The organism is Corynebacterium sp. HMSC074A09, assembly GCF_001811545.1.
Classification (GTDB): domain Bacteria; phylum Actinomycetota; class Actinomycetes; order Mycobacteriales; family Mycobacteriaceae; genus Corynebacterium; species Corynebacterium hiratae.
In genome coordinates, this window is sequence record NZ_KV805097.1 from 1 (window position 1) to 42,800 (window position 42,800).

The 42,800-nt window shown below is 61.4% G+C and carries 31 protein-coding genes, 1 tRNA gene, 1 other RNA gene and 2 pseudogenes; 23 read left to right on the forward strand and 12 right to left on the reverse strand.

The features are described from left to right. Window positions 1–65: 65 nt before the first annotated feature. Window positions 66–233: a hypothetical protein gene (locus HMPREF2807_RS13800; RefSeq protein ID WP_158010513.1), complete on the reverse strand. Its 168-nt coding sequence runs from the start codon at window positions 231–233 to the stop codon at window positions 66–68. 113 nt (window positions 234–346) lie between these two features. Here HMPREF2807_RS13800 and HMPREF2807_RS00745 point away from each other — a divergent pair, with 113 nt between their 5' ends. The 4 genes from HMPREF2807_RS00745 (at window position 347) to tgt (ending at window position 6,315) form a co-directional block, all read left to right on the forward strand. Then, a complete protein-coding gene (locus tag HMPREF2807_RS00745) occupies window positions 347–1,597 on the forward strand; it encodes an MFS transporter (protein ID WP_070509697.1) in 1,251 nt (416 codons plus the stop codon). Window positions 1,598–1,742: 145 nt separating this feature from the next. Beyond that, a complete protein-coding gene (locus tag HMPREF2807_RS13805) occupies window positions 1,743–2,246 on the forward strand; it encodes a hypothetical protein (protein WP_141745879.1) in 504 nt (167 codons plus the stop codon). Window positions 2,247–2,592: 346 nt separating this feature from the next. Continuing rightward, window positions 2,593–5,025, forward strand: coding sequence for an MMPL family transporter (locus HMPREF2807_RS00750; protein ID WP_070509654.1), 2,433 nt, complete (start codon window positions 2,593–2,595; stop codon window positions 5,023–5,025). A 6-nt stretch (window positions 5,026–5,031) separates the two neighbouring features. Then, complete coding sequence (tgt, locus tag HMPREF2807_RS00755) at window positions 5,032–6,315, forward strand: tRNA guanosine(34) transglycosylase Tgt (protein ID WP_010188410.1); 1,284 nt, start codon at window positions 5,032–5,034, stop codon at window positions 6,313–6,315. On the opposite strand, the gene HMPREF2807_RS00760 is transcribed toward tgt, so the two are convergent. From HMPREF2807_RS00760 to HMPREF2807_RS00775, 4 genes are all read right to left on the reverse strand, one after another. Beyond that, entirely contained in the window at window positions 6,303–7,031 is a 729-nt protein-coding gene (locus HMPREF2807_RS00760) for a sortase family protein (RefSeq protein WP_070509656.1), read from the reverse strand. The two genes, tgt and HMPREF2807_RS00760, sit on opposite strands and share 13 nt — an antisense overlap. Further along, on the reverse strand, window positions 7,024–7,308 hold the full coding sequence (locus HMPREF2807_RS00765; protein WP_070509658.1) for a type II toxin-antitoxin system RelE family toxin: 285 nt from the start codon (window positions 7,306–7,308) through the stop codon (window positions 7,024–7,026). The genes HMPREF2807_RS00760 and HMPREF2807_RS00765 overlap by 8 nt, the downstream gene beginning before the upstream one ends. Window positions 7,309–7,310: 2 nt before the next feature. After that, window positions 7,311–7,520: a type II toxin-antitoxin system RelB family antitoxin gene (gene relB / locus HMPREF2807_RS00770; protein ID WP_070509660.1), complete on the reverse strand. Its 210-nt coding sequence runs from the start codon at window positions 7,518–7,520 to the stop codon at window positions 7,311–7,313. Window positions 7,521–7,639: 119 nt separating this feature from the next. Continuing rightward, on the reverse strand, window positions 7,640–8,374 hold the full coding sequence (locus HMPREF2807_RS00775; RefSeq protein ID WP_070509662.1) for a queuosine precursor transporter: 735 nt from the start codon (window positions 8,372–8,374) through the stop codon (window positions 7,640–7,642). A gap of 435 nt (window positions 8,375–8,809) precedes the next feature. Here HMPREF2807_RS00775 and HMPREF2807_RS14085 point away from each other — a divergent pair, with 435 nt between their 5' ends. From HMPREF2807_RS14085 to HMPREF2807_RS00820, 9 genes are all read left to right on the forward strand, one after another. Then, a complete protein-coding gene (locus tag HMPREF2807_RS14085; RefSeq protein ID WP_232751584.1) occupies window positions 8,810–9,457 on the forward strand; it encodes a hypothetical protein in 648 nt (215 codons plus the stop codon). Further along, a complete protein-coding gene (locus HMPREF2807_RS00785) occupies window positions 9,457–12,426 on the forward strand; it encodes a VWA domain-containing protein (RefSeq protein WP_070509664.1) in 2,970 nt (989 codons plus the stop codon). Before HMPREF2807_RS14085 ends, HMPREF2807_RS00785 begins: the two co-directional genes overlap by 1 nt. Window positions 12,427–12,496: 70 nt before the next feature. Further along, the gene (locus HMPREF2807_RS00790) at window positions 12,497–16,165 is read left to right on the forward strand and encodes a tubulin-like doman-containing protein (RefSeq protein ID WP_070509666.1); all 3,669 of its coding nucleotides are present in this window, start codon (window positions 12,497–12,499) and stop codon (window positions 16,163–16,165) included. Further along, window positions 16,165–19,002 carry an AAA family ATPase gene (locus HMPREF2807_RS00795; protein WP_070509668.1) on the forward strand — a complete coding sequence of 946 codons (2,838 nt, stop codon included), beginning with the start codon at window positions 16,165–16,167 and terminating at the stop codon, window positions 19,000–19,002. Before HMPREF2807_RS00790 ends, HMPREF2807_RS00795 begins: the two co-directional genes overlap by 1 nt. 23 nt (window positions 19,003–19,025) lie before the next feature. Beyond that, window positions 19,026–21,419 carry a SaeA-related protein gene (locus tag HMPREF2807_RS00800; RefSeq protein WP_070509670.1) on the forward strand — a complete coding sequence of 798 codons (2,394 nt, stop codon included), beginning with the start codon at window positions 19,026–19,028 and terminating at the stop codon, window positions 21,417–21,419. A 2-nt stretch (window positions 21,420–21,421) separates the two neighbouring features. Next, a complete protein-coding gene (locus tag HMPREF2807_RS00805; protein WP_070509672.1) occupies window positions 21,422–23,104 on the forward strand; it encodes a GAP1-N2 domain-containing protein in 1,683 nt (560 codons plus the stop codon). 18 nt (window positions 23,105–23,122) lie between these two features. Next, the gene (locus HMPREF2807_RS00810; protein WP_070509676.1) at window positions 23,123–24,082 is read left to right on the forward strand and encodes a hypothetical protein; all 960 of its coding nucleotides are present in this window, start codon (window positions 23,123–23,125) and stop codon (window positions 24,080–24,082) included. Further along, on the forward strand, window positions 24,082–25,092 hold the full coding sequence (locus HMPREF2807_RS00815; protein WP_046648844.1) for a TRAFAC clade GTPase domain-containing protein: 1,011 nt from the start codon (window positions 24,082–24,084) through the stop codon (window positions 25,090–25,092). Before HMPREF2807_RS00810 ends, HMPREF2807_RS00815 begins: the two co-directional genes overlap by 1 nt. Continuing rightward, window positions 25,089–25,592, forward strand: a complete 504-nt coding sequence (locus HMPREF2807_RS00820) for a hypothetical protein (protein ID WP_070509678.1) — start codon at window positions 25,089–25,091, stop codon at window positions 25,590–25,592. The genes HMPREF2807_RS00815 and HMPREF2807_RS00820 overlap by 4 nt, the downstream gene beginning before the upstream one ends. 18 nt (window positions 25,593–25,610) lie before the next feature. Here HMPREF2807_RS00820 and HMPREF2807_RS13810 read toward each other — a convergent pair whose 3' ends face one another. Further along, window positions 25,611–26,921: a hypothetical protein gene (locus HMPREF2807_RS13810; protein WP_049157807.1), complete on the reverse strand. Its 1,311-nt coding sequence runs from the start codon at window positions 26,919–26,921 to the stop codon at window positions 25,611–25,613. A 58-nt stretch (window positions 26,922–26,979) separates the two neighbouring features. On the opposite strand from HMPREF2807_RS13810, the gene gluQRS reads away from it, so the two are divergent. The 4 genes from gluQRS (at window position 26,980) to HMPREF2807_RS13295 (ending at window position 30,576) form a co-directional block, all read left to right on the forward strand. Further along, window positions 26,980–27,912, forward strand: a complete 933-nt coding sequence (gluQRS, locus tag HMPREF2807_RS00830; protein WP_070509699.1) for a tRNA glutamyl-Q(34) synthetase GluQRS — start codon at window positions 26,980–26,982, stop codon at window positions 27,910–27,912. Window positions 27,913–27,981: 69 nt separating this feature from the next. Further along, window positions 27,982–29,553, forward strand: a complete 1,572-nt coding sequence (locus HMPREF2807_RS00835; RefSeq protein WP_070509680.1) for a cation:proton antiporter — start codon at window positions 27,982–27,984, stop codon at window positions 29,551–29,553. Window positions 29,554–29,601: 48 nt separating this feature from the next. Then, window positions 29,602–29,937 (forward strand): hypothetical protein, encoded by a 336-nt coding sequence (locus HMPREF2807_RS00840; protein WP_070509682.1) that lies wholly within the window; start codon window positions 29,602–29,604, stop codon window positions 29,935–29,937. Between the two features lie 273 nt (window positions 29,938–30,210). Next, window positions 30,211–30,576: a VOC family protein gene (locus HMPREF2807_RS13295; protein WP_083306500.1), complete on the forward strand. Its 366-nt coding sequence runs from the start codon at window positions 30,211–30,213 to the stop codon at window positions 30,574–30,576. Between the two features lie 67 nt (window positions 30,577–30,643). Here the strand turns inward: HMPREF2807_RS13295 and HMPREF2807_RS00845 are convergent. Then, window positions 30,644–30,732, reverse strand: a tRNA-Ser gene (locus HMPREF2807_RS00845). Between the two features lie 167 nt (window positions 30,733–30,899). On the opposite strand from HMPREF2807_RS00845, the gene ffs reads away from it, so the two are divergent. From ffs to recR, 6 genes are all read left to right on the forward strand, one after another. Continuing rightward, window positions 30,900–30,998, forward strand: an RNA gene (gene ffs, locus HMPREF2807_RS00850) — signal recognition particle sRNA small type. A gap of 81 nt (window positions 30,999–31,079) precedes the next feature. Continuing rightward, on the forward strand, window positions 31,080–32,351 hold the full coding sequence (locus tag HMPREF2807_RS00855; protein WP_046648836.1) for an aspartate aminotransferase type Ic: 1,272 nt from the start codon (window positions 31,080–31,082) through the stop codon (window positions 32,349–32,351). A 184-nt stretch (window positions 32,352–32,535) separates the two neighbouring features. Next, window positions 32,536–32,913: a suppressor of fused domain protein gene (locus HMPREF2807_RS00860; protein WP_232751585.1), complete on the forward strand. Its 378-nt coding sequence runs from the start codon at window positions 32,536–32,538 to the stop codon at window positions 32,911–32,913. 32 nt (window positions 32,914–32,945) lie between these two features. Continuing rightward, window positions 32,946–35,570 carry a DNA polymerase III subunit gamma and tau gene (locus HMPREF2807_RS00865; protein ID WP_070509684.1) on the forward strand — a complete coding sequence of 875 codons (2,625 nt, stop codon included), beginning with the start codon at window positions 32,946–32,948 and terminating at the stop codon, window positions 35,568–35,570. A 57-nt stretch (window positions 35,571–35,627) separates the two neighbouring features. Beyond that, window positions 35,628–36,008, forward strand: coding sequence for a YbaB/EbfC family nucleoid-associated protein (locus HMPREF2807_RS00870; RefSeq protein WP_046648833.1), 381 nt, complete (start codon window positions 35,628–35,630; stop codon window positions 36,006–36,008). Window positions 36,009–36,122: 114 nt separating this feature from the next. Continuing rightward, complete coding sequence (gene recR, locus HMPREF2807_RS00875; protein ID WP_010190001.1) at window positions 36,123–36,779, forward strand: recombination mediator RecR; 657 nt, start codon at window positions 36,123–36,125, stop codon at window positions 36,777–36,779. Window positions 36,780–36,803: 24 nt separating this feature from the next. On the opposite strand, the gene HMPREF2807_RS00880 is transcribed toward recR, so the two are convergent. The 5 genes and pseudogenes from HMPREF2807_RS00880 to HMPREF2807_RS13815 all read right to left on the reverse strand — a co-directional run. Then, window positions 36,804–37,676 (reverse strand): DUF3800 domain-containing protein, encoded by an 873-nt coding sequence (locus HMPREF2807_RS00880; protein WP_070509687.1) that lies wholly within the window; start codon window positions 37,674–37,676, stop codon window positions 36,804–36,806. Window positions 37,677–37,813: 137 nt separating this feature from the next. After that, window positions 37,814–38,593, reverse strand: a complete 780-nt coding sequence (locus tag HMPREF2807_RS00885; RefSeq protein ID WP_070509689.1) for a type 1 glutamine amidotransferase — start codon at window positions 38,591–38,593, stop codon at window positions 37,814–37,816. After that, window positions 38,586–39,875: a Mur ligase family protein gene (locus tag HMPREF2807_RS00890; protein ID WP_070509691.1), complete on the reverse strand. Its 1,290-nt coding sequence runs from the start codon at window positions 39,873–39,875 to the stop codon at window positions 38,586–38,588. The genes HMPREF2807_RS00885 and HMPREF2807_RS00890 overlap by 8 nt, the downstream gene beginning before the upstream one ends. A gap of 411 nt (window positions 39,876–40,286) precedes the next feature. Then, a pseudogene (locus tag HMPREF2807_RS00895) lies at window positions 40,287–41,453 on the reverse strand (DNA polymerase III subunit epsilon); the annotation flags it as partial. A 98-nt stretch (window positions 41,454–41,551) separates the two neighbouring features. Next, a pseudogene (locus HMPREF2807_RS13815) lies at window positions 41,552–42,800 on the reverse strand (hypothetical protein); the annotation flags it as partial.

The following is a 42,800-nucleotide window of genomic DNA, read 5'->3' on the forward strand; positions in this document are numbered from 1 at the left end:
ACTCCGTGTCCAAAAACTCCATAGACATCACACTCTTAGCTCTGGGGTGCCGGTCTTTTTGTGTTTTAGAAGCTGGCCCGGCCTCTATCAACATCTCTTTGGAAATCCAGCGCGGCCTGGCGCGCCTCGGGGTCGTGGTCTTCCGTACGTTTGTGAATCCGTCGGTTCATCATGCCTGCTGGGATGGCAATGAGAAGGATGGCCGCGACGGCAACGATGACGAAAGTGGACATGGGGTCTCCTAGAGCACTTCAGGGGTTAAAACTTTGACTGGACAGGGGGGATGTATTCTGGCTCTCTATAGATCAATACTATGAAGTGTAACACATATAAAATGTTGAGGTTGATGAATAGTCTTTCTTTTAAAGCTACGTTCTCGCTCGTCTTCGCAGCCGCTGTCGTTTCCGGGTTAGGTGACGGCCTCATCCCGATTGCTTTTGCGCTTCAGGCACACCGAGTAGATCCGTCGGGGCGCGGCTTGACGGTGGTGCTTATCGCACTGTGGGCGGGCCGTTTCCTTAGTTCTTTAGTGGTCCGAAAGCTGCCGCCACCTCACCGGCCGGTGACCTGGATTCTGGGTAGTGATGTCGTTCGGATGTTGGCGCAGTGGGGACCCGTGGCGTGGGTGGTGGCTCGCGGCGATTCCATTGCTGCGTTCGCGCTCTCAAGCTGCGTGTACGGTTGTGCCTCGTCATTCTTTGGGCCAGCAAGGTTTAGTCTCTTGTCGCAGCTGTTTTCCGATGAGCAGCGCACCCGCGTCAATGGAACCCTGTCGATGCTCGGTGATGTGCTGTTTATCGCCGGCCCACTCATCGGTACAGCGGCAGTGCTCACCTTGGGATTCAACACGGTATTGCTTATCGACGGCGCCACTTTCCTCGTGGCCATGCTCTTTGTTCTTCCGTTTCTCTCAGTGCGCAGGGAACCAGCAGGCGAAAGCTCTAATGTCGCAGCGGCTGAACCAGAACCGGACAGCGCAGGTTCATCGAGCCCGAACAAGCCTCTTGCGGCCCCAACACTCCCGAGCTGGGTGCGGGTAGGGCTCGGCACTTGGCTGGTCGCGGCAATTGTCAACGGCTTCCTGGGAAGTGCTGGACCTACATGGATTATGAATACTTTCGACGAAAAGTCGTGGGGGTTTATGGCAACTGCGCTTGCGGTCGGTTCGCTGATTGGCTCAGCCGCAACAATTCTGAAGGCATTAGATCGGGTGCGTTTTGGCACCTTGCAAATTCTGATGCTGATTCTTCTGGCCGGGCAGATCCTGGCTTTGGCATTCTCCTCTGTCTTCGTGCTCATCGCCGCAGTTGGTGCTGCTGCGTCCTTGTTGATGACTGCGGCAGGCATTGCGTGGGATTCTCTCGGGCAGTCTTTGGGAGATGATGATCTGGTGCATCAGTTCGCAACAAAGGATCAGCTGGTCTTTACCGCCGGTACCCCGCTTGGAATGATTCTTTTCGCGGCGCTTTCTTCTCAGCCTGGTGTTGCGGCGGTTGCCTTGGCAGCTGCGTTGGTGGTTGCAGCTGTTGCGTCGTCCCTGCCTGTGGCGCGTTCGCCGCGTACGGCAGATATAGCTGAGGGTGCTGTTCCTTTGTAATGAAGTAAGTACGCATCGCAAGGGTGCAATTGGCCAGTTTGCCTACAACATCACGGCTCTCGGGCAGAGGCCTTCAGGTGAGTGGAGTTTCCAAAGTAGGCGCTACACATGTAAATCTGGGGTCTGTCTCTACCAAGGATGTGACGTGTTAGAAGTTGAACTATTTGCCTGGGCATTAACCGATGCAAAGACCGTCGATGAAATTCGATTGAATCTTGAGAAGGTGGGGACTTTCTCAGAAAAAGAATTATCCGATATACCAGCACTTGGTTTAACCTCCCTGATTGGGCGGTACACATTTGATTCTGCTCAAGAACTAGTACTGCCTGGTGAGATTGCACAATGGCGACGCGCATCGCGCACCGATGAATTTGATGATGCGATCAAACGCCTAAGCGCAGATCCCTGTGCCTTCGTTTTGTCGGTGTTAAACCAGCCGGACAGAGCGAATGGCGAGTTCGCGGCGGCGGTGCATTTAGGAGTAACCAAACGCGTCGGAAAGGCTGCAGCACAGATCTGGGCCGGGATGTTCTGTAGAGCAGGAATACAGCAGCTTCTCCGAGAAGGAGAGGATTGGAAAGTGCATCCAACTGCGGTCTTCGGGGACTCTCCTAGGACTGCCTATATACCGCTTCGTAGAAAACTTTGACCACCTAGAGTCCATTTATCAACTGCGCCGGAAGGTCATTATTCTGCGGTGTCATGGTTGATGACGGCGAAACCCCTCAACAACATGGATTTGAGAGTATGCCGAAAGCTTTCCTGGACGAACTCAAGCGTCGTGTGTCGATACGGTTGTCCTACTTAGTAAGAGCCGGGAATAGGTCGCCTGTGAATACGGGGTGTCTGCCGCAGTCTTTCAACCACGAGCTGGTGCTTATCTAGGTGCACGATGTCGTTAGGGCTTCACAGCCCAACTGGTTAAACTGGTGCACATTCGTGTCCACCACCAAAGCTTCCGCGAGCAATAATCGCGCATGTGAAGGGGAATTTCCGTGGCAAAGCTGCTCTACCACCTAGGCCGCTGGTCTTACATCAACCGATGGAAGGTCATCATCGCCTGGATCTTCATCGTGGCGGCCGCGGGTGGAGCAACCTTGAGCTTGATGAAGCCGATGACCACGGAGTACTCCATCAGCGGCACGCCCGCTATTGATGCCACCCGCCGCGCGGTGGAGCTCTTCCCGGAAAATGGTAATCCGGCAAATGCGCCGTCGGTTAACCTCGTCTTCAAGGCCCCGGAAGGGCAGAAGCTCAGCGATCCGCATAATAAAGAAGCGGTCGAGGACGTGGTGCACCACATTGCTGAAGGCCTTGATATCCCGGAGGGCAGCCAGCAGCGTTGGGGCAACCCGCTTGAGGTATCGCCAGCACTTCAGCAGCAGGTCATTGAGCAGTTCACCTCCATGGGTTTGCCGGAGGAGACCGCGCGGGCGGATGCCGATAACCTGGCCATGGTCAATGCTGATGAGACCATCGCTTACACCACCTTCGACTTCGATGCGGAAAGCCCCTATTCGGTGGACCCCGCGGATAAAGACGTGGTCCATGAGGCCATGGATATCGGCCGCGCGGCGGGGCTGGAAGTAGAGGCTGGCGGCGCGGGCTTCGGTGATGAGATCCAGGTCAATTCGATTTCTGAGGTCATCGGCCTAGCCGTGGCGTTTATCGTCCTCATTATTACTTTTGGTTCGCTGGCCTCCGCGGGCATGCCGCTTATCTCCGCGGTCGTGGGCGTGGGCCTGGGCGCGATGGGCGTCATGATTGCTACCCACTGGATGGAGCTCAACAACCTCACCCCGGTGCTGGCCGTCATGATTGGCCTGGCCGTGGGCATCGACTATGCGCTGTTCATCATGTCGCGCTACCGGCAGGAGCGCTCCCGCATGGACGGACCGGATGCCGCCGGCATGGCCGTTGGCACGGCGGGTTCCTCGGTGGTCTTTGCCGGCGCGACGGTCTTCATCGCGCTCTTTGCGCTACTCGTGGCGCGCATTAGCTTCTTGACGGCGATGGGGCTGGCCGCTGCGGGTACGGTCTTCATGGCCGTGCTTGTGGCGCTGACCTTGGTGCCCGCGATGCTGGGTCTGCTCGGTGATAAGGCCTTTGCTGGGCGTATCCCCGGCGTGGCCGGCAACCCCACGAAGCGCCGCCCGCGCCGCACGAAGCCAACGATGGGTAACCGTTGGGTGCGCACGGTGCAGCGTGCCCCGGGCATCGTCATGGCGCTGGTGGTGCTCGGCCTGGGTGCTTTGACGGCCCCGGTCCTGCACATGGAGCTGGCGCTTCCGGCGGATACCACGTCTAATCCGGATACCACCCAGCGCAAGGCGGCGGACCTGCTGTCCGAGGGCTTCGGCCCCGGCATCAACGGCCCCTTCTTAGTGATCGTGGATGGCGCTAACGCCAACCCGGATTCCGCGGCTTTGCAGCCCTATATCCAGGGCCAGGAGGGCGAAGAGGATGAGCAGAAGAAGGCCGCTCTTTCTTCCTTTATGTATTCCGTGCAGCGCCTGAACCAGGTCGGCGGGGTCAAGCACGCCCAGTTGGTGGGCGTGAGCAAGGATATGAAGGCAGCGCAGATCATGGTCAGTCCCACTACCGCGCCGACGGATGAGGCCACGGTTGGCACCGCCTCCGCTTTGCGCACCGCCAGCGCGGAGCTGGAGGATGCCACCGGTGCCGAGATCGGCATGACAGGCCTGACTGCGGTGCAGCTCGATATCACCGAGCGCCTTGAAGGGGCCATGGGGCCATACCTCGCCATCGTGGTGGGCCTGGCTATCTTCCTGCTCTTGGCGGTATTCCGCTCCATCTTGGTCCCGCTGGTGGCGGGCTTAGGCTTCCTGCTCTCCGTCGGCGGCGCCTTTGGCCTGACCGTGCTTGTGTGGCAGGACGGCCTCACCGGACTGGTGCCCGCGCCGGGCCCGCTGATTTCCTTCATGCCCATCTTCCTCATCGGCGTGACCTTCGGCCTAGCCATGGACTATCAGGTCTTCCTGGTCACCCGCATGCGTGAGCACTTCTCCCGCTACCCGCAGGGCAGCGGTGGCAAGTACAGCAAGTACAACGCCAATGATGAGGCCACCATCGCCGGCTTTACCGCCGGTGCCCGCGTGGTCACCGCCGCGGCCATCATCATGATTTCCGTCTTCGTGGCCTTTATCAGCCAGCCGCTGCCCTTCATCCAGATCTTCGGCTTCGCGCTGGCGGCGGGCGTGCTTTTCGACGCCTTCCTAGTCCGCATGTCGCTTGTCCCCGCCACCATGTTCCTCATGGGGCACACCACCTGGTGGATGCCGAAGTGGCTGGACAAGCTGATCCCACAGCTCGACATCGAGGGCACGGCGTTGGAAGAAGAATGGGAGCGCAAACACGCGGCAGCATCCCGTGAAGCAGAGGATAAGGCAGCGCAGCCCGTAGAATAGTTCCCTATGACTCACCCTAAGCCGCAGCTTGAGACCGACCTTTCCTTCGACGTGAAGAAGGAGCTGGATTTAAGCGGTCCAGCACAACCGGGAAAGCACGGCCGCACCGGTGTTATCCATACCCCGCACGGTGATATCCAGACCCCGGCCTTCATCCCGGTGGCCACCAAGGCCACGGTGAAGACGCTGACCCCGGAGCAGATTCGCTTGACCGGAGCCCAGGCTATCTTGTCCAATGCCTATCACCTCTACCTGCAGCCGGGCCACGACATCGTGGACGAGGCCGGTGGCGTGGCTGCCTTCGAGAATTGGCATGGGCCGACGTATACCGACTCAGGCGGATTCCAGGTCATGTCCCTCGGCGTGGGTTTCAAAAAGGTCCTCGCCATGGACGTGGCGGACCTAACGGACTCCGATATCCGTGCGGCCAAGAAGGAGCGTATGGCGCAGGTCGATGAGGATGGCGTGGATTTTAAATCCATCATCGACGGCTCCACACACCGCTTCACCCCAGAGGTCTCCATGCAGATCCAGCATGGCTTGGGCGCGGACATTATGTTTGCCTTCGATGAGCTCACCACGCTCGTGGATACCCGCACCTACCAGGAGGAATCCGTCGAGCGCACGCGCCGCTGGGCGCAGCGCTGCCTGGATGAGCACGACCGGTTGACGCTCGCCCGCGGCCCGCAGAAACCCCGCCAATCCCTGTGGGGAGTGGTGCAGGGCGCGCAGTATGAGGACCTGCGCCGCCAAGCTGCCCGCGGACTGGTGGAGCTCTCCGATCGCGCCGAAGCGAATGGCCGGCGCGGCTTCGGAGGCTTCGGCATCGGTGGCGCTTTAGAGAAGGAGAACCTGGGAACGATTGTGGGCTGGGTGTGCGATGAGTTGCCCGTCGATAAGCCCCGGCACCTGCTGGGTATCTCTGAACCGGATGACATCTTTACCGCCGTTGAGGCTGGTGCCGATACTTTCGACTGCGTGGCGCCGACCCGCCTGGCGCGCCGCGGTGGCGTCTACACCCTTGATGGCCGCATGAACCTCACCAATGCACGCTTCAAGCGTGACTTTGCTGGTGTGGATGAGGAATTTGGCGGCTACGTCTCGGAGAATTACTCCCGTGCCTACCTCCACCACCTGCTCAAAGCCAAGGAATTCTTGGCTGGCACGCTGTGCACTATCCACAACCTGGAGTTCATGATCCGCCTGGTAGATAACATTCGGGAGTCCATCGATGGCGGCTATTACGAGGCTTATCGCGATGAATTCCTGGGGCGCTATTACGCCAAGTGACCGGTGACGATGACGTTGTACTCCAAGTCTGTTGCGCCGTCTACCGCACAGGCGATGAGTACGATGCGCCCGGGAACCTCGGTATTCATCAGGTCGGCGTCGCTGCCTAGTTGTTCCTTGTCAACTAGGAAGGCGTTATCCACGATCCACTCGCGCCCGGCACCGCCCTCGGAGGTCATGCGGATGTGGGAGCCGTTGAGGATGGGCGTCGCAAAGCGCTGCACCTGCGCCCCGTCGAGGCCCTCCACGGCGGTGGGGTTGCTCAGATCAACGTTGGCGGTGACCACCTCGGAGAAGGGGTTAAATACCAGTTTCTGCTGGCCCCAGGCATGGCCCAACACGTAGGTGGTGCCCTGCTCTGCTGTGGCGGGTGACTCACCCCAGTCCTGGACCCAGCGCACCATGGTCTCTTGCGGCCCTGCGGGGTTGAGGGGCACGACGAAGGGCATTGAATCATAGGTCGCGCCCGTGATGGTGGCTGGGCCGTCCATCTCAAACGTGCCGGTCAGTGCGGGTGCCGGGCCCTCATTAAGTGGGGGCGGGGTGGGTGCTGCGCTTGGCGACGCCTCACTGCTCACCGCCGTCGTTTCCGGTGCCGCGTGGCTCGTCGTTTCAGACGACGTGGTGACTTCCTCTGTACCCGAGCATGCCGCAAGGTTGAAGGCTGTAGCCAGGCCAAGGATGGGGAGGAGGGAACCTCGTAGATGCTTATGCATCGTAGATGTCCTTCCGGTGGCCAATAGCGAATACCTCAATCGTTACTTTCTGGTCGTGGATGTACGCCAGAATGCGGTAAGAACCGACCCGATAGCGCCATTCACCTGAACGGTTTGAAGTCAATCCTTTTCCGAGAGCTCGAGGGGCTTCGCAGCCCTCGAGGTTCTTTTGGATCCACGTCACGATGATTCGCGCATCGAATCGGTCAAACTTCTTTAGCTGTTTCCGGGCTTTCGAAGTGAATTCGACGTGATATGAAGTGATTCCCTCCGACATCTTTAGAGATCCTCGAGGACCTCATCAAGGCTAAACCGTTCGCCAGAATCCTCTGCCATTGCTGCGCGCAGTTCCTGAAGGTCGTAGTAGTCTTCGACCCGTTCTAAAAGCGCTGCTCGGGCAAAGTCAGATATTGTATGTCCTTCAAAGGCGGCTAGATTTCGAACGAGCTCAGCGTCGTTATCATCCATGCGAATTGTCAAAGTAGCCATATCTCCTCCTTAACCATCGTGAATACATTGTATTCTATGGGGAGGGTGAAGGGAAGAGTGAAAAATCCCCCTCAGCACAGTGCGTGCCAAGGGGGTTAAAAGTCTGGGATGCTTCGCTGCTACTTAGAGGGCGCTGCCGTAGGGGTTTCGGTCTCGTCGATAGGCACGTAATCCTCGCGGCGCTTGACCCAGGAGATGACCAGCGTGGTCAGCGGAAGCATGATGACCTCGCAGGCGGTCTTCCAGAGGAAGCCCACGATGACGTAGTTCAGGAAGCCACTGAAGGAATCGATGCCGATGACGGGCGCTGCGATGGCGCAGAACAGCAGAGTATCGCCGAATTCGCCGACGACGGTGGAAGCAACAAGGCGGCCAATGAGCCCCTTTTCGCCGGTGCGGGCCTTCATCTTCACCAAGGTGAAGGAATTGAGTAGTTGGCCCACGAGGTATCCGGCCAGGGAGGCAGCGAGAATCTGCGGCACGAGGCCGAGAGTTGCTTCGAAAGCTTCTTGGCCTTCGTAGAAATCAGCCGCGGGCAGCCAAATCGCAATGTAGAAGGAAACCGCGGCCAAAAGAGCCATGGCAAAACCGATATAAACGGCGCGGCGGGTGGACTTGAAGCCGTAGCACTCGGAGAGAACGTCGCCCACAATGTAGGCGAGGGGGAAGAGGAAGAAGGCACCATCGGTGATGAGTGGGCCGAGCTGGACGCCCTTCGTGGCGTTGATGTTCGAGATGAGGAAGGTAACGACGAACACCGCGACCAGCCACGGGTACAAGGTGGAATGTACCGGGATGAATCGGATGCTCTCGCCACCATTTGCGGTGGTTGCGGTTGCCGATTGAGTTGTCATGACACAGCATTTTTCCATGAAGATGGGGGAAGCAGAAATGGGGGAAATTGATTCCCATCAGACGGGGAGTGCTCCCATTCCTCCTTGTTCCTGAAGAAAGAGCAGTTGAGCTGCACCTTCCTGGGAGGCAGTTCCGGTAGTCCACCCATAAAGATCTGTGAAGTGGGCAGAAAAAACGCTCCTAGTGTGGCATTCTTTTGCTTGCAGTGTTTTCGTGTTCCCTGCACGTTTCCTGTCTACTGTGCCACGGCGCGCTCGAAGAGATTCGGGCGCGTTCGAATTTCGGGCCACTGAAGGGCAGGCCGTGTCAGGGGGCACGGCTACCTTGGTTCTAGTCCTTAAGCCTCCGGCTGGTCTTTTCGCCTTCTGCGCCTTTCGATGGAGTAGGCAGAGGCTAGTCGGCGGCACAACTTCGCATTAGGGAAGGTCATCGATATGACGTTTGGTTCCCCAGGCTCGTCACCACAGTTCGGCGGGCGCCCGCCACAGGGGGCTCCCCAGCCAGGCACAGGGTCCGGAAACAGTTCTGGCTCTGGGTTTGGCGCGCCCGGTGGACCTGGTGGATTCGGTGGCTTTGGTGCACCGAATCCTGCGCAGAACCCCGTACAGAAGCCTTCCTCGGGTTCTGGGTTTGGCCAAGGTTCCGATTCGGGTGCCAGTGGCTCCTTCGGCGCGCCGGGCTCGCCGGATGGCTTCGGCCAGTCTTCCCCGGCGCCGGACTACCGCCGCCAGGTGGCAACACCCACGGGCCCCACGAAGGGACCGTGGCCGCTTCTCATTGCAGCTGGCGTATCTGCGGTCATTGCGCTGATTCTGTTGATTGTCGCCCCGCTCGTGGCGGCTCCTACGCAGGTCCTGTTCTTTGGCCTGGCTATTGGCGGCTGGCTTCTGGCTGGAATTGTGTCCTTTATTCTCTTGGGTATTTATACGCTGAAGAACACGCAGCGCCAGGCTGAGACATTTTATGTAGAGGACACCACGCAAACCTTGCTGTACCGCCTCATCATGGGCGGGAGCTTTGTCCTTGTCATTGTCGCTGCGGTGGAAATCGCCTTCTACGTAGGAAAGGCGGTTGGCGTCTAATGAAGAAGCTCACTCGTGTACTTGCCCTGTCCGCGGCGATGGCACTCGCCGGATTCGGCGGCAGCCTGGGAGCGGTGGCGCAGGAGGCTCCTCCGGCCCCAGACGCCCCCGCGCCGGAGGCTCCTGCACCAGAGGGACCGGAAGGTCAGCCGGAAGAACAAAACGGGGAGAACCCAGAAGACCACGGCGGGGAGAATCAGCCGCCGCAGGAGCACGTTGAGGGAATCGGCTCCGAGTCGGCGCTTTCTGAGGTCTCGCAAAAGAACCTCTCTGATTTTGGCTCTTGCATCGCCAGCGAAAAATCTGCGGACCTGTTGTTCGTTCTTGACCAGTCGGCCTCGCTGGTGGGCTATGAGGGTTCGAAGCCGACGGATGCTGATTTTTTCCGCGTTGATGCCACGGCGGACATCGTCAAGCAGCTGGCCAACCTCGGGGAGGACAATGGCGCAGACATCAACGTCAAGCTCGCTGGTTTCGGCTCCGAGTACTACAGCGATCCGGCTGACTATGGCGGGTGGACCAATGTCTCCGGCAATGGGGATGCTCTCAAAGGCGAACTGGACAAGTTCCGACAGGAGGACCGTGTTGCGGATCTAGAGACCAACTATGGCGCGGCCTACAAGGGAGCACTCAAGGAACTGGCTTCCCACCAGGGCAGCAGCTGCCGCGCCATCGTGTTCTTTACCGATGGCAAGTACTACACCGATGCCGAGGCTCATGATCTCCAGGGAGCGCAGGACAAGCTCTGTGAGGTTAATTCCTCTGTCACCGCGTTCCGCAACTCCAATATCCGCCTCTTTAACGTGGGCCTCGTGCCGGCTGCGGAAGCACAAGATCAGGTCCGCCAGCTCACCCGCATGGCGGAGGGCGAAGACTGCGGCCAGGGCGCCCCTAACGGTGCTTTCTTCGACGCGGGTGAGGATCCAGCGGCGCTGTTCGCAGCCTTCCGTAACCTCATCCCCACCTCGGGTGGTGTGACCAAGGAGGGAAACCTCAAGGACCAATTCGATTTCGTCCTCGATAACTCCGTGTCCCCAGTGCGATTGTCGGCGGTGCCGAAGAGCTCGGTTGGGGAAGGAGAGCTCATCCCGACTCTGACTGGGCCCGATGGTGAAACCGTTGAGCTCAAGCCTGATACCACTCACGTAGCCGGCGCGAAGGTCTCCGTGACGGAGAACAGCAAGCTTCCAGGCATGGTTGATATCGCGATGGAGAAGGACGGCGACCCCTGGGCAGGTGCTTGGACTTTTGGCTACAAGGTGGCTGAAGGAACTGACGGTGAGTATCTCGCTTCCGTCGTTATGGTGCCGGGCCTCAACCTGGATCTCAAGACGGAAGACGGCTCCAAAGTGGAAGGCGGCATCAACTCGGACCAAGTCCTGAAGGGGCAGTTGGTCGATGGCCAAGGCGAGCCGCGCACGCTGGAGGGCGAAGGTACCCTTTACGCCGAGTTCGTACCGGAGGATGGTTCCCCGGTTACCCTCGTGGACAATGCGCCCATCACGGATGGGCAGCCAGTCGACATTCCGCTGGACCAAGTGGAAAACGCGGCATCCGGTCAGCTGGTGACGCGCGTGGAGATCACCACCAAGGGCACCGATGAGCGTCCAGGCTCGAAGCTGGATCCCATCAACGCGGAAACGCCGCTGACCGTTACCCCGGTTAATATGCCGACGGTGGGCTCGGCGCAGACGATCACCATGACGGAGAAAGAAATTACCGTCGATGTCCCCGTGACCGGTCCCGGCAAGGTCTGGGTAGCAGACCAGACTGTGGATTCCGCTGACGGCATGCTTCCCGCAGGAGTACCTTCCGTTTCCGTGAGCTCCAAGCACAACTCTGAGGATTCCGCGCTGGAGCTTTCCAAGGATGAGAAAACGACCATCCCGGTGACGGTGAGCGTTGAGGAGATGGCGGATGGCCCGCTGCGCGTGGAGCCGGTGATTAACCTGCAGTCGGCTGAGGATAACCAACAGCTGGAGCTACCGCTGACGCTGCAGGGCTCCATGAGCGCGCCATTGAACAAGTCCGCGTTCGGTCTGTCCTTCGTCCTTGCGGTTGTGCTCGCGTTGCTGATCCCCCTGGGAATTCTGTACTTGATGAAGTGGATTAGCGGCCGCATTCCGGAGAAGCCGCGCATGTTTGCGAAGACCATCCCGGTCAAGCGCGATGGCGCGAACCTCATACGCACCGATAATGGCCGCCCATTTGCGGTGTCCAAGGACGAGTTCCAAGGTGCCGTTCCAGTGGAGACCTCTGCACGTTCTGTTCGCCTGGGTGGCAACGACGCCAAGGTAAAGATGGGCCTGAGCCCCTTTACCGCCGCCCACGTGGAGGTTCAGCGCGATGGCACTATCTCCAGTAAGGGCAAGAAGTCCGGATATCGCGCAGTGCTGCCACTTGCTGTGCAGAACACGTGGTTCTTCGTGGGCAACGCGAAGGACCGCAACTCCGGAGAGATCGTCCTGACTGTCGATACGTTGGCGCAGGCCAGCGCGTACGACGAGATGTCCAAGGAGATCAGCCGCCAGGCCCTGCAGCTCTTCGACCAAGTGGAATTCCCCGCCGAGAAGTCACAGTCGCAGGCACCGCCGCAGACGCCGCCGCAGGCGGGCCAGCCTGGCCCGCAGCCGCCGAATGCCCCGCAGAGCGGACCACACCCTGGCCAACCACCTACGCCGCAGCGCGGCCCGCAGAGTGCTCCCCGCAATGGTGCGCAGCAGCAACCGCCGCAGCACGGAGGCTTTGGGCCGTCCCAGCCATCCGGTCCACCGAATCACGGCCAGCCAGGGCCCACAGGCGGGCCAGGGCGCCCCGGCTTTGGCAGTGGCCCCAACGTTGGTGGCGGATCCAGCTTCGGTGGAGGCCCCGGTTTCGGCCAGCCAGGCCAGCAGCGACCGAACAATCCTGGTAACCCTGGTAACAATGGCGGCTGGCCCCCTAGCCCGGGATTCGGCTCCCAGGGCTAAGCCGGTTGAGCAGCACGCACCAACCCTAAATAGAACAGAAGCGAACCTCCCCTTCGAAAGGTAATTAGAGATGAAGAAGTTCCTCGTCGTCGGTTGCGGTGGCTCCGGCGCCAAGACACTGGCGTTCATGATGGACCAGCTCAAGGCCGAGCTGCGAAGCATCGACCCGGACTTAACCGAGCTGCCCAAGGCTTGGCAGTTCGTCAACATCGACGTGCCGCTCGAAGAGGAAGCCGGCCCGCAAAAGCTGCCGAACGTTACGCAGAACGGTGGCCACTACGTGGGCATTGGTTCGCGCCAGAACTACAACACCTTCGATGAAGGCGTATCCAGCATCCTGGGCCGCTCCGGCAAGCTCGGGGAGATCGCAACGTGGGCCACCCGCAACCCCGCCACCAATGACGTGAAGCTGGCTGACGGTGCCGGCCAGTACCGTGCGATCGGTCGCATGCTGACCCTTCCGCACCTGAAGGAGATTCGCCAGGCCCTCAAGGATGCGGTGGATGAGATGTTCACGCAGGAGGCGATCCAGGAGCTCAACCGCCTCAATTACAAGCAGACCAAGCTGGACTCTGATACCGGCGATTCACAGCCGGTTGTCCTCGTGGTCTCCTCCATGGCAGGCGGTGCAGGTGCTTCGATGTTCCTCGACGTGTGCCGTGTGCTCACCACCATTCCGAACGTGAACCCGCAGGGCACGCTCGTCTTCATGTACTCCCCGGAGATCTTCTCCGATAACAAGGCAGATGACATGGCCGGCGCGTGGCCGAACTCGCTCGCCATGTTCGGTGAAGTCGTCGCCGCGCAGATGGGCAACTCCAGCGACCATGACCGCGCCGTCTTTGAGGCCTTCGACATGGGTACTCCGCCGGAGGGCCAGATCTTCAGCCGTATTTTCCCGATCGGCTCCAAGATGGGTACCACCAGCGCCCGCTTTGGTGACGGCTCCGCCATGTCCATCTACCGTGGCCTGGGACGAGCCTTGGCAGGACTGATGGCCTCCACCAAGGCCAGCGATAACTTGGTGTCCTATGCAATGACTAACACTCCGGCCGGTGACGGCGGCCGCCGCTTCTTCGGCTGGGATAGCCCGACGGGTGGAACCCCGTGGGGTCGCCTGCCTTGGGGTTCGCTGGGTTATGCCCAGGTGTCGATGGGCCGCGATCGCTTCGCCGAGTACTCCTCCCAGCGCCTTGCGCGCAGTGCCTTCGAGCGCCTCTTCAACGGGCACCTCGACCCGCAAAACCCCGAGGCCGGCGAGATGCAGATTGCCAAGAAGCTGGAGGAGCGGCTGCCCAATGCTTTCGGCTCCATCACGCTCGATCCTTCTTGGGCGCAGGGCGGGCAGATCGACAGCGGCAGCGTGTGGAACTGGCTCAACAGCGTGTTTGGCGGTCAAGCCCAGCAGGCCGCAGACAGCGCCACGAAGTACCTGCAGAGCTTCATCCCCGTAGGCCAGGGCCGCAACGTCAACGAATGGCGTGAAGAGTTCGAGGGCAACATGGCGGATCCGCGCAACGAGCAGGCCATCGCATCTGTTCTTAACAATGCCGCCTATGACATCGTCTACCGCTACGCCAACTTCTTCAGCGATAGCGTGCTCGCCGCCGTGGAGGCGGAGCTGGCCGCGGTGGGCGTGCCTTATGTGCGCGAGATGCTCTCCAAGATCACGGATGTTCTCACCAACTCCGACCGCCTCCTGCCGTGCCTGGCGGAGTACTCCGGCTACTACCAAAACACCCGCGTGCTGACGAAGCCGGAAGGCGCGGATCCCATCCTCAGCCCATTGACCGGTAAGGGACAGATGACGGATCCGACCCCCACCGTCAATGCGCTCATGGGCCTGTACTTCAACCAGTTCTACAGCTACGCCCTCATGGCGATTGCGCACCTGCTCAAGGACGTCCTTCAGGACTATGCCGATGAGAACCTCTTCCACCTCAAGCGCGAGCTAGGGGATGCCCACGCGGTGTTGGAGAAAGCCGTGTCGAAGCGCCCAGAAACCAACAAGCTTGCTGACGTCCGCACCGATGAGGTCAACTCGTGGCCGACGGAGCTCGATGAGGTCGTGGAATCCCGCTTCAAGGGCGCAGAGAACGAAATCATGTTGACCGACGTCAACAGCTTCATCTCGGACTACCGGGACCAGATGCTGCGCACCATCCAGGGCCAGCAGTCCACCGCGGATGTCACCAACTACGAGCAGGCCTATCCCTTTGCAGTGCGTGCGGTCATCCGCGGCGAATGGGAATCGCTCGATGCGGCCCAAGCGCCGAATGACACTTTGGCGCCGCAGAAGCGCACCAACGATGCCTACTCCAACCGGGCCGGCTGGGTTTCCAAGTACCTCTCGCGCCATCCGCAAAACGGCGAAACCCGCGAATCGCAGCGCGCGCACTACCGGGCGAAGATTCGCCCAACTGATCTGCTTGAGCGCTCGCGTCAGTGGATTAATCGCCGCGACTACGAGTTCCAGAAGTTCAATTCGGTGGACTTGCGCCGCTATCTCACGCTCACCCCAGACATCAACGAGGTCGAGCACGCGGAGCGTCAGCGTCGCTTCATCGAGGCTTTCCAGCTGGCCCTGAGCTATGCCCGCCCGCTGGCTGCCGTCAACGATGAGATGGTCCAGCGTATCCACGGCAAGTCGGTGCAGTACACCTATTCCTTCTCCGATATCCCGTTTGCGGAGCTGGGCTCTGCGGAGACCGGCATTGCCGCTCAGCTGGAGTCAGTGCTGAGCCGCCCTGAGATTGACGGTCCTTCTTCCGTAGCTTTGCGCAACTCGCTCAACATGTCGGACCACGTCCAGCACATCGAGATCTTCGGTTCCTACCCGAACTACTCGCCGATCGTCTTCTCCTCCATGTTCAACTACATTGCCAAGGACATTGAGAAGCAGGACAATTTCGACGGCTCCTGGTGGTCTGAGCGCCGCACCCGCCCGTTGCCGGCAGCACTGCCTTTGACGAACACGGAACGCCAGGCCATGGTGGCTGGCTGGATCATCGGGCGTATCACCGGCCGCGTCTACATTTCGAACCCGGATGCCGCCAACGCTGCGGCCCACATTTTCGATGACACAGATGGCGGCGTCAACGATTGGGTGGACTTCCCGAACCCGCTGCTCATCTCACCACGCCGCATGATCAAGAAGTCGGACTGGATGTCCTCGGTGCTGGAATCCATCTTCATCGCCTACGCCAAGGTTCAGGAAACTGGGCGTTACGGTTTCGCCTCCTCGCTGTACCCGTACCAACTGTTGCGTGGGCTTTTCGACGACGGCCTCGACTTCGCCCACTCTGGTGCCTCGACGCACCCAGTGGTGCATCGCCTGGCACAGTTCCTGGCTAACGGTGACGTCCCGAACCGCGGAGTTGTAGGCACTTCTATTCAGGATCGCTACGAAACTTTCGTCAACGAGCTGGACAAGTTTGCTCGCGGCGCAGACCACTTTGTGCCGGGGCACTCCAATGCTCTGCCGGGCCAGGGCCGGAAGGAAAAGCCTTTCGCTGAGATCCGTTCCCGCGAAGTTGCCTCGATAACGCCGTACTACCGTGACTTGGCGCTGGACGTCATCGCGATGGTTCCGGTCATCCGCAACTACCTGGATCAGGCTAAGACGGTGGCGGAGAATCCCGTGGCCCAGCCGGAGCCGCAGGTGCGTAGCTCCGAGTCAGGCTTCGCCCAGCCCACCGCGCCGGAATTCAACCTCAACGACCTGGATGACACCTTCTAATGACGAACGTAATTATCTTTGGACACGGCGCTACCGCGGATGACATCCGCTCCCGCCTGAGCGATCTGCGTGCGGTTGGTCTCCTGCAGAACTTCCTCTGGATCGACTATGCCCACCCCACCAGTGGGGCCGTCGTGCGCTCCTTTACGGAAGAGGGAACGGCGCGCTTGTCGACACTCGACGAGGCCCTCCGCAGCTTCAGCGGGGACGTCCTCCTCGCCACCATTGACCCGATGGACGCGGAACAACCGCAGGACGTCGACAAGCTCACGGAGTGGGTCAGCGCCGTCGATCAGCGGCTCATCCAGGCCTCCAATCTGCGCGTGCGCCTGTTGCTTTCCGCCCTCCCGCGCGAAAGCGTGGACATTGCCCCGTTGCAGGGCTGGAGCAACCTCGTGCTCTCCCCGGAGGAGGGCGGAACCCCGGCGTCGTCGCGTATCCGTCCCATTAAGCGCACCGCGGACGGCTTCGAGTTGGCACAGTTCGCAGCCCCGGCCGTGGCCAGCATTTTCGGTCTGTGGCGCGGCATGCCGGAACCGGCGGTGTTGGATCCGGAGACGCACCGCGTCATCGAAACCGGTGACCGGCAACGCTTCCGTCTCGTGCGCGCTTTCCACCGCACCATCGATGCCAATGACATCGAGGACAAGGTGAAAAAGGCTGTCTTCGATCCCGGCCAGCGTCTGCCGCAGCCACAGGTCAACAACATTTCGCGCGCCGTGCATTATGCCAACCCGGAGCAGCTCACGGAGCAGTGCGCGCAGATGTTCATCAACCAGGAGATATCTCCGCTGGTCAGCGCCCCGACCGCCTATGAAGAGCTGCAGTCCCATAAGGTCAGCGGCTGGGCAGCACTGAAGGATAATCTGCGTCTGTACTGGTCCACGGTGGTGGGCAAGCCCCAGGATTGGGTTGAGGGCCAGCGCGGTGCGATGAACAAGAACGCGGCTACTTTCCTGCAGAAGATGCTCTATGGCGAGGACTCCAGCGTGGAGGTCGTCTTGGCGGGGCACTCCGGCAAGGGTAGCGGCGCGACGAGCGTCGAAGAGCTGCGCCAAGCCAGCGAGCACACCATGCGGGTCGCCCGGGAGCAGCACTTTTCCTTGGGGCAGGAACCGCAGTTGTCGCGCACGTGGGAGGCATATCACGACTATGCACTCGGCTTGGTCGATGGCTCGTGGCGCGAGAGCATCGACACCAAGGGGCTGCGCAATAACCAGGGCAACATGTACATCGTGCAATACGGTGGCCAGTCTGTGCAGGATGTCAGCGCTTCCTTCCAAGGCTTCCACCCGCTGATGACCAGCACGCTGGGCTATACACACGAGTCCCAAGCCACCGTCGCGCCTTTCGATCCAGTAGGTGCCGAGCGTTTCGCCGCTGACATCGAGTACACCAGCCAGCAGACCCGCAACGAGGCGGTGAGCCGCAAGAAGCGCGAGTTCGCCTCGTGGCGAGCAAAGAACAGCACCACTTTCGCCTGGAAGGTGGGCCAGGGTCTATGGGAGAAGCTGGGGCATGCCCAGCAGAAGTACCGCGACGCGCACGCCAAAGCACGCGAGCTGCAAGAGCTGGCCAATAACTTCCAAGCGCGTGATTTCAACGCGGAGAACAAAGCACTGACCCGGAAGCTGCGCACGATGTGGATCGTGCTCTTCGTGGCGCTTGCCCTCATGACCTACATGGTGGCCGGGCGCTACAACCCAGACTTGCCGCTGGGTGAGTATTCGCAGTGGTTCGATTGGCCGTGGTACGTCGTGGGCATCATCCTGGCGGGCATGCTTTTCCTCATCTGCTCTTGGGCGGTCTTTACTAAGGCTCAGCGTGAAATCTTTGACTACGTGCAGAGGCGAAAGCTGCTCAACCGCAATCAGGAAATTGCCGCACAGAATCTGGCCACCTCCTCCGCGGAGATCTCGCGCATTTCCAACGCCTACAACCAGTTCCTGAGCTGGTCGGCTCTGCTGGGCCGGGCGATCTACGCACCCTTCGGACGCAAGGAGACCTCGAGCGACCGGCTGCGGACACCGCAGGCGGGTCTTCCAGAAAACGCTCGCATTGCCCAGGCCGTGCTCAACCGCGACGATGCCGTGCGCATGACGGATGAAATCCGCTCCTACATCTACCAGACGGAATGGGCACACCGTTCGCTTAAGTCACTGCTCGACGACATGAATAACACCTTCGAGCGCAACCGCACTGGTCACTCGGCCGTGGCGCTCAATGAGATGTGGGGCATGGCTGGACTGGGATCCAGCACCGCCTTGGATAACCTGTCGCGCAACCTCGATCACGCTTACATGCAGGACCGTGACCTGAAGCAACAGGAATGGCAGAAGGTCATCACCGATCCGCGGATGACCCGCAGTCTGCAGCGCTACCTTAGCCGCGTGACCTTCCGCGAGGAGGGCGGCAGCCGCGTGCAGAGCACCTCTGAGTTCCTCGCTGGAATGAACCAGGAAAAGGGAGCCCTCCAGGCGTTTAGTCCCAACGCACTCACCAGCGCTGGCGGCGCTGAAGGTTATACCGAAATTGATGGCTCCCGCACGCGCATCGTGGAGGTCGACAGCCAGACCGCGCTGACCAGCCAGCTTTCACGTTCTGTGACGGTAGTGCAGTACGGAAAGATTACGGATTTCAAGTACTTGATTCCGGATGCGTCGTCTAGCGCACAGCCCTTTGCTCAGTCCTCGGATCTGTCCTTGGATGAGCTGGATGACACGAATCACATGGACTTTAAGTCGCCGGTGCAGGAGAACAACGAGGGCTCAGCCGCGCGGCCATTCTTTGGTCAGCCGGCAGCCCCGGACCTCTCAGACCTCGACGAAACCTTCTGACGGAACCTCTTTAAGGAACGTTGATGACACACAACCCGAAACCTTCGATTGCGGACGTACCGCTGAGTGAGCTGAGGACGCTGCACGAGCTCAAGCGCGTGAGCGCCGATGATGTGCGCGACGCTGTATCAGCACCGTTTAGGCAGTTCGCTGAACAGATCGCCGCCACGTTCAACGGCGAGGAGGTGGCCCATCCGGAGCTGAGTGCGCAGGCGCGCAACGCTGCGGTGACGCAGGAAGAAGGTGCCGCGCGAGAGCGCGCAGCACAAGAAGAGGCCGCACGAGAGCGCGCAGCACAAGAAGAGGCCGCACGGGAGCGCGCGGCACGGGAGGAAGCGGCGCAAGTAGAGGCACCCCCGGCATTCCCCAAGCCACAGCAGGTACAGCAGGCACAGCCTGCGGCAGCGGGTCCGCGCGACTTCTTCGCTGAGTGGGAAGCACTGCAGGCCGAGGAGGAGCAAAAGACTCAGGTCAACGAAGAGGACTACATCACTATCCCGGGCTTCGGTATCCGGGCGGAGTATCAGTACCGCCAAGAACCAGACTGGGTTCCACCGGGCATCAACTTCGAGGTTGAGGTACCGCTTGAGGCGCAGCCGGAACAGGATTCTCAAGAAGAGCCTGGCTACGGTGTAGAGCCAGAACCAGAGCCGGAGGACACCGACCAGCGCCATCCGGTGCGCCTGTGGTGGCCTGAGCTGGAGCACGCGCCGGACGAGGTGGTCTTCTACCGAGTGGTAGCCGATGATTCCGAGATGGTTGCCTCACCCGATGCGGGCGACACCCTCGTCTACACCAAGGGAACCGCCTACCGTGACCACACCCCGGGCGAGGCAGGTCTGCGCCACTACGCGGTGTGGGCCTACAAGGGCCGGGACCTTCGTGAGCTCATCAACAGCCAACCGGTCTTCATGGGAGACACCGGCGTGGTCTTCCCGCCGGTCAACGTCCAGGTTTCCACTATCAAGGGTGCTATCCAGGTGTCCTGGGACCTGCTGCCGGGCCACTCGAGCGCCATGGTTTATGCGTGCCGGGATAGTGAGAAGGAAAAGCTTTCCCCGCGCTTCGAACAAGACGTGGATAGCAGCGGGCGCAAGGCCACCATTCCGGTGCAGGAAGCCGGGCAGACCGTGGTCATTTCCCTGCTGGGACAAGCGGAGTTTCACGGCGCTACCGAGCAGAGCCAGGACGAGGTTGCCGTTCAGCGTTCGGTGAAGCTGGCGAGCGAGCTTGAAAAACTGGAGCTCTCTCGCTGCGAGCGGCGCAGCGACTATGGCCAAGATTCCATTGAGGTGGACTGGTACTCGCCCAAGACCGGTGAGGTAAAGATCTATCTCACGCCGACCGCCCCGCAGGCGGATCTGCGTACGTCGGCGGTGCCGAAGACGTACGTCGAAAGTGCACTGTCGAGTGCTATCAGTGAGACCCGCGGCGTATCTGAGCCGGGCTCCTTCCAAACCACGACGGTGCCCTGGCCGCCGGATTGGTACGAGGTCTATATCACCCCTGTGAACTTCAACGATGCTGATGCCTGGGTCGGTGAATCCAAGGTGTTGCAGCGCGTGCAGTCCATTGGAGATGATCAGTTCCGTCTCATTGAGCGCGTGGATAGCCAGCTTGTTACCTTCGACTGGCCGAAGGGCGCGACCGCCGTGGAGTACTCCACCAACCGCGAGCACGACCAGATTCGCGAAGAGGACTACGACCTCCAGGGAGGCATCCGCCTGCACTTGGATCAGCATGGCGATACCGTGCGGCTGCGGCCCTATGCGGTCTTCGCTGGTAAGCGCACCGAGGGCGATGAACGTGTGATTCAGTACGAGGGTCTGCGCCCGGTGACGTATGACTTCGAGGTCGATTACTCCCAAGGCCAGGTCCGGGTGTTCCTGTGGAGTTTGGGTAACGGTGATAAGCGCCAGTTCTCCTGCCAGGTGGTCTACCGTGCTGACCGTCTGCCGCTTTTCCCCGAAGACGGTGAGGCACTCGGCATCGTGGAGACCAACCTGCAGAGCGCCACGCACGTTGCTCATGGTTTAGGCCCGATGCGTGGGCAGCATCCGGATTTCACGGTGTCAATTGGTGAGCACGTCCAGCGCGGGGGTTTTATCCGCCTCTTTGCGGTTGAGGGCTTTGACAGCCACGTTGATAGTTCTTTCGATAGCTTCGGCGGGCAGGATGCCTTCAGCAGTTTCTCCGAAAGCTACAGCGACCCCGCCCCCACGCTGAGCGCACTGGATAAAGCCGTGGTGGTGGAAGGCGATGTGTCCTACAGGCTGGTGCTGTACCCACCAATGCAGAATCAGACTCCCCACTATGACCAGAACTACGGTCAGCAACAGTATGAACAGCAGAGCTATGACCAGCAGAATTACGGTCTAGATTACAGCCAGGACCAGTACTACCAAGGGGGCCAGTAGGTATGGGCGGCGCATTTAGCTATGCATCATTCTCCCGCGCCAACGGCCGCGCCGGCGGCTGGGGAGTAGGGCAGAAAACCGGCGATATCACCCAGGAGGAGTTGGCCGAGCTGGTGTCCTTCGTACCGACATCACTCAACAACGGCACGACGATCCCGGATTTTCCCTCCGCCCAGCAGCGCGCGGAGCTGGTCCGCCGTACCGCGGTTTTCGCGTTGACTCCTGAGGCAGAAAAGTGGGTCACCATGGTGTCTGTCCCTGCCGGGCTGGATGCGACCGGCCGCGGTGGCAACGTCTTTACGTACACGTCGATTTCGCGCACGGGAACCCCGCCGGCACCGGCGACGGTCCTGTTTTCTCCCGACGTTCCAGCGCCCTTTTCCATCTATGAGGTGGATAAGGTGCAGATACCGGAGGAGATCTCGGCGCGCGGCCCGCTGCACTCGGATGTGCTGCTGGAGGAATTCCTGGATGGGGAGTTCCGCCACCCAGACAAGCTTCCCGCGCCGTTCAAAGCGGTGAGCCCGAACCCGAACCCAACCTTCAACCGCGCGCTGGTCTCTGCCATGGCGACGGTGTTGAACTCCCGCAATGGCTTAGTTATTCTCGTCGCGCCCGACAACCAAGCTGCGTTGTGGATTGCCGCCACCGCCCGCGAGGTGGGAGAGGACGGTTTCGGGTTCTCCACGTTTGAGAAGGCAGCTGCCATTAATGAGTTCCCGCTGAGCACATCCACCATGCTCGTGGTGCCGCCGAGTGAAAAGCAGCGCTTGGCGGAAACCACCATCCCAGGCAATCCAGTCGTGTTTGCGCTCGATGAAGCCCTGCCAGACGTCAGCGCTTATGAAGCACGTGCTGCGGAAGAAGCTGAGGCTGTGGCCCCGGAGCCACAGGAGGAGCAGACCAAGCAGGACGCTGCGGCCGACACCACACCCGAGCAGGCCACCACACCGAGCTTTGATGATTCCTGGGGCAAGGATCCAGCGGACTTTGGGGCACCACTGACGGAGTCCTCGCCTTTTGCGGCGTCGGCCGAATCCCCGGCAGGCTTTCCGCCGAATCCGCTTGATAACCCCGCGCCGAACACACCGCAGGAGAACCCCTTCGCCACTACACCGGAGGCCGCACCAGAACCCGGGGGAGAAGCATCCGCCGGCCAGGCGCAGCCACAAGGAGCTGCCGGCGGCAATGCCAACGTTCCTGGGCTCAGCGCCGAGGAGTGGCACAAGCTTCGGGAATTCGATCCGCGCTGGTGGATCGAGCACCTTGATGTCAACCGCGGCCGCTCAATCCAGTTGGCCTACCTTGATAAATCTTCGTTGGGGGAGGGGCTGGACAAGGTGTTGATGTCCGCGATAGTGGCCTCCTGGGTGTTCTACTTCCCGCGGGATTTCAACCTCTTGGCAGAAGACGCACTGCAGCCTTGGGAGAACCGCGAACTCGAGCACATTGGGTACCTCACCGCTACGCATTTTGCGGGAGTCATCGCGCTGGAGCATTGCGAGCGCTACGCCACGGGGCGCGTCGCCATGTTGCTGGATGGTACGACACAGTTGCTGGCGGAGCGCTCAGCTCCCCTGCAGCAACGGCCGGGGCCAGCGCAGTTTGCACAGCACACAGCGTGGCAGCACCGAGGCGCAGCTCCCAATGAGCACGGGCGAAACACGGGATTCCACGGAAGGTAAGAGAAGGAAAGAAGCGTCATGGCTAAATACACACTGCGGGACGGCGAGTCCCGCCGCATCGGCTCAGACGGCATCCTGCGCGTCGAAGCCTTCGAGATGGGAACCGGCGGCGCCTCGATGGAGCTGGCGATCCTGGGGGAGGGCGTTGACGCCGTGCGCGTCCACGATCTCTCCCTCATGGTGCACTCCCTTCCCGAGCGCGCCACCATCGTTGTGCGCCCGAAGGGGAATGGGACCTTCGGCCTGCGCAGCGAGGTGCGCCTGACGGTGAGCAACGCGGGCGACTCGGTGACGTTCCCGCGCGTGCTTATCGACGCCGCCGAGGACTCCGCCGAGCGCCTCGCCGAGGTCACCCCGGAATCCGGCAGCTACCGTCTGGAAGCATTCGGCACGACCGAGGGCGCCGGAATTACCGACTCCGCCCGCGAGGTGCGCTCCAAGATGCGCCGCGCGGAGCTGGACGTCGCTGGCCTCGATGCCGTTACCGTGGTCGTCGATGGTTCCGCCTCCATGCAGGTCAACGTCACACCGAAGATCGTTGAGGCGGCCGCCAAATACATCGATGCGCTCTCCGATGCCTTCCGGCACTTCCGCGCCACCGACGGCCAGGACAGCATCGAGACCCACAAGGTAGACGAGCTCACGCGCTTCATCGCGGGCGTTATCGATAACGGAGCGGAGCGCGTCGGACAGCGCCCGTGGCGTGGGCCGACGGTGGCTTCTACAGCCTCTCTTGCTATCTACGTCACCGATTCCCCAGTGGCTTCCATGCTGGAAACCCAGGTGCCTACCGTCGTGCTCATCACGAGCGCCATCGGGCGCCAGGAGTTGGAGCTTGCGCACATCAACGGAACCCCGGCTCATGTGGCGTACGCGGTGATCGACGGGGACGTCGTCAAGCAGCTCGATACCGGCGCCAACACGGAGCTTTCGGAACTGACCGATCGCGTCACCGCCATGCTGAAAGAGAGGAACTAATGAGCCAGGCACGTTGCCCGTGGACCTTTAAACCGCTCGAGGATGGTGTGACGGTGAGTCCGTACACTAACCGCGAGCTGCCGCAGGGATGGACCGACGCCGTGACGCATTGCGTGGCCATGGCCGGTGCGCGTAACTCCGGTAAGTCGCTCTACACCGCAGTGATGATCAAGCAGCTCAAGCAGCTGGCGCACAAGCACAATCGCTCCGTCCAAGCGGCGGATGAATCCACGCGCGAGCGTTACGCGGAGGTTTATGAGCGGCCGCTCTTTGAGGAGATGCGTGCCATGGACCCCACACCAAGTGCGGTGGCTACCGACGCCTACCAGCGCGATCCGCTGATTTTTGAACTCGGTAAGTGGCCGGATGAGCAGGGCCGCGAGCGCATGAATTACCTGGTCTTCCGTGACGTGGCGGGCGAGGACTTGGAGAACCCTCCGGAAAACGAGGCGGACCGGGAGAACCTGGCGTTCTTCTCGCACGCGGATTTGGTGATTTTCCTTTTCGATCCGCTCCGCGTGCAGCAGATTCAGGATTTTATCCACGGCCTGATTCCCAACATTGGTGAACTGGGCGCGGACTCTTTGCGGGTCCTGGATAACCTGCTGGATTTGCTCGATACGGATACCCCGCCGCCGCTCGCGGTGACCATCTCGAAGTTTGACACGGTGCAGAAGCTAGAGCAGGTGGATGACGTGCGGTGGAAGAAGCTCATGGCCAACCGCGGTGCTGCCTTCCGCCGCGACACCGGGTGGAATTTCCGCGATTCGGACCGTTGGATGGTTCACCTCGAAGCGGAATCGCTCTTGCGCTTCTTGGGCGCCAACGATCTGATCAACAAGCTCTATTCAGCCGCGCCGCGCGATGGCAGCTTCTTCGTGGTCTCCGCCTTGGGGGAGGCCCCGACGGGCCGCCAGCTGGCGCGCAGCGGCATTGCGCCCTATCGCGTGCTGGATCCCATCCGCTGGCTGCTCAGCCGCCGCGGCGTTTTTGTGCAGGACGTGTCATGACTTTCGGCAGCCCGCAGTCCCCAGGAGCACCGCAGCCGGGCTCGCCTGCCGGGACCGCGCCGGACTATCGCTATGGGCAGGTCAGCGACACCGTCCGCCAGGCCCGCCGCGCCGCCGATATGAAGGCACAGTGGGCACCGTGGCCGCTGAAGGTCGCAGCGGTGCTGGAGATCTTCATCACCAGCTACGCCGTCTACAACATCTGCCGGCTCGTGGCCTTTGAAAACAGCCCGGCGGCGGTAAGCCGCACGGACCAGCTCTCCACGGAGCTCGGCGTGCTGCTGGGCGTGCTGGTCCTTCTCGTGTGTGTCATCACGACCTATGTGCTGCACGCGCAGCAGTCGGCGCGGATTGCCTTGACCGCTATCAGCGCCATCGTGGTATTGCTCATTCCACTGAGTTCGGTGATGCCCGCGTCGATCGTCTCCGCGGCAGTCATCGTTCTGCTGTGGTTGCCGGCGAACCGGCAGTGGTTTGGTGGGCAAGAACGACAGCGTTAGGCCTTGTACGCGTGTGGCTTAGGCCTTCTTGCGCAGTTCCTCGAGCGCGCGGGAATTGCCCGCTGCGGCAAACAGGTTAAACGCAAAGTGATACATGTTGCGCGCGCGGTCTGCCGCGTTGGCGGCGGTGTAGCGATCCCCAAGAAGCTCAGCTACCTCCGCCATGGCGTTTTGCTCCGAAGACGTGGTGGCCTGGGACGCGGGGTGCTTCTCCAAGAAGTCGAGCAACACCTGGGTGGATTTAAACATGTCCTGAGCCTGCGTGCGCAGGCTCTCGGAATACAGAACGGTCCACTTGGCGGCTACGGGGAGGCTCTTGAGCTTCGTGGAGTCCACATAGCGTGAGGCCAGGATGTCGTAGGCCTCCTCCGGATCGCGGTGGCGAACATCGAGGGCCACGGTCTTGAGGAGGGCGTGCAGCTCACCGTCGAGGTCGCCGCAACGTTGGTACTCGCGGGCAGCGGCGGCAAAGCAGGCCACGCGCTGCTCTACATCGTCAGGGGAGTGTTGTGCGGCATCGCTGTAGAAGCGGGCCAGCATGGGCGCTGGGAGCTGCTGGTAATCCTCGTCGCTGCGTGCGTTGGAGAGGATGGTGAAGGACTGCGCAGCCACGCGTTCACAGTCGGCGGCAGAGTTGGATGCCCAGAGTGCGCCCACGGCCGATTCGAGGATGGCTTGAAGGATTGCGGCCATCGTGGCACCCGCTCCGTCGAATTTGCCTCCGGTCACAGCGTCGTTGACAGCCACGAAGTCGGCCGCATGCGCCTTTGCATCGCCGTTCTTTGCGAAATCTAGAAGTTCCTGCAGATCCGAGAGCGACGTCGTGCTGTCGGGGCTGATTGATGCATTCTCGCTAGCGGGGGCGGACTCGGAGAAATCCTTGTGGCTGGCCGCGGTGCGAGCTGCGGCGATCTCGCCCAGCGCGGTGTCGTCACCAGCCGCTGCTGCCTTGGCCGCAAATTTCTCTGCTTCTTCGGTGTTGTCGTTATCCAACCATGCGCGGGCCACACGCGTATAGCCAGTAGCTACGAGAGACGGCTGCCCGGTCAGCGCTCCAATCGAGGCAATGGTGAGGGAATCGTCGATGTTCTCGATGGTGCCAGCAGCCACGCGAAGTGTCTCCCGCGCCTCCAAGTAGTGGGCGGCAGGGACGGCATCCTCCGCACAGCCTTGGAACGTGTCGTTGGACAGCACGCGGTCGATCTGCTTGTCAATGTGGGCGGACTCAACGGTGGGAAGAGAAAGCCCCGGCGCCTGGGCACGCGCATAGGCGAGCATGCGCTCGGCGTCGGCAGAATCAAGCAGGGGATACGTCGCGTCAGAAGCCATGGGGGAGATTCTAGTAGAGGACTCCGACGCGCGCGGGCCTCCTCGTAGACTGGTGGGCATGGATTCTCTCAGCCCCGCCGGGCGCTATGCCCCGAGCCCGTCCGGCGATCTGCATCTGGGTAACCTCCGCACGGCGTTGCTGGCTTGGCTCTACGCCAGGAGCAGCGGGCGCCGCTTTCTTATGCGCGTGGAGGACATTGACACGCAGCGCTCCTCGCGGGAGTCGGCGCAGCGCCAGCTGGAGGACCTCGCCGCGCTCGGCTTGGACTGGGATGGGGAGGTCATCTACCAGCAGGATCGCTACGCGGCTTATGAGAAGGCACTCGCCCAGCTTCCCACCTTTGAGTGCTACTGCTCGCGCAAGGACATCCAGGAAGCCTCCCGCGCCCCACACGCCATCCCAGGACAGTACCCGGGCACCTGCCGCGCGCTTAGCGACGATGAACGGGCCGCCAAGCGCGCCGAGCTGGCTGCTCAAAACCGCGTGCCAGCCATACGCCTGCGCGCCGACGCCTCCTCCTTCACCATCCACGATGCCCTCGCCGGCGAGTACACCGGGGAGGTGGATGACTTCATCCTGCGCCGTGGCGGCCAGCCCCCAGCGGATCCGAACCAGGGCATGGACTGGGCCTATAACCTGGCGGTTGTTGTTGATGATGCCTTCCAAGGCGTCGATCAGATCGTGCGCGGTGATGATCTACTGTCTTCGGCCCCGCGCCAGGCCTACCTGGCGCACAAGCTGGGCTATCCGGAGCCGGAGTTCGTCCACGTGCCGCTCGTGCTCAACGCTGAGGGTGTGCGTTTGTCCAAGCGCGATGGGGCGGTGACCCTGCGTCAGCTGCTCGATGGGCACGGTAGGGATGCGGGGGACGTCGTCAAGCTCTTGGCCCACTCCTTAGGGTATGAGGCCTCTTCCGTACAGGAGCTGTGCCAACAGTTTCAGCCGGAGAAGCTATCGCGGGAGGCCTTCGTCTGGGATGGCGCTGTGTAGCTCCTCCCCCTCGCCGGCTGTACAGCGGTAGTCTGAGAACAAAAAATTTAACGGAGAGAGAAGCTCAGCATGGAAGTTTTGTTTGTCCTTATTGGCCTGATGCTGTTGACCGTCATCGTCAAGGCGGTAGGGGACAAAATAGGACTTCCCTGGCCGGCGCTTTTGACTATCCTTACGGCGGTGGCGGTTTCGGTGTACGCCACTTTCTCGAATGGCACATTTGAATTCTCCGTGCCTGCTGACCTCATTCTTCCCATCTTCTTGCCGCCATTGTTGTGGGCGCTGGCAAGGAGAACATCGTGGGGTGTCATTCGTGAGCAGTGGATGACCATCCTGGCTCTGTCCGTGCTGCTCGTGGTGGCTACGACCCTGGCGGTGGGATTCACCGCCCGTGCTTTCATGCCGGGCTTGGGGCTCGCTGCCGCCATCCTTATCGGCGCCGCGATTGCCCCGCCAGATCCGGTGGCCGTCGAGGCCGTGGCAGAACCAGCCGGTATCCCGCGGCGCATCATTTCCGTGCTGCAGATTGAGGGCCTGTTCAATGATGCTGCGTCTATTGTGGCCTTCCACCTCGCCCTGGAAGCCGTGACGAGCTCGGGGGAGATGCACGCCGGGGAAGCGGTGACGAGTTTCCTCTACTCCGCGGCGGTAGCCACCATTCTCGGGCTCGTCGTGGGGCGCGTGTCTTCGTGGTTCGTCGGCGCGGTTCACGAGGTTATCGCTCGCAACGCGTTGACGTGGGTGATTCCTTTTGCCGTGTACATCGCCGCGGAGGAGCTCGGTGCCTCCGGTGTCATCGCTGTGGTGATTGCTGCGGTGGAACTGCACTCCCGCGCGCCGATTCAGGCGGAGGACCGCCTCTCCGGCCAGTCATTCTGGGAGACCGTCGAGCTACTTTTCACGGGTGTGGCTTTCGGCCTCATTGGCTTGACCGTGTTCAGCGCCATCGACGCCGCGGGTGCGGACCTCTGGCATGCGGTCATCATCGGCGTCATCCTGTCCGTTGTTGCCTTCCTCGTGCGCTTGGTGTGGATGTACGCCTTCTATCTCATTAATAGGCGCCGCGGGAAGCCACGCCTGGCGCCGCAGCGCCTGCAGGAAGTGCTGCTTATGACGTGGTCCGGCATGCGCGGTTTGGTGACTCTTGCGCTGGTTCTGTCTGTTCCAAGTGGTTTGAGCTTCTATAACGAGTTGACCGTTATCGCCCTCGTGGTGCTGCTCATGACCATGGTGATTCCCGGCTTGTTGCTGCCGTGGCTTATGCGTCAGCTCGACCTCACTACGTATTCGCAGGCAGCCACGGATAAAATGCGCGCGACCATTACCTCCCGCGCGCGTAAAGCCGGCATTGCTGCGATGCGCGCGAAGTATGAGGAACTGGACCCCGACACTGCGGCAAATATTGCCCAATGGTTTGAGGACCGCCTCGGTGAGGACGAGGACGGTGAGGACGCTACAACTCGTCTGCGCATGGCCATCGAGGCCCGTGAGGTGGCCCTCGCGGCACGGCGAACAGCCCTTGCCGGCGCCCAGCAAGAGTTGCTGCGCCTGCGCCGCGATAGGGAATTCAACCCGATGATTGTGGACGAAGTGCTTGCCGACGTCGACCGGATGTCCCTCGGCGCAAAGAAACACAGTTGAGGGGAGTGCTGATCCGTGACTAAGAATGGTGGCGAGAGGAGCGAATCAATGGACGCCTATGAGTACGCTCAGCTGGAAGACGGCCTGGATTATCTCTACGACTTCTTCGATGCTGACTTGGAGGAGCGCGTGCGCGCCGGGCGTGAGCTGCTGCCAGCGGGCATGGAGGACATCCTGGGTGATAGCACGCTGGATGACTACGTGTGGCTGTGGATCAAAGAACCTGGCCCCCGCGGCTTCCGCCAGTTCCTGCGCGATGGCGGCTATGGCGAGGACGAGGTGAAAGAGGCTTTCCTGCTCGTCCGCACGGAATGGGGCATGAATACCCCGCCACACGTGGAGTGGCTCAAGGAAGACGGCTTCGAGGCCCCCGAGTTCGATTAGGGGCGGTTGACCATGGACGTTCGATGAGGTGCCTCCCTCAGCCGCAAAGGAACCAAAGTACTGACACCTTATGCGAAACTCCGCACGCAATCACCTGGGGTTTTCCATCCTAGTCCCCGCAAATGGTGCCTTTACTTTGGTTCCTTTGCTTGAAGGCTCCAAGTCACCGCATGAAGAATCCAATAGCCTCGACTTCTAATACCGCACACGTGCAAAGGGTATTTGGAATAATCGCAACAAATCTTTGGCCCAGCGAGAAAGGTTATTCCAATCATGCGATTCGATCATTTGACAATCTTGACCCGCAATATCGAAGCCTCATGGGAGTTCTACCATCAACTTCCAAACTCCGAGGTAAAGCCATTGTCTGCTGGAGAAGGATATTTTGAAGTGTCGTTTGATGACAGCGTAATTGGCGTATTCGATTCTTCAGCTTTTGCTTCAGCCACTAACACTAGTCCGGCGACCCCCGGCGGAGCAGTAATCCAGTTTTCTGTCGAGGACGTCGACGAGTACTGGAGTCAACTTCCAGATTCCTATCGCGAGGCTTCTGCCTCACCGAAGAAAATGCCATGGGGTTCTTATTCCGCCTACATTTCGGATCCAGACGGAAACATCTTGGAGTTCTATACGTGGTGAAACGGGGGCTTGGCTCCGGATAAAGAAGAAGTCCCCCTGGATGATGACATCCAGGGGGACTTCCCAGTGGCGGAGGATAGGGGATTTGAACCCCTGAGGGATGTGACTCCCGCACGCGTTCCAGGCGTGTGACATAGGCCGCTAGTCGAATCCTCCGCTGGAAAACATTACATGAGCCCCCTAATGAAGCAAAATCGCCAGGTCAGGGCGAAAAAGTTAAGGATGTAGTGGCTTGAGGCGGAAAGCGCGCTTGGAAGCGGAGTGGGGAGCTGGGTGGTGGGGGAGCGGTTTGGCGTCGGCAAGCAAGGCGCGCTAGGCTAGACCGCAGGATTCCGCGTGGCGTCCATCCTCTGAACTCCCCCAGGGCAGGAATGCAGCAAGGGTCAGGAGGCTCTGGCGGGTGCGCGGGGTCCCCTTTTTATTTGTGTGCTTTCACACGGGGGATGTGACGGGGCGTTAGTATGGTTGCCATATGTCCGCACTACGTCCCGGAAGGAAGACGGATGTCTCTTCTTAATCTTGAAAAGTCCGAGCTTGATGAGCTTGCCGCGCAGGTGCGCAAGGACTACGAGGCCCTCAAGGCTGAGGGGTTGGATCTTGACTTGACCCGCGGTAAGCCGTCCAAGGCGCAGCTTGATCTGTCCAACGATCTGCTCGTTCTGCCGGGGCGCGGCCACTACACCGATGCTGCGGGTAATGACCTGCGCAACTACGGCAACCAGAAGGGCATCAAGGAGCTGCGCGATCTGTGGGGCAAGCTCACCAACATGGATCCGGAGCTCCTCATTGCGGCGGACTCTTCCTCCCTGAACATCATGTATGACCTCATCCTGTGGGCCTACACCTTCGGCACCAACAGCTCTGAGAAGCCGTGGTCCAAGGAAGAGACCATCAAGTGGATCTGCCCCACCCCGGGATATGACCGCCACTTCGCCATCACGGAGTCCTTCGGCTTCGAGCTGATTTCGGTGCCGATGGAAGAAGATGGCCCGGACATCGAAGCAGTCGAGGAGCTGGCCAAGGACCCGCAGGTTAAGGGCATGTGGGTTGTGCCGATGTTCTCCAACCCCACGGGTGCCGTCATCTCGGAAGAGAAGACCCGCCGCCTCGCTGCGATGGAGACCGGCGCACCGGACTTCCGCATCGTGTGGGACAACGCTTATGCCGTGCACACACTGACCGAGGACTTCCCGGAGGTTCTGCCGATTTTGGAGATTGCGGAACAGGAAGGAAACCCGGACCGCTTCTGGGCTATGTCCTCGTCGTCGAAGATCACCTTCGCTGGCTCCGGAGTGAGCTTCTTCGGTTCCTCCGAAGATAACCTCGAGTGGTACCTGGAGCACGCCGGTATCCGCGGCATTGGCCCGAACAAGATCAACCAGCTTGCGCACTACGAGTTCTTCGGTTCCGCCGAAGGCGTGCGCGCGGTTATGCGCCGCCACGCTGCGCTGCTGGCGCCGAAGTTCGAGGCGGTTCTTCGCATCCTGGATAAGAACCTCACCCACCATGAGATCGCGGACTGGACCCACCCCAAGGGCGGCTACTTCATCTCCCTCAACGTGATGGAGGGCACCGCCACCCGCGTGTGGGAGCTGGCCCGTGACGCCGGCATTCTCCTGACCCAGGCTGGTTCGGCGTACCCATACGGCGAGGACGAGAAGGACCACAACATTCGCTTGGCTCCGTCCCTGCCCCCGCAGGAAGAAGTTGAGGCAGCCATGGATGGCGTGGCCACCTGTGTGCTGCTCGCCGCACTAGAGAAGCTGGGGGTATAAGGCAATCAACTCCGACGAGACGGCCTACTGGCTTGACCAGATCATCCCGGCTGACCTCGAGTTTAAAAACGTCGAGGGGCAGCGCCTGGGCTTAGCCTCACTGGAGGGGGATCAGTCCCTCGCCGTCACGTGTGAGTTTGCCGCCGTCGACACCGGGCTAGCGCACGCCGAGCAAAGCATCGACGTGCGCTGTGAGCTCCTCACCGTCGCCCGCACCGGGCAGGTGGAGGTGGCTGCCGCAGTGAGTGCTGCGGCAGCGTTGCTCACGGAAGCCGCAGGCTTGTTGCCCGCGCAACCGGGCCTGCTCTTGCCCAAGCTCTTTGCTGAAGACGATGAGCGCTTCGCTCACTTGAGCGTGCGTCATGGCATGCTCATCGCCCCGTACCTGTGGGGCGGCCAGACCCCGCAGGTGGCGGAGGAGGGCCGCCTAACGCTGGTGTGCCAACTGCTCATGCTGAGCGACGCCGAGTATGCCTACGCCGTCGAGGAAGGCGTGCCGGCGCTGCAGCAGGCGGTGGCAGAGCAAGGCATCGATCTGCTGGATTGGCAGCGCTCGGAGTGACGTGTCGGGTTGAGGCGCTACACTGACTAACCGTGGCTCTTTACCGGAAATATCGTCCAGCAACTTTCGCGGAAGTGGTAGGCCAAGAGCAGGTCACCACGCCTTTATCCGCTGCCCTCGACGCAGGGCGCATTAACCATGCGTACCTCTTTTCCGGCCCGCGTGGCTGCGGAAAGACGTCGTCCGCGCGCATCATGGCCCGCTCGCTGAACTGTGAGCAGGGGCCAACGTCAACGCCGTGCGGGCAGTGTGACTCTTGCGTCTCGCTGGCCCCGGGTGGGCCGGGCAACTTGGATGTCACGGAGCTCGACGCCGCCTCTCACAATGGTGTCGAGGACATGCGTGAGTTGCGTGACCGCGCCTACTACGCGCCGGCGGAGTCGCGCTACCGCATCTTCATCATCGATGAGGCCCACATGATTTCCGCCTCCGGTGCGAACGCCTTGCTCAAGGTTGTCGAGGAGCCGCCGGAGCACGTGATCTTCATTTTTGCCACGACGGAGCCGGAGAAGATCATCGGCACCATCCGTTCGCGTACCCACCACTATCCCTTCCGCCTGTTGACTCCGCCGGCGATGAAGGGGCTGCTGGAGCGCACCGTGGCCTCGGAGAACGTCCACGTGGATGACACCGTGTACCCCATGGTCATCCAGGCCGGCGGCGGTTCGCCCCGCGATACCTTGTCCATCCTGGACCAGCTGTTGGCGGGCGCAGGCCCCGATGGGCTGACCTACGACGTGGCCCGTCCACTTCTGGGTGTTACGGACGTAGGCTTGTTGGATAACACGGTTGAATCCCTGGCGAACCAGGATAAGGCTGGGCTCTTCCGGCTTGTCGACGATGTCATTGAGGCCGGCCACGACCCTCGCCGCTTTGCCATTGACCTTTTGGATCGTTTGCGGGATTTGATGATCCTGCAGGCCGTCCCTTCAGCGTTGGAGGAGGGGTTAGTCTCTGCGCCGACTGACCGCGGTGAGATCCTCACTGCCCAGGCGCAACGCTTCTCCGGCCCACAGCTGGCCTACTTGGCGGAAACCGTCAACGAGCGCGTGTCCTCCCTTCGTGGTGCGACGTCCCCACGGCTGCTCCTAGAAATTCTGTGTGCGCACCTCATCGTTGGCTCGGGGCCTGCAGCGGCAGCCTCCGGTCAGATGCCCACTGCTGCCCCGCAGGGGGCGGGCGTGCAGCCTTCCGCTCCCGCTGGGCAGGGAACTCCGCCTGCGCAACGCCAGCAATCTGCGGTCGCTAGCGCCCAGGATCCCGCGGCCGCTGCCGCGGCCATCATTGCGCAGCGTCGCAGCCGACAGGCGGCAAAGCAGGAGGCCCAGCAACAGCAACCACAGCAGGTCGAAAGGACTCAAGAAGCAGCCCAGCAGACGCAGCAGACCCCAACCCCTGAGGCTGCGCAGCCTCAGGCACCGGTGGAGCGCCCTGCACAGCCGGAGGCGCAGCCTGAGCCGCAGTCAGAGCAGCCTGAGCAGCACCAAGAGCGACCGGAGCACCAGCAACAGGAGCAGCACGAACAACCGCAGGAAGCGGAACAGCCGGAACTACAAGAACGGCAAGAACAGGCTCAAGGACAGCCACAAGAACAGCAGCCTGAGCCCGAGCAGCCTCAAGACCCAGCCGCGGAAATTCGCGGGCGTTGGTCTGACCTGCGGGCGACGATTGGGCGCCGGAACAAGGTCGCTGAAATCATGCTCGCCGAAGCCCGTGTCCTCGGCGTGCGTGATGACACCTTGGTTCTTGGCCACACCACCGGCGCGCTGGCGGAACGCATCAACTCGCCAGGCACCAACGAGGTCATCGTTACCGTCCTTAAGGAAGAGCTCAACCGCAACCTGAAGGTCACGTGCGTCATCGGCACCGACCCGAAGGCCCACGGCTTCACGGTGGCTGAACCAGCCCAGCGCACCCAGTGGAACCCCAACCAGCCACCACGCGAGGCCGCCGAGCCCGACGAGGAGGCAGAGAGTCCGGAGACTCCGGACAACGCTACTGATTCGCACTCTTCCGACACTGTGCCTGCTTCCGCGGCAGCAACAGAATCTGAAGAAGTAGACAAGCCCAGCGAGTCCGAGGCGAAGGAACCCAGCAACGCTAGCGATGACCCGTGGGGCGCGCCGCGCCAGATTGGGCAGCAGGCTCCGTCGTCTGAAACGACGACGGAACAGCCGCGTGAGGCAGCTGAGTCGCAGCCGCCGGCAGAACCACAACGTCCGGACGTCGCCCCGCGCGGGGCGATGGTGCCCCCAAAGAGGGAGGCCCGTGGTAGCCAATGGCGATCACGCATCGCGCAAGCGAGCCAAGTAGCGGCCCAGCGGGACGAAGAGTTTTCCAAAGTTCCCAAGTTTGGCAACGGCGTTCCACTGCCGCCGGAGCCAGGCCCGGAGGAAGGCGAATTCGAAGCCCCACCGGAGGAGTACGGTCCGCCGGCGGGGATGGGTGGGGCGTCGGAAAGCGCAGGCCAAGCGCCTGCCGCGCCGCAGCAGCCTGTGCCTCAGCAAGCTCCCGCTCCGCAGCCGGAGTACACCCGCGCGGATGAGGAGCGCGAGATGATGGAGGCCGCGCAGAATGCCGGCGAGATGGACCACCGCAACGCCACGGAGGTGGCCATGGAGCTCCTCGCACAGGAGTTGGGAGCGCGGCGGCTCTAGCGTGGCATCTGTACACTTGGCGCGTAGTGAAAATAATCGTGTGAAAGGATTTTTAGCATGACTGAGAACGACCCGATGCAGCAGGCAAATGACATGAACGAGATCCTGGCGCAGGCAGCCCGCGTCCAGGCAGAACTGCAGAAGGCACAGGAAGAGATCCTGGCCTCCACCGTTGAAGGCACCGCCGGCAACGGCTTGGTGAAGGTCACCATGACCGGCGGCGCTGAGCTGCAGAACGTTACCATCGATAAGTCCGTGGTCGACCCGGAGGACATCGATACCCTCCAGGACCTCATCGTTGGTGCCTTCAAGGAGGCCCACGCTGCTGCTGGCCGCCTGGCCCAGGAGAAGATTGGCCCGCTGTCCCAGGGCATGGGCCAGTCCCAGCAGAACTACGATGGTCCGTCCTTCCAGGATGTCTTCGGCGGCAACCAGTAATCCGCGCGTTAGACTTAAAGGCCGTTGTTGCTCTCTTCGTGGAGAGCAGCGCGGCCTTTTATTGTGTCCCCGGCCGTCGAGGTCTGAGGGGTTGTTGAGTGAGGGGAGCATTGCGTGTTTGAAGGACCATTGCAGGATCTCATCGATGAGTTCTCGCGCCTGCCGGGTATTGGCCCGAAGTCAGCGCAACGCATCGCCTTCCACGTGTTGCATCAGGACCCAGAGGAGATTGACCGCCTCCAAAAGGCGCTGGGAGCAGTACGCGATGGCGTGACGTTCTGCCGCATCTGCTGCAATATTTCCCGCGAAGAAGTCTGCCGCATTTGCATCAATTCGCAGCGCGATGCCTCCACCATCTGCGTGGTGGAAGAGCCCAAGGACATCCAGGTCATCGAGCGCACCGGCGAATATGACGGCCGCTACCATGTGCTGGGTGGCGCGCTCGACCCGCTGGCGAATGTGGGGCCGAAGGACCTCAACATCTCGCAGCTGCTGCAGCGCCTCGGCGGCGTGCTACCGGACCGAGAGCTTGCTGATTCCACCCCGGAAGAGCCGCTTTACGACGACTCTCCGGACATCACCGAGGTCATCCTCGCCACCGATCCCAATACCGAGGGCGAGGCCACTGCAGCCTACCTCGTGCGCTTGCTGCGGGACTTCCCGGGACTGAAGATCACGCGCCTGGCCTCCGGCATGCCGCTGGGAGGCGACCTTGAGTTTGTTGATGAGCTGACGCTCTCGCGTGCGTTGAGCGGCCGCCTGACTGTTTAAACCGACGCTTCAGGAAACAGAGAATTAACCGTTGAACTTTTTCTCCAGAGCTTCCATGCCGGTAGGACTCATGGGGATTTCGGTTGTGGAAAAACAACTGCGGTAGCTGCCAAGATGATTCGCATAAACGTCCCGACCAGTGCCCGCAGCACGAATCTTGCTGTGGGGGCTACTTGCATGGGCTAGTCTGTTCCCGAAGTACTTGATTGCCCAATCGAAATCCTTGAAATCTGGGTCATATTTGTAGGCTGAAATTCTGCCAAGAAGTGCGCAGATCCAATCTGCGCACTGAACTGTTTGGTAAAGATGGCTTTCTACTTCGAGCGGTGGTTCAAGGAGTTTGTCTGCATCTTGGTGGGAGAACATAAACGCGGCGCTTGATGCGAAGATATCCATACGTTCTTTGGGCCCCTGCTTGTCGAGCACCATGAGATACCGTTGGTTTTCAGCCAGCGACCAATTGACACGCTGAATAAGTTGTTTCATGGCGTGGTCATAACGTGATCGTTCGTCTTCGCCAGTATCTTCGTTGGTGCCCCGTGGCTTTTCTTGGCCGTAGAAAATGATTTGTGCGTTGAGTTTCTCAAGTGTGTTGAGTACGCGGTTTATCATGCTTCGGACTTCACGGTATTTCTTTACGTTCTGTGTCGTCAGAAGCGCGGCCCCTTTCTTTTCCCAGCGTTCTACAGGGCGACCTTTTGCGATGACCTTAGCGTCAATTTCGGCTTTGAGTCCGCGTTCTTTAATTCTGCGAAATGCTCCTGAGAGCTGCCGAATATTGTCGGCTGGGATAATGAACCCACCAATTCCAAAGACGGGGTGAGTTTTATAATTCGGATCGGTGCGGGAGACATAAGCCCCGTTATGTCCAAATTCGTCAAAATATCCGATGTACATCTTCCCCCCTGGATACGCGAAAGCTCGTGTTGTTCACACGAGCTTCGGAAGTGGAGCACCTTGGTGCGTCCGTTGCTTACTGTACCGTGTACCGAAGATTCTGGTCAATAGGTTCAGTTAGTTACTTCTGTTGATATCTAGCGCTGCGAGCGCGGCGGCTCCGAGGCGTTAAAGCGCTCGGTGCGTAGCTGGTCAATAGCCGGAATGTCTAAGGGCTCGAGTTCGCTGAGTGCGATTCCCATGGCCTTGGCCAGCAGCAGGTCCGCCAGCTGCGGGTTGCGCGCCAAGACGGGGCCGTGCATGTAGGTAGCGATAACGCTGCCCTGCACCGCGCCCTCGGCGCCGCGCTGGACGGCCCTGTCGGAGAGGTCCAGAATGGCGGCGGTATCCGCATTGCCGGTTCCACGCGTGAGGGTTCCCAGCGGTTGGGCGGCAGGCCCCAGGATGGTTGCACCCATGTGGTTCTCAAAACCGGTGAGCGGCTCGGTGAGCTCAGCGGTGATGCCGGCCTTGGTGGGTTCGGTGGCTACCTCGCCGATGGCGCGCTCGGCCATGGAGGCAGTGGTGGCGTCGATAAGCCCCACGCCATCCACCACGCGGCCGGACGCACGGAAGGACTCGCCGAGCACCTGTAGGCCAGCGCAAATTGCCAGAATCGGGCGACCAGCGGAGGCAGCGCGGGTGAGGCCACCGTCAGCGATGAGGTGCTCCGCGGCGAGAATCTGCGCGGTGTCCTCACCGCCGCCCAGGGTGTAGACGTCGAGGGACTCCGGCACTGGCTCACCCAGCTTGATGGGCACGATCTCTGCCTCGTGGCCGCGCATGCGGGCGCGCTGGCGCAGCACGAGGGCGTTGCCGTCATCGCCGTAGGTGCCCAGGATGTCGGGGAGGATGAGGCCAATCTGCAGGCTAGTCATTCGAGTGCTCCTTTGCTGCTGCGGCGGTAAGGGCCTTCTTCAGATCACGGAAGGCGGTGTAGTTGGCCAAGACCTCGATGCGGCCCTCCGGGCAGGACTGAATAGCGGTGAGGGGATCCGGGATGAGCTCGTGCGAGATATCCGCATAGACCAAACGCACTGCGAGGTCGGTGCCGCGCTCACCCGCAGCCTTGACTGGCAGATCGTCGAAGTCCTCGAAGCGCACGTCCCACAGCCAGGACATATCAATACCGTCGGCCACGTGGCCGTTGGTGGCGATGACCAGGCCATCGGCCTCGCGGTCCACCATGGACAGTGCCTCCTGCCAGCCGGCGGGGTTCTTCGCCAGGAGCAGGCGGATAGTGCGGTTTCCTAGCGTGACGGTGGAATAGCGCCCGGCCACATCATCGACGCCTTCGGCAGCGGCAATGGCCTTGTGGCGGTCCACGCCGAAAGCTTCGACCGCAGCGGCGACGGCTTGGGCGGCATTGCCGCGGTTGGCCTGCCCCGGCAGGGCCAGCTGGAGCTTGTCGACGCCCTTCGGGCTCACCAGTCCTTCCTTTGTTACTGCCCAGGTGGGTGTGGGGCGGCGGAATTCGCGGCCGTCGGCAAGCGGCTTGACCGCGTGCCAGTCCTCGCCCTCGCGCACGATGTGTCCTCCGGTGCGCGGGCAAGTGACGGATTCACCCATCCAGCCGGCACCGGCGGAAACCCAGATGACGTTCTTCGCGTCATAGGCCACGGAGGTCATGAGCACGTCATCGCAGTTGGCGATGATGAGCATGTCCGGGTGTGCCTCGACTGCGCCGCGCAGGGCGCGCTCAATCTTGTTGATCTCACCCACGCGATCCAGCTGGTCGCGGGAGAGATTCAGCAGCACCAGCGCGGTGGGGTTGAGATTATCCGCGACGTGGGGCACGTGGAGCTCGTCGACCTCGAGGACCAAATGGCTCGCGTCCTTGCCTGCCAGAAGCGCGGAGATGATTCCGGCGTCCATGTTGTCGCCGCCATCGTTGGTGGCCACGGAGTGCTCGGTGCGCACAGCAGCGGCAAGCATGCGCGTGGTGGTGGATTTACCGTTGGTTCCGGTCACCAGGATGGCTGGGCGCTGCTTGGCTAGGTTCTGCATGATGGTGGGGTCGATGGCGTTGGCGATGAGCCCGCCAATCATGCCGCCGGCGCCGCGGCCCGTGGCGCGCGAGGCAGTGGTAGCCAGCGTCGCAGCGGTGGTGGCAACCGCAGTGCGCGCGGAGGAGAACGCGCTTCGGAAGTTAAAATTCATGTTCCCCAGGGTAGTCGGGGGACGCTAGCTATCGGTGTTGCGGGAGCGGTTGTGTCCCGAGTTTTGTTGGCCCTGTTGGTTGCCATTACCGCGGCGGCCGCGTCCACCGCGTCGGCGACGCCGACGCCCGTGGTTTCCGCCCTTGTTTCGGTTGTTGTTGCCAGAGCCCTGCGAACCTTGGTTGGTAGCCGAGCCCGAGTGAGCAGGCTTGTCGCCTGCGGAACCCTCGGTTGAAGGGTTCTGGTTCTTCTTATCGTTGTGCCCTTGTTTAGCGGGCTGATGATTACCGGAAGATTTACGGCGGGAGCGACGGCGATTCTTGTTCGTGGAGCGGTTGCGGTTGGACTGCCCACCGGAGCGTCCCTCGCCCTGGCGCTTCCCTGAGTTGCCCGCCCCACCAGATGCGGACTGCTCTTCTGGCTCCGTGGGTTCCTCGATGCGCTCGAGGGCGGCGAGGAAAGCGGTGTCGGACATCAGGGGGATGTCCTTGCGGTGAGCGTGCATGGGCTTGCCCACGAGGTTGGTGGTGATGTTGCAGACCACCAGGGACGTTTCTCGGGTGAGCTTTTCAGAGTAGTTGAGCTCCTCGCGGGCTAGGGCGGCGATGATGGTATCGGGGTCCTCGGTGATTTCCGGGGCTACGACGATCTCCATGCCGCGGATGAGCTCCTTGCCGGGCACATACGGACCGGGGTTGTGGTGCTGGCGGGGCGCTTCAGCAGCGTCGACGCGGACGTGGGAGCGCTGCAGCCCGAAACGATCCGCTCGCAGGTCATCCGGTGTGGCACTGCTCAGTGGGCCTGAAGCTTGCGCGCGATAAAGAGCCACGAGCAGGCGGGTTGCTTCGCGGGAGGTATCTTTTTCTGTCCTCTGCGCACGTTCGACGCTGGCCGTGGGGTCGGGTGCGGAAAGGCCGGTGTCACGCGCGACGGCCGCCAAGCGGATGTCGGTGCCCCACACGCTTTGGCGGCGGGCGGTGGCGAGAGTATCCACGATGGCGACTGGGGTGGGGACGTGTCCCACCTTGAAGCGGCGGCGTCGGCCCTTGCCCCGGTTGCGATTGCGCGCGCGGTTCTGGCGGGCAGCGGCGGTCATTGCACGGCGCGCTTCGGAGACGATGAATCCCCAGGTATAAGGGGTGTCGTGGACGATGAGGGTGCGGCCATCAATGAGCCGGTCCAGGGGCTTGAGCAGCATGGAGAAAGACTGCCCAGCCTGGATTTCTTCGACGCTTAACCCGTGGAGGTGCCGCGGTCCGGGGTCTGCGCCTGGGTTGATGACGGCGTGGAATTCCTGGCCGATCTCCCCAGCGGCGTTGAGAGTCAACGCATCCACGGTGAGCAGGCGGCCGGTCGAAGGGTGGATTCCGGTGGTTTGGATGGTCAGCGCCACGTAGGGAAAGGCGGCGAGAGCTTCCTCGCGGGCAGAGGCCTTGTGCTCCCTATCGGTCTGCTTCTTATCTGCCTGGTGGGGGCGCGGGCCCGGCTTAGGGGCGCCGGTGTGTGGTGACGCCGCGGCCGGCGTCTCTGCAGCGCTGAGCTGCGCTGCAGGCTCGGTGGGGCCGGGTGTCGTAGTCATTGTTCACAGTTTAGTACCCAACTGCGAGGAAGCTGGAAAGGGCACACGAGAGGGGGGTTGTATCCACTGAGTCGCGGTGAAGGTAAGCACGCTGCGGACTAGCCAAAGTCGATGATGATGACCCAGCCGCCGCGGTCGGATTGTTCGGGAGTGGGGTCAGGCTCGCGGCTGGGCTCGGGCTCTTTAGTCGGCTCGGGCTTTCTGGTGGGCTGAGGCTGAGTGGTCGGCTTGGGCTTGCTAGTTGGCGTGGGCTTAGCGGTCGGCATTGGCTCGGTCGTGGGCTTGGGCTTAGCGGTTGGCCTGGGCTCGTTGGTTAGCTGTGGCTTGGTGGTGGGCTTGGGCTTGCTAGTTGGTTTGGGCTTGGTGGTGGGCGTTGGAGTTGCCGGAGCAGAAGTAGTCGAGGGCGCCGGAGCCGCCGTGGGTGGTGTGCTGACGCGCGTGGTCACAGGGGTAGTGGCCGGCGGCGTGCTCGGGGCAGTTGGTTCGTCGTGAGGTGCGGTTCGATCTTCGCCCACCGGAGTAGTGGTGGGAGCAGCCTTTGACGTGGAGGGCGTGGGTTCAGCCGGTGGCGTCGGCGTAGTCGTCACCACAGTCGGCGACGGGGTCGCCTGAGTTTGTGGGGTGGGACGGGGTACGTGGATCGGCGGCGTTGTGCGCGGCCGCGAAGTAGTGCTCAGCGGGTGCGTGGTGGTCGGCGGCTCTGCGGAGCGACTGACCTCACGTGAAGTGGTTGATTCCGTGCTTTTTTCGGTGCTCCTAGGGCTGGAGCTGGGAGCGGTGAACGCCTCAGTGCGGCGAGCCTCCGGAGCGTCGAGCTCCTCCGCTGTGGGTTCGGTGGTCCGAGGTGCTGCTGTTGTCGGTGCTGTATGCGGCAGGTGATCCGCCTGCGGTGAAGTAGCAGCCTCCTCGGCAGCGGGCAGCGGTGTACGTTCCGTGGGCTCAGCGAGCTCCGTGGGTTCTGCTGGTTCTGTCAGCTCAGTAGGCTCTGTGGGCTCGGAAAAACCAGTCGGGCTAAGCGCTCGCGTAGCGTCCGTATCATCCCGCTCCTCGGGGAGGTGGGCGTCTGCAGCCACAATGTCCGCAGTGTCCGCGACGTCGGAGGCCTTGTCCTCAATAGCAGCAGGGTCGGCGTCAGCAGAGTGTGACGTGGACACAGCGAGGGTGTTTTCTTCAAAAGCCGATTCGGCGAGGTTATCGTGGTGTGAACCGGAGGAATTCCCGGAAGATGCGAAGTTGGCAGCCCCGCCGACCACGACGGCAACGCCGGCAGCACAAGCTAGCTTGAGCCTGTTATGTCCATAGGGTTTTTGGACATGGGCCTGGCCCCCGGAAAGTAGACACGTCGGG

What these genes read in the sequence shown, in the direction of transcription:
- HMPREF2807_RS13800 (WP_158010513.1), bottom strand. Translation starts at nt 233, where the DNA reads ATGTCCACTTTCGTCATCGTTGCCGTCGCGGCCATCCTTCTCATTGCC.
- HMPREF2807_RS13295 (WP_083306500.1), top strand. Translation starts at nt 30,211, where the DNA reads ATGCGATTCGATCATTTGACAATCTTGACCCGCAATATCGAAGCCTCA.
- HMPREF2807_RS00800 (WP_070509670.1), top strand. Translation starts at nt 19,026, where the DNA reads ATGACACACAACCCGAAACCTTCGATTGCGGACGTACCGCTGAGTGAG.
- HMPREF2807_RS00890 (WP_070509691.1), bottom strand. Translation starts at nt 39,875, where the DNA reads ATGAATTTTAACTTCCGAAGCGCGTTCTCCTCCGCGCGCACTGCGGTT.
- HMPREF2807_RS00805 (WP_070509672.1), top strand. Translation starts at nt 21,422, where the DNA reads ATGGGCGGCGCATTTAGCTATGCATCATTCTCCCGCGCCAACGGCCGC.
- HMPREF2807_RS00855 (WP_046648836.1), top strand. Translation starts at nt 31,080, where the DNA reads ATGTCTCTTCTTAATCTTGAAAAGTCCGAGCTTGATGAGCTTGCCGCG.
- HMPREF2807_RS00870 (WP_046648833.1), top strand. Translation starts at nt 35,628, where the DNA reads ATGACTGAGAACGACCCGATGCAGCAGGCAAATGACATGAACGAGATC.
- HMPREF2807_RS00775 (WP_070509662.1), bottom strand. Translation starts at nt 8,374, where the DNA reads ATGACAACTCAATCGGCAACCGCAACCACCGCAAATGGTGGCGAGAGC.
- HMPREF2807_RS13810 (WP_049157807.1), bottom strand. Translation starts at nt 26,921, where the DNA reads ATGGCTTCTGACGCGACGTATCCCCTGCTTGATTCTGCCGACGCCGAG.
- HMPREF2807_RS14085 (WP_232751584.1), top strand. Translation starts at nt 8,810, where the DNA reads ATGACGTTTGGTTCCCCAGGCTCGTCACCACAGTTCGGCGGGCGCCCG.
- HMPREF2807_RS00790 (WP_070509666.1), top strand. Translation starts at nt 12,497, where the DNA reads ATGAAGAAGTTCCTCGTCGTCGGTTGCGGTGGCTCCGGCGCCAAGACA.
- HMPREF2807_RS00760 (WP_070509656.1), bottom strand. Translation starts at nt 7,031, where the DNA reads ATGCATAAGCATCTACGAGGTTCCCTCCTCCCCATCCTTGGCCTGGCT.
- HMPREF2807_RS00835 (WP_070509680.1), top strand. Translation starts at nt 27,982, where the DNA reads ATGGAAGTTTTGTTTGTCCTTATTGGCCTGATGCTGTTGACCGTCATC.
- HMPREF2807_RS00880 (WP_070509687.1), bottom strand. Translation starts at nt 37,676, where the DNA reads ATGTACATCGGATATTTTGACGAATTTGGACATAACGGGGCTTATGTC.
- HMPREF2807_RS00840 (WP_070509682.1), top strand. Translation starts at nt 29,602, where the DNA reads ATGGACGCCTATGAGTACGCTCAGCTGGAAGACGGCCTGGATTATCTC.
- HMPREF2807_RS00745 (WP_070509697.1), top strand. Translation starts at nt 347, where the DNA reads ATGAATAGTCTTTCTTTTAAAGCTACGTTCTCGCTCGTCTTCGCAGCC.
- HMPREF2807_RS00795 (WP_070509668.1), top strand. Translation starts at nt 16,165, where the DNA reads ATGACGAACGTAATTATCTTTGGACACGGCGCTACCGCGGATGACATC.
- gluQRS (WP_070509699.1), top strand. Translation starts at nt 26,980, where the DNA reads ATGGATTCTCTCAGCCCCGCCGGGCGCTATGCCCCGAGCCCGTCCGGC.
- HMPREF2807_RS00815 (WP_046648844.1), top strand. Translation starts at nt 24,082, where the DNA reads ATGAGCCAGGCACGTTGCCCGTGGACCTTTAAACCGCTCGAGGATGGT.
- tgt (WP_010188410.1), top strand. Translation starts at nt 5,032, where the DNA reads ATGACTCACCCTAAGCCGCAGCTTGAGACCGACCTTTCCTTCGACGTG.
- HMPREF2807_RS00820 (WP_070509678.1), top strand. Translation starts at nt 25,089, where the DNA reads ATGACTTTCGGCAGCCCGCAGTCCCCAGGAGCACCGCAGCCGGGCTCG.
- HMPREF2807_RS00765 (WP_070509658.1), bottom strand. Translation starts at nt 7,308, where the DNA reads ATGTCGGAGGGAATCACTTCATATCACGTCGAATTCACTTCGAAAGCC.
- relB (WP_070509660.1), bottom strand. Translation starts at nt 7,520, where the DNA reads ATGGCTACTTTGACAATTCGCATGGATGATAACGACGCTGAGCTCGTT.
- HMPREF2807_RS00810 (WP_070509676.1), top strand. Translation starts at nt 23,123, where the DNA reads ATGGCTAAATACACACTGCGGGACGGCGAGTCCCGCCGCATCGGCTCA.
- HMPREF2807_RS00785 (WP_070509664.1), top strand. Translation starts at nt 9,457, where the DNA reads ATGAAGAAGCTCACTCGTGTACTTGCCCTGTCCGCGGCGATGGCACTC.
- HMPREF2807_RS00885 (WP_070509689.1), bottom strand. Translation starts at nt 38,593, where the DNA reads ATGACTAGCCTGCAGATTGGCCTCATCCTCCCCGACATCCTGGGCACC.